Annotated in this window: 68 protein-coding genes and 1 pseudogene (2 of these 69 running past the window's edge); 48 read left to right on the plus strand and 21 right to left on the minus strand. The window is 46.4% G+C overall.

The features are described 5' to 3' along the window. A protein-coding gene (locus N288_RS02130) for a bile acid:sodium symporter family protein (protein ID WP_009792456.1) crosses the window boundary here: on the plus strand, positions 1–30 show its 3' portion. The gene continues 954 nt to the left of window position 1, outside the view; the window shows 30 of its 984 coding nt (coding positions 955–984); its start codon lies beyond the left edge, outside the window; it ends in the stop codon at positions 28–30. Positions 31–165: 135 nt separating this feature from the next. Here the strand turns inward: N288_RS02130 and htpX are convergent, their stop codons facing one another. Continuing rightward, positions 166–1,044 carry a protease HtpX gene (gene htpX / locus N288_RS02135; protein ID WP_009792454.1) on the minus strand — a complete coding sequence of 293 codons (879 nt, stop codon included), beginning with the start codon at positions 1,042–1,044 and terminating at the stop codon, positions 166–168. A 248-nt stretch (positions 1,045–1,292) separates the two neighbouring features. Between htpX and N288_RS02140 the strand changes: the two genes are divergently transcribed. From N288_RS02140 to N288_RS02180, 9 genes are all read left to right on the plus strand, one after another. After that, the gene (locus tag N288_RS02140; RefSeq protein WP_022543288.1) at positions 1,293–2,033 is read left to right on the plus strand and encodes a DUF1836 domain-containing protein; all 741 of its coding nucleotides are present in this window, start codon (positions 1,293–1,295) and stop codon (positions 2,031–2,033) included. 121 nt (positions 2,034–2,154) lie between these two features. Continuing rightward, positions 2,155–3,669, plus strand: a complete 1,515-nt coding sequence (locus tag N288_RS02145; RefSeq protein WP_009792452.1) for an MDR family MFS transporter — start codon at positions 2,155–2,157, stop codon at positions 3,667–3,669. 146 nt (positions 3,670–3,815) lie between these two features. Continuing rightward, positions 3,816–4,382, plus strand: coding sequence for an RNA polymerase sigma factor (locus tag N288_RS02150; RefSeq protein WP_009792451.1), 567 nt, complete (start codon positions 3,816–3,818; stop codon positions 4,380–4,382). Then, on the plus strand, positions 4,369–5,139 hold the full coding sequence (locus N288_RS02155; RefSeq protein ID WP_009792450.1) for a hypothetical protein: 771 nt from the start codon (positions 4,369–4,371) through the stop codon (positions 5,137–5,139). Before N288_RS02150 ends, N288_RS02155 begins: the two co-directional genes overlap by 14 nt. Then, positions 5,133–6,011, plus strand: coding sequence for an ABC transporter ATP-binding protein (locus N288_RS02160; RefSeq protein ID WP_009792449.1), 879 nt, complete (start codon positions 5,133–5,135; stop codon positions 6,009–6,011). The genes N288_RS02155 and N288_RS02160 overlap by 7 nt, the downstream gene beginning before the upstream one ends. Next, positions 6,008–7,264, plus strand: a complete 1,257-nt coding sequence (locus N288_RS02165) for a hypothetical protein (protein WP_009792448.1) — start codon at positions 6,008–6,010, stop codon at positions 7,262–7,264. Before N288_RS02160 ends, N288_RS02165 begins: the two co-directional genes overlap by 4 nt. Positions 7,265–7,281: 17 nt before the next feature. Then, positions 7,282–8,436 (plus strand): hypothetical protein, encoded by a 1,155-nt coding sequence (locus N288_RS02170; RefSeq protein WP_198018084.1) that lies wholly within the window; start codon positions 7,282–7,284, stop codon positions 8,434–8,436. A 130-nt stretch (positions 8,437–8,566) separates the two neighbouring features. Further along, positions 8,567–8,995, plus strand: coding sequence for a sigma-70 family RNA polymerase sigma factor (locus N288_RS02175; protein WP_009792446.1), 429 nt, complete (start codon positions 8,567–8,569; stop codon positions 8,993–8,995). Then, positions 8,988–10,298, plus strand: a complete 1,311-nt coding sequence (locus tag N288_RS02180; protein ID WP_009792445.1) for a DUF4179 domain-containing protein — start codon at positions 8,988–8,990, stop codon at positions 10,296–10,298. The genes N288_RS02175 and N288_RS02180 overlap by 8 nt, the downstream gene beginning before the upstream one ends. A 39-nt stretch (positions 10,299–10,337) precedes the next feature. Here the strand turns inward: N288_RS02180 and N288_RS02185 are convergent, their stop codons facing one another. Further along, positions 10,338–11,396, minus strand: a complete 1,059-nt coding sequence (locus N288_RS02185; RefSeq protein WP_022543289.1) for a sulfite oxidase — start codon at positions 11,394–11,396, stop codon at positions 10,338–10,340. Positions 11,397–11,570: 174 nt separating this feature from the next. On the opposite strand from N288_RS02185, the gene ypfJ reads away from it, so the two are divergent. Together ypfJ and N288_RS02195 are read left to right on the plus strand one after the other, a co-directional pair. Continuing rightward, positions 11,571–12,416: a KPN_02809 family neutral zinc metallopeptidase gene (gene ypfJ, locus N288_RS02190; RefSeq protein ID WP_009792443.1), complete on the plus strand. Its 846-nt coding sequence runs from the start codon at positions 11,571–11,573 to the stop codon at positions 12,414–12,416. A gap of 21 nt (positions 12,417–12,437) precedes the next feature. Further along, complete coding sequence (locus tag N288_RS02195; protein ID WP_022543290.1) at positions 12,438–12,938, plus strand: cupin domain-containing protein; 501 nt, start codon at positions 12,438–12,440, stop codon at positions 12,936–12,938. Between the two features lie 44 nt (positions 12,939–12,982). On the opposite strand, the gene N288_RS02200 is transcribed toward N288_RS02195, so the two are convergent. Continuing rightward, positions 12,983–13,360, minus strand: coding sequence for a YidH family protein (locus N288_RS02200; RefSeq protein ID WP_009792441.1), 378 nt, complete (start codon positions 13,358–13,360; stop codon positions 12,983–12,985). Between the two features lie 147 nt (positions 13,361–13,507). Between N288_RS02200 and N288_RS02205 the strand changes: the two genes are divergently transcribed. Next, positions 13,508–14,068: a maltose acetyltransferase domain-containing protein gene (locus N288_RS02205; RefSeq protein WP_009792440.1), complete on the plus strand. Its 561-nt coding sequence runs from the start codon at positions 13,508–13,510 to the stop codon at positions 14,066–14,068. A 51-nt stretch (positions 14,069–14,119) separates the two neighbouring features. On the opposite strand, the gene N288_RS02210 is transcribed toward N288_RS02205, so the two are convergent. Both N288_RS02210 and N288_RS02215 read right to left on the minus strand, forming a co-directional pair. Beyond that, entirely contained in the window at positions 14,120–14,602 is a 483-nt protein-coding gene (locus N288_RS02210; RefSeq protein ID WP_009792439.1) for a DinB family protein, read from the minus strand. A gap of 105 nt (positions 14,603–14,707) precedes the next feature. Further along, positions 14,708–15,370 carry a hypothetical protein gene (locus N288_RS02215; RefSeq protein WP_009792438.1) on the minus strand — a complete coding sequence of 221 codons (663 nt, stop codon included), beginning with the start codon at positions 15,368–15,370 and terminating at the stop codon, positions 14,708–14,710. A 221-nt stretch (positions 15,371–15,591) separates the two neighbouring features. On the opposite strand from N288_RS02215, the gene N288_RS02220 reads away from it, so the two are divergent. The 5 genes from N288_RS02220 (at position 15,592) to N288_RS02240 (ending at position 20,497) form a co-directional block, all read left to right on the plus strand. After that, positions 15,592–15,873 carry a hypothetical protein gene (locus N288_RS02220; RefSeq protein ID WP_009792437.1) on the plus strand — a complete coding sequence of 94 codons (282 nt, stop codon included), beginning with the start codon at positions 15,592–15,594 and terminating at the stop codon, positions 15,871–15,873. Between the two features lie 154 nt (positions 15,874–16,027). Then, complete coding sequence (locus tag N288_RS02225) at positions 16,028–16,702, plus strand: response regulator transcription factor (protein WP_022543291.1); 675 nt, start codon at positions 16,028–16,030, stop codon at positions 16,700–16,702. After that, positions 16,692–18,077 carry a sensor histidine kinase gene (locus N288_RS02230; protein WP_009792435.1) on the plus strand — a complete coding sequence of 462 codons (1,386 nt, stop codon included), beginning with the start codon at positions 16,692–16,694 and terminating at the stop codon, positions 18,075–18,077. Before N288_RS02225 ends, N288_RS02230 begins: the two co-directional genes overlap by 11 nt. 192 nt (positions 18,078–18,269) lie before the next feature. Further along, a complete protein-coding gene (locus N288_RS02235) occupies positions 18,270–19,358 on the plus strand; it encodes an NAD(P)-dependent alcohol dehydrogenase (RefSeq protein ID WP_009792434.1) in 1,089 nt (362 codons plus the stop codon). A gap of 224 nt (positions 19,359–19,582) precedes the next feature. Beyond that, on the plus strand, positions 19,583–20,497 hold the full coding sequence (locus N288_RS02240; RefSeq protein ID WP_009792433.1) for a peptidoglycan recognition protein family protein: 915 nt from the start codon (positions 19,583–19,585) through the stop codon (positions 20,495–20,497). Between the two features lie 28 nt (positions 20,498–20,525). Here N288_RS02240 and N288_RS02245 read toward each other — a convergent pair whose 3' ends face one another. Then, positions 20,526–21,512 carry an NAD(P)-dependent alcohol dehydrogenase gene (locus N288_RS02245; protein ID WP_009792432.1) on the minus strand — a complete coding sequence of 329 codons (987 nt, stop codon included), beginning with the start codon at positions 21,510–21,512 and terminating at the stop codon, positions 20,526–20,528. Positions 21,513–21,738: 226 nt separating this feature from the next. On the opposite strand from N288_RS02245, the gene N288_RS02250 reads away from it, so the two are divergent. The 12 genes from N288_RS02250 (at position 21,739) to N288_RS02305 (ending at position 28,765) form a co-directional block, all read left to right on the plus strand. Continuing rightward, entirely contained in the window at positions 21,739–22,254 is a 516-nt protein-coding gene (locus N288_RS02250) for a hypothetical protein (protein WP_009792430.1), read from the plus strand. 5 nt (positions 22,255–22,259) lie between these two features. Continuing rightward, positions 22,260–22,910 (plus strand): PspA/IM30 family protein, encoded by a 651-nt coding sequence (locus N288_RS02255; RefSeq protein WP_022543294.1) that lies wholly within the window; start codon positions 22,260–22,262, stop codon positions 22,908–22,910. Between the two features lie 103 nt (positions 22,911–23,013). Then, positions 23,014–24,492: an aldehyde dehydrogenase family protein gene (locus N288_RS02260; RefSeq protein ID WP_022543295.1), complete on the plus strand. Its 1,479-nt coding sequence runs from the start codon at positions 23,014–23,016 to the stop codon at positions 24,490–24,492. Between the two features lie 110 nt (positions 24,493–24,602). Further along, positions 24,603–25,019, plus strand: coding sequence for a hypothetical protein (locus N288_RS02265; protein ID WP_009792427.1), 417 nt, complete (start codon positions 24,603–24,605; stop codon positions 25,017–25,019). Positions 25,020–25,087: 68 nt separating this feature from the next. Then, positions 25,088–25,516 carry a GNAT family N-acetyltransferase gene (locus N288_RS02270; protein ID WP_022543296.1) on the plus strand — a complete coding sequence of 143 codons (429 nt, stop codon included), beginning with the start codon at positions 25,088–25,090 and terminating at the stop codon, positions 25,514–25,516. A 37-nt stretch (positions 25,517–25,553) separates the two neighbouring features. Then, positions 25,554–26,093: a hypothetical protein gene (locus N288_RS02275; protein ID WP_009792425.1), complete on the plus strand. Its 540-nt coding sequence runs from the start codon at positions 25,554–25,556 to the stop codon at positions 26,091–26,093. Between the two features lie 44 nt (positions 26,094–26,137). After that, positions 26,138–26,329, plus strand: a complete 192-nt coding sequence (locus N288_RS02280) for a hypothetical protein (protein WP_009792424.1) — start codon at positions 26,138–26,140, stop codon at positions 26,327–26,329. A gap of 78 nt (positions 26,330–26,407) precedes the next feature. After that, a complete protein-coding gene (locus N288_RS02285) occupies positions 26,408–27,031 on the plus strand; it encodes an alpha/beta family hydrolase (RefSeq protein WP_009792423.1) in 624 nt (207 codons plus the stop codon). Positions 27,032–27,041: 10 nt separating this feature from the next. Further along, complete coding sequence (locus N288_RS02290) at positions 27,042–27,482, plus strand: NUDIX hydrolase (protein ID WP_009792422.1); 441 nt, start codon at positions 27,042–27,044, stop codon at positions 27,480–27,482. A gap of 143 nt (positions 27,483–27,625) precedes the next feature. Next, complete coding sequence (locus tag N288_RS02295) at positions 27,626–27,835, plus strand: helix-turn-helix transcriptional regulator (protein WP_009792421.1); 210 nt, start codon at positions 27,626–27,628, stop codon at positions 27,833–27,835. Next, positions 27,832–28,221 carry a hypothetical protein gene (locus N288_RS02300; protein WP_009792420.1) on the plus strand — a complete coding sequence of 130 codons (390 nt, stop codon included), beginning with the start codon at positions 27,832–27,834 and terminating at the stop codon, positions 28,219–28,221. Before N288_RS02295 ends, N288_RS02300 begins: the two co-directional genes overlap by 4 nt. Positions 28,222–28,339: 118 nt before the next feature. After that, positions 28,340–28,765, plus strand: coding sequence for an organic hydroperoxide resistance protein (locus tag N288_RS02305; RefSeq protein WP_009792419.1), 426 nt, complete (start codon positions 28,340–28,342; stop codon positions 28,763–28,765). Between the two features lie 36 nt (positions 28,766–28,801). Here N288_RS02305 and N288_RS02310 read toward each other — a convergent pair whose 3' ends face one another. Together N288_RS02310 and N288_RS02315 are read right to left on the minus strand one after the other, a co-directional pair. Further along, positions 28,802–29,251 (minus strand): MarR family winged helix-turn-helix transcriptional regulator, encoded by a 450-nt coding sequence (locus N288_RS02310; protein ID WP_009792418.1) that lies wholly within the window; start codon positions 29,249–29,251, stop codon positions 28,802–28,804. An 84-nt stretch (positions 29,252–29,335) separates the two neighbouring features. Next, the gene (locus N288_RS02315) at positions 29,336–29,851 is read right to left on the minus strand and encodes a CBO0543 family protein (RefSeq protein WP_009792417.1); all 516 of its coding nucleotides are present in this window, start codon (positions 29,849–29,851) and stop codon (positions 29,336–29,338) included. A 153-nt stretch (positions 29,852–30,004) separates the two neighbouring features. Here N288_RS02315 and N288_RS02320 point away from each other — a divergent pair, with 153 nt between their 5' ends. Continuing rightward, positions 30,005–30,850: a P-loop NTPase family protein gene (locus N288_RS02320; protein ID WP_009792416.1), complete on the plus strand. Its 846-nt coding sequence runs from the start codon at positions 30,005–30,007 to the stop codon at positions 30,848–30,850. Between the two features lie 88 nt (positions 30,851–30,938). Then, positions 30,939–31,112 (plus strand): hypothetical protein, encoded by a 174-nt coding sequence (locus tag N288_RS24985; protein ID WP_009792415.1) that lies wholly within the window; start codon positions 30,939–30,941, stop codon positions 31,110–31,112. A 47-nt stretch (positions 31,113–31,159) separates the two neighbouring features. On the opposite strand, the gene N288_RS02325 is transcribed toward N288_RS24985, so the two are convergent. Continuing rightward, on the minus strand, positions 31,160–31,891 hold the full coding sequence (locus N288_RS02325; protein ID WP_009792414.1) for an alpha/beta hydrolase: 732 nt from the start codon (positions 31,889–31,891) through the stop codon (positions 31,160–31,162). A 135-nt stretch (positions 31,892–32,026) separates the two neighbouring features. Here N288_RS02325 and N288_RS02330 point away from each other — a divergent pair, with 135 nt between their 5' ends. The 3 genes from N288_RS02330 (at position 32,027) to N288_RS02340 (ending at position 34,308) form a co-directional block, all read left to right on the plus strand. After that, positions 32,027–32,323 (plus strand): hypothetical protein, encoded by a 297-nt coding sequence (locus N288_RS02330; protein ID WP_022543297.1) that lies wholly within the window; start codon positions 32,027–32,029, stop codon positions 32,321–32,323. 458 nt (positions 32,324–32,781) lie between these two features. After that, positions 32,782–33,276, plus strand: coding sequence for a GNAT family N-acetyltransferase (locus N288_RS02335; RefSeq protein WP_009792410.1), 495 nt, complete (start codon positions 32,782–32,784; stop codon positions 33,274–33,276). A gap of 15 nt (positions 33,277–33,291) precedes the next feature. Next, complete coding sequence (locus tag N288_RS02340) at positions 33,292–34,308, plus strand: S66 family peptidase (RefSeq protein ID WP_009792409.1); 1,017 nt, start codon at positions 33,292–33,294, stop codon at positions 34,306–34,308. Between the two features lie 56 nt (positions 34,309–34,364). Here N288_RS02340 and N288_RS02345 read toward each other — a convergent pair whose 3' ends face one another. Beyond that, positions 34,365–34,676 (minus strand): hypothetical protein, encoded by a 312-nt coding sequence (locus tag N288_RS02345; RefSeq protein ID WP_022543298.1) that lies wholly within the window; start codon positions 34,674–34,676, stop codon positions 34,365–34,367. A gap of 94 nt (positions 34,677–34,770) precedes the next feature. On the opposite strand from N288_RS02345, the gene N288_RS02350 reads away from it, so the two are divergent. Beyond that, positions 34,771–35,109 (plus strand): hypothetical protein, encoded by a 339-nt coding sequence (locus tag N288_RS02350; protein WP_022543299.1) that lies wholly within the window; start codon positions 34,771–34,773, stop codon positions 35,107–35,109. 220 nt (positions 35,110–35,329) lie between these two features. On the opposite strand, the gene N288_RS02355 is transcribed toward N288_RS02350, so the two are convergent. The 5 genes from N288_RS02355 to N288_RS02375 form a co-directional block, all read right to left on the minus strand. Further along, positions 35,330–35,512 (minus strand): DUF1272 domain-containing protein, encoded by a 183-nt coding sequence (locus N288_RS02355; RefSeq protein ID WP_009792406.1) that lies wholly within the window; start codon positions 35,510–35,512, stop codon positions 35,330–35,332. A 108-nt stretch (positions 35,513–35,620) separates the two neighbouring features. Next, on the minus strand, positions 35,621–36,442 hold the full coding sequence (locus N288_RS02360; protein ID WP_022543301.1) for an SPL family radical SAM protein: 822 nt from the start codon (positions 36,440–36,442) through the stop codon (positions 35,621–35,623). A gap of 11 nt (positions 36,443–36,453) precedes the next feature. Continuing rightward, a complete protein-coding gene (locus tag N288_RS02365) occupies positions 36,454–37,167 on the minus strand; it encodes a 2OG-Fe(II) oxygenase (RefSeq protein WP_009792404.1) in 714 nt (237 codons plus the stop codon). Positions 37,168–37,442: 275 nt separating this feature from the next. Continuing rightward, positions 37,443–38,390 carry an L-lactate dehydrogenase gene (locus tag N288_RS02370; RefSeq protein ID WP_009792403.1) on the minus strand — a complete coding sequence of 316 codons (948 nt, stop codon included), beginning with the start codon at positions 38,388–38,390 and terminating at the stop codon, positions 37,443–37,445. Between the two features lie 197 nt (positions 38,391–38,587). Continuing rightward, entirely contained in the window at positions 38,588–38,914 is a 327-nt protein-coding gene (locus N288_RS02375) for a hypothetical protein (RefSeq protein WP_009792402.1), read from the minus strand. 118 nt (positions 38,915–39,032) lie between these two features. Between N288_RS02375 and N288_RS24495 the strand changes: the two genes are divergently transcribed. The 4 genes from N288_RS24495 to N288_RS02390 all read left to right on the plus strand — a co-directional run bounded on the left by N288_RS24495 (position 39,033) and on the right by N288_RS02390 (position 40,764). Then, positions 39,033–39,185: a YfhE family protein gene (locus N288_RS24495; protein WP_009792401.1), complete on the plus strand. Its 153-nt coding sequence runs from the start codon at positions 39,033–39,035 to the stop codon at positions 39,183–39,185. Between the two features lie 330 nt (positions 39,186–39,515). Further along, on the plus strand, positions 39,516–39,938 hold the full coding sequence (locus N288_RS02380) for a DUF1801 domain-containing protein (RefSeq protein ID WP_022543302.1): 423 nt from the start codon (positions 39,516–39,518) through the stop codon (positions 39,936–39,938). An 18-nt stretch (positions 39,939–39,956) separates the two neighbouring features. Next, complete coding sequence (locus tag N288_RS02385) at positions 39,957–40,475, plus strand: GNAT family N-acetyltransferase (protein ID WP_009792398.1); 519 nt, start codon at positions 39,957–39,959, stop codon at positions 40,473–40,475. Positions 40,476–40,509: 34 nt separating this feature from the next. Continuing rightward, a complete protein-coding gene (locus N288_RS02390) occupies positions 40,510–40,764 on the plus strand; it encodes a hypothetical protein (protein ID WP_022543303.1) in 255 nt (84 codons plus the stop codon). 26 nt (positions 40,765–40,790) lie between these two features. On the opposite strand, the gene N288_RS02395 is transcribed toward N288_RS02390, so the two are convergent. Next, a complete protein-coding gene (locus tag N288_RS02395) occupies positions 40,791–41,456 on the minus strand; it encodes a hypothetical protein (protein ID WP_009792396.1) in 666 nt (221 codons plus the stop codon). Positions 41,457–41,549: 93 nt separating this feature from the next. Between N288_RS02395 and N288_RS02400 the strand changes: the two genes are divergently transcribed. Both N288_RS02400 and N288_RS02405 read left to right on the plus strand, forming a co-directional pair. Next, positions 41,550–42,386: a GNAT family N-acetyltransferase gene (locus tag N288_RS02400; protein WP_022543304.1), complete on the plus strand. Its 837-nt coding sequence runs from the start codon at positions 41,550–41,552 to the stop codon at positions 42,384–42,386. A 134-nt stretch (positions 42,387–42,520) separates the two neighbouring features. Continuing rightward, a complete protein-coding gene (locus tag N288_RS02405; RefSeq protein ID WP_009792394.1) occupies positions 42,521–44,566 on the plus strand; it encodes a catalase in 2,046 nt (681 codons plus the stop codon). 43 nt (positions 44,567–44,609) lie between these two features. Here N288_RS02405 and N288_RS02410 read toward each other — a convergent pair whose 3' ends face one another. Further along, positions 44,610–45,860, minus strand: coding sequence for a GGDEF domain-containing protein (locus N288_RS02410; RefSeq protein WP_009792393.1), 1,251 nt, complete (start codon positions 45,858–45,860; stop codon positions 44,610–44,612). A 420-nt stretch (positions 45,861–46,280) separates the two neighbouring features. On the opposite strand from N288_RS02410, the gene N288_RS02415 reads away from it, so the two are divergent. Beyond that, a complete protein-coding gene (locus N288_RS02415; RefSeq protein WP_009792392.1) occupies positions 46,281–46,481 on the plus strand; it encodes a cold-shock protein in 201 nt (66 codons plus the stop codon). A 94-nt stretch (positions 46,482–46,575) separates the two neighbouring features. On the opposite strand, the gene N288_RS02420 is transcribed toward N288_RS02415, so the two are convergent. Both N288_RS02420 and N288_RS02425 read right to left on the minus strand, forming a co-directional pair. Beyond that, positions 46,576–47,832, minus strand: a complete 1,257-nt coding sequence (locus N288_RS02420) for a cytochrome P450 (RefSeq protein WP_035401879.1) — start codon at positions 47,830–47,832, stop codon at positions 46,576–46,578. A 172-nt stretch (positions 47,833–48,004) separates the two neighbouring features. Further along, positions 48,005–48,514, minus strand: a complete 510-nt coding sequence (locus N288_RS02425; RefSeq protein ID WP_101551975.1) for an SRPBCC family protein — start codon at positions 48,512–48,514, stop codon at positions 48,005–48,007. Between the two features lie 230 nt (positions 48,515–48,744). Between N288_RS02425 and N288_RS02430 the strand changes: the two genes are divergently transcribed. The 4 genes from N288_RS02430 (at position 48,745) to N288_RS02445 (ending at position 52,704) form a co-directional block, all read left to right on the plus strand. Next, positions 48,745–49,371 carry a metal-dependent hydrolase gene (locus tag N288_RS02430; protein ID WP_009792389.1) on the plus strand — a complete coding sequence of 209 codons (627 nt, stop codon included), beginning with the start codon at positions 48,745–48,747 and terminating at the stop codon, positions 49,369–49,371. Positions 49,372–49,927: 556 nt separating this feature from the next. After that, a complete protein-coding gene (gene ltrA, locus N288_RS02435) occupies positions 49,928–51,184 on the plus strand; it encodes a group II intron reverse transcriptase/maturase (protein ID WP_009792388.1) in 1,257 nt (418 codons plus the stop codon). A gap of 204 nt (positions 51,185–51,388) precedes the next feature. Further along, positions 51,389–51,964, plus strand: a complete 576-nt coding sequence (locus N288_RS02440; protein ID WP_022543308.1) for a LemA family protein — start codon at positions 51,389–51,391, stop codon at positions 51,962–51,964. Next, positions 51,964–52,704, plus strand: coding sequence for a TPM domain-containing protein (locus tag N288_RS02445; protein WP_009792386.1), 741 nt, complete (start codon positions 51,964–51,966; stop codon positions 52,702–52,704). The genes N288_RS02440 and N288_RS02445 overlap by 1 nt, the downstream gene beginning before the upstream one ends. A gap of 246 nt (positions 52,705–52,950) precedes the next feature. On the opposite strand, the pseudogene N288_RS02450 reads toward N288_RS02445, so the two are convergent. Together N288_RS02450 and N288_RS02455 are read right to left on the minus strand one after the other, a co-directional pair. Then, positions 52,951–53,615 (minus strand): annotated as a pseudogene (locus N288_RS02450) (AlkZ-related protein). Next, entirely contained in the window at positions 53,612–54,571 is a 960-nt protein-coding gene (locus tag N288_RS02455) for a DUF2268 domain-containing protein (protein WP_009792383.1), read from the minus strand. The pseudogene N288_RS02450 and the gene N288_RS02455 overlap by 4 nt, the downstream one beginning before the upstream one ends. Before the next feature lie 138 nt (positions 54,572–54,709). On the opposite strand from N288_RS02455, the gene N288_RS02460 reads away from it, so the two are divergent. Beyond that, on the plus strand, positions 54,710–55,008 hold the 5' portion of the coding sequence (locus tag N288_RS02460) for a sugar nucleotide-binding protein (RefSeq protein WP_009792382.1). The gene runs 520 nt beyond the window's last position; the window shows 299 of its 819 coding nt (coding positions 1–299); the start codon lies at positions 54,710–54,712; the stop codon falls past the right edge of the window.

Raw genomic sequence — 55,008 nt, forward strand, 5'->3', positions numbered from 1 at the left:
AGTGAAGGAAATGCGAAAACAAATGTATAGCAGAATTTGAGATTTAGGAGAAGCACTGCAGCAGCAGTGCTTTTCGTTTTCAGGAAAGAAAGCAGAAGCAAAAAAATGCCGGCCCGCTAAATCCGCCGGGGGAAGGCGGCCTTTAACGAGCCAGCATTTGTGTTATTAGCTGTTCAAACGTCTGATTCTCTCATCCAGATCAGGGTGGGTTGAGAATAGGGAACGCTTGCCTTTGTTATTAATTTTCAAGGTTGATATCGCTGTCTGCTCTTCGCCTTTCATACGGGCAGAGTAGGCTTTCAGCATGTGGAGGGCATGGGTCATTTTATCCCTGCCGGCAAGATCTGCGCCTCCCCGGTCTGCGTGGTATTCGCGATGCCTTGAGTAGGCGAACACGACCAGGCTTCCAAGGATCGAGAATGCGATCTGGAAGATAATCACTGCGATGAAGTGGACAATCGGAGCCATCTCTTCCCTTACAAAACGTGATGCCACCCAGGCAGCAATACGGGCCAGGAAGACGACGAATGTGTTCACTACACCCTGCAGGAGGGTCATGGTCACCATATCGCCATTGGCAATATGGGCAACTTCATGGGCAATAACGCCTTCAATGGCATCATCATCCATTTCCTGAAGCAGACCAGTCGATACTGCAACCAATGAACGCTTTTTGGAAGGTCCGGTCGCAAATGCGTTAACCTCAGGGGAATGATAGATTCCGACCTCCGGCATATGTGTGAGTCCTGCTGCCCTTGAGAGGCGGTGGACTTTTTCAACAATCTGCCTTTCAGAAGGAGATAAAGACCCTTCAGGCTTCAGCACCTGGACATTCATCATCCGCTTTGCCATCCAGCGCGACATTGCCAGGGAGATGAATGATCCGGAGAAACCAATGACAGCACTGAATATCAGCAGGGAAGCAAAATCAATCCCGCCCTGTGCATTAATGTAATTTCCGCCGCCGATCAGTGAAAAAATAATCGAGATGGTCAACAGAACCAGCACATTGGTCAATAAAAAGTAAAATATCCTTTTACCCAATTCTTCTCATCCTTTTTATATAAATTTTAAGGTCATTTGAACTTGTAACTTGACCTTATTTTATATGATTATGCACAAATAAGCAAGTATAAAACATCCTCCCCAAACACTCCGTGCCTGACACCGGAAAAAGACAAATACGCCATTTTTGTCCACATATGGTGCCAGGCACGCGGAAGCACCGTTGACGGTGTCAGGGGAAAGATTTAGGATAGGGTTACAAAGTATCGGTCGGGAGATGAATGAGTATGGAGTTGTTTCAGTTGTCGAGGGCCAGGATGGCGGAGCTTTTATTTGCCCTCAGGGGGGAAGGGGAGAAGAACCCGAAGGCTGTGCTGCAAGAAGCATGGAAATCGGGCCATCTGACCAATATATATGGAAAGAAGCTTGAGATATTTATAGAGACGGATATGCCTGCTGTATTTGAAAAAATTATGAGGCAGACTCCCCCGGTTCCGGGCTTCAGCGTCAATGAAATTGTCTCGCTCGGAAATCAGATCGAGTATACGAATCTTTCCTCCACAGCAGTCCAGAACTGGGTGAAAAGAGAAATGCGCGAACTGGTTGGGACGCCGCAGGCCGGGAAGAAGTATACCATTGACCAGGCGGCCATTCTTTTTATTGTGGAGGATCTGAAGTCGGCTTTGGATTTTGGCTCTATCCGTAAGATACTGACACTTCTTTTTAATAATCCGGAAGATAGGACAGACGATGTGATTGATCCGATCATCTTCTACGCTGGATATGCCGGCATTTTTGAAAAGGTGCATCCGCAGAAGCTGGCTGAAGGCACCGCGCAATTTCAAGTAGAACAGGAGATCCGGAGAGAATCGGCTTCAATAGTGGAAGGATACACGGATTTGACCAGACCTCAAAAAGAGATTGTATCCAATGTGCTGACAACCGCCGCCCTCACTGTGCTGTCAGCCTACTATAAGACACTGACAAGGAAATATGTGAGTGCGACCCTGTTTCTTAACGGAGAATAGGGTACCGCAGTGTATTTCTGTAAGAGTTTGTCGAACGGGCGGAATTGATGTTTGGAAGGATAAAATTTAAAATTGAATAGATATCTTATCTATCCTATTTCAGTTTTAATGGAGGTTTAACGTGGCAGAACAAAAGAATGTAAATCTTGTAGTGGCAGGGCTTCTGCTGGGCATCCTGATGGCAGCGATGGACAACACGATTGTTGCCACAGCGATGGGGACCATTGTGGCAGACCTGGGCGGATTCGAACAGTTTGTCTGGGTTACTTCAGCCTATATGGTCACCGTCATGGCGGGCATGCCGATTTTTGGGAAGCTTTCCGATATGTACGGCCGCAAGCGCTTTTTTATTTTTGGACTGGCTGTATTCCTGATCGGCTCTGCCCTTTGCGGGCTTGCCCAGTCGATGGTCCAGCTCAGCGTTTACCGGGCTATCCAGGGGGTTGGCGGAGGAGCCCTCATGCCGATAGCTTTTACGATTGTATTTGATATTTTTCCGCCTGAAAAACGGGGGAAAATGACCGGCCTTCTCGGGGCTGTGTTCGGGACAGCCAGTGTCCTGGGCCCGCTGCTCGGAGCATTCATTACAGACTGGATCAGCTGGCATTGGGTTTTCTACATAAATGTACCGATCGGGATCGTTTCCGTCTTCCTGATCATCAAGTACTATCATGAATCCAATGACTATCAAAGGCAGAAAATTGACTGGGCCGGTGCTTTCACCCTGGTGGCTGCAGTTGTCAGCCTTATGTTCGGCCTTGAGCTCGGCGGAAAGGAATTCGCCTGGGACTCTTTCCAGATTATCGGACTGTTCGCGGGCTTTGTCTTCTTTTTCATTGCGTTCCTGTGGGTGGAAACGCGGGCGGATGAACCGATCATTTCTTTCTGGATGTTCAAGCGCCGCCTTTTTGCAACTTCCCAGATCCTTGCATTCCTTTACGGCGGCACCTTTGTCGTCCTGGCTGTGTACATCCCGATTTTTGTCCAGGCCGTGTACGGGGGATCAGCCAAAAATGCCGGTCTGATCCTGACGCCGATGATGCTTGGTTCTGTAGCAGGAAGCGCCATCGGGGGGATCTTCCAGACAAAAACCAGCTATCGGAATCTGATGGTCATCTCGGTCATTTCCTTTTTTGCAGGCATGCTTCTGCTTGGCAATATGACACCTGATACAGCCAGATGGGCTTTGACTCTGTTTATGATCCTCACCGGCTTTGGAGTAGGGTTTTCATTTTCGCTGCTTCCGACAGCATCCATCCATAACCTGGATCCGAGATACCGCGGTTCAGCCAACTCAACGAACTCATTCTTGCGTTCGCTTGGCATGACGCTTGGCATTACCATCTTCGGAATCGTCCAGCAGAATGTATTTGCTGACAAACTGCAGAATGCTTTTAAAGGCATGCAGGGCGGCGGGGCAATGCCGATGGGTGACCCGCAGCAGCTGTTCGAACCGGCAGAGCGGGCGAAAATTCCGGCTCCGGTTCTTGATAAAATCATTGCAGGGATGTCAGACAGTATCACCATCATATTTATGCTGGCCCTCATCCCGATCGGCATTGCGGCAGTGACCATTCTCTTTATGGGAAAAGAACGCGTGGAAATCAACAAGAAAATAGAAAAGCCGCAGGAGTAGCGGCAGGTGGCCGGCAGGGGGGAATCCTGCCGGTTGTTTTTTTGCAAAAAAGAAATAAAGTTCAAAACTAATTGCCGCCTTGTTACGAATATATAGATATAAGCTTATGAACCAACAGAATTCTGATAGGAATAGAGTGGTGGGAGATGCATCGGGACTTAAAGCTCATACAAAAGATAATTAAAAAGGGAAACGAAGAGGCAGCGAATGAGCTGGTGTCCCTTTATTATCGCGAAATCTATCATTATGTCTACAAACAGACTCTTGATCAGGAGCAATCCAAGGATTTGACCCAGGAAATTTTCATTAATATGCTGCATGGACTTCATCAGTTTGAAGGAAAGAGGGCCCTTTTCCGCACCTGGCTGTATAAAATAGCAACCTATAAAATTGTCGATTATTACAGGTCAAAGCACTACAAAGCAAGCAGGAGGATGGCGGATATAGAAGATCTTGAAATTGGCAGCCATGAAGATTCTTCTGAGTCTATTCTGCAAAAAGAAGAGATAGAAGCAGTTTTGGCCGTGCTGGATCGAATGGAAGCTTCGTATCAGCAGATATTCCGGATGAAGCTGTTTGGCGAGCAAACCTTTCAGGAAATTGCCTCTTCACTTCAGGTTCCAGAATCAACAGTAAAAACAAAGTATTATCGCAGCCTCAAATTTATCAGAGAGGAAGCTAAAAAGGAGGGATTTACGCATGCAGAAAGATAAAGACTGGCAGATTCCAGAGCTAAAGATTTCAAAAGAGGAAATAACGTCAATTGTCCAAAAGGGCAATGTCAGAAAAGAGTCATTCATTACTTTGATAAGGGGAATGTACAGGAGAATCGGCTTCAGGTTTCTTATGAAGGATTGGCTTGAAATGCTCCTGGCCGCCGGCATGCTGGCAATGCTAATGATTGGAATCACAGCCACAGCCAGTGAAGGAGAGGCAGCTGGCGGGGGAACAAGCTTTTACAGCTTGATCATGATTGTTTCCCCGCTTCTCTATGCCTTCCTCGCCTTCCTGCCATACTTAAAAAGCAGGGCCAGCGGGACGTACGAGCTGGAAATGGTCTGCAAATATAATCTTCACCAGCTGGCAGCTTTCCGGATGCTGATATTCAGTGTCTTCTGTTTTCTTCTTAATAGCATATGGGTGCTGGCTCTTGCTGTACGGTTTGCTGCTGTGGAATTTGTACAGGGCTTATTGATATCAACGGCTTCCCTGCTGATTTTTTCTGTGCTGTTCTTATATGTATTAAGCTTCTTTAAAACGAATATGGCGCGGGCGGCAGCTCTGGTTATTTGGATAGCCGGCAATATTATTCTTGTCATACTGAATAATTCCATATATATGGGCTTGCTCATATCTGTTCCCAGGTACTTATACGGGGCAGTCATCGTTCTGTTTTTCTATTTATATATGAACAAATTGAAGGAACTGCTTATTCATAACAAAAGAAGAGGGGGCTACACACTATGCTGACAGTGAATAGCGTAAGCAAACATTTTGGCAGCCATGCAGTATTGAAAGATGTGCAGCTGGAATTCTCAAACGGGGTATATGGTTTGCTTGCCCCGAATGGCGCAGGGAAAACGACCCTCATCAAGATGCTGACTACTCTTCTGCACCCAGGAAAAGGTGAAATCCTGTACAGCGGGCAGAATATCCTGAGCATGGGCGAGGCTTACCGCGAGTTAATTGGCTATCTGCCCCAGGACTTTGGCTATTACAAAAATTATACTCCCTATCAGTATCTCCAATATCTTGCTGCTTTGAAGGGCATATCTAAGAAGGAAGCGGATGAAAAAATTCCGCATCTCATGACGCTTGTCGCGCTTGAGGGTGCGGTTAAAAAGAAAATGGGGAAGTTTTCAGGAGGGATGATTCAGCGGGTGGGGATTGCCCAGGCGATGCTGAATGATCCGAAGATCCTGATTCTCGATGAACCGACAGCAGGCCTTGACCCAAAAGAACGGGTCAGATTCAGGAACCTCCTGTCTGATTTGGCAAGAGACCGGATTGTCATCCTATCCACTCATATCGTTTCAGATGTTGAGTCGATCGCCAATGAAATTATTATGATAAAGGATGCGAAGGTCCTTTATAAGGATTCAATCGCTAATATCTGCCGAAGGCTGGACGGGAAAGTATTTGAAACAGAAATCGAATTCAGTGAAGCAGCCGATTTTAGAAGAAACTTTTTGTCTCTGTCTGAACGGCAGGAACAGGGCCGGATGAATATCCGTTTTATGGCAGAGGAAAGACAGTCAGCTCACTGGAAACAGGTTCAGCCTGTTCTGGAGGATATTTTTCTCTATGAGTATAGAGATGAAGCAGGCATTACGGCTCAATGAGAGTTCTGCGCTGGGAAATCCGCAAAGCCTTTTTATCGCCTTCGGTCCTTGGTCTTGTTTTTCTGTTCATGGCCTTTAATTTGTATCTTGTGCTCAACAATTCGGTCATAAAAGAAGATTTGAAAAAAACATCAGCATTCGCGGCGGCCTACGGGACAGATATTACTGGCGAGAGCCTGGATGCAATGAAGGATGATTATGACTCCCTGATGAAGCAAGTGAATCTTGCGATAGAAGAGAAAGAATCAAAGACCTACAAGGATATGAATTCTTTTTTCACGGATCATGCCTTCGATCCATTAGAAAACTATACAAAAGAAGAAAGGGAGCTATTTAATGACGCAGGGCTGCTGGAATACTATTATTCAAGCAGTTTATATGCTGATGAAGAATACCGGAAGATAGATCCGGTGGGCATTGCTGAGTACAATATTCAGAAGTATGGATTGACAGGTTCGGCAGCAGAGCTGGTAAGGAGCCAGTATGGAAAGTTTGAGGAGCGGTTCAAGGAAGTCCTGGAAAATGGAGAGCATATGCATCTGTTCCATTCACAGGAGGCCTTCGGTACACACTTGCTTCTGTTTAAAACCATGTTTAAAGCTTTCCTGCTCGAAGGAGTGATTCTTGCGGCCCTGATTACAGGCCATGTCATTAATTTTGAATTTGATCGCGGAACCCACCTGCTGGCATACAGCTCCAGAAGGGGAAGGAGGCTTTGGCAGGATAAATTTTGGGCAGCCCTGACGGCAAATCTAGTACTGTTCACAGTCATGCTGGCAGCCGGGCTCGCTGTCTATTTTGCAGTTTTTCCCTACAGCCAGTTTTGGCAAGTCCCAATGTCGAGCTATTTTAATAAAGGGGAGCATTGGTTCATGACGGTGAGGGAGATGACGTTTTCACAGTATCTTGCTGCAGTTATCGGCCTTTCCTATGTCATGATGATCATCTTCACCCTTATGGCTGCCGTAATTTCTAGATGGATACGAAACAGCTATCTTGTTTTTTTTGCCTTTCTCTTGTTATTCGGCATGCTTTTTGCTGTTCAGAAACTCTTTCCAACCAGTCATGCCAGTTACTTTATCGGCCTTTTCACACCGGTGAATCTGGTGCTGAATTCTTTTGTCTGGTTTATGCACCGCGCCATGCACGTCATTTCAGGATTTGAGCTGGCGGTTTCAGGTGTCTGGCTGATTTTCCTGGCAGCAGCTGTGATGCTGTCCTGCAAGAGCTTTAATAGATGCGACTTAACATGAAGGGGATGAACCGGGATTTGAGAATTATCTGGCAGGAAATGAAAAAGATCTTCCGACCAATCATGCTAATCATGCTTGTCTTAATTAATTTGCTGATGTACTACATTTTTATAGACTTCGATATTTCTTATTTTGCAAATGGCCGTCCAGCCAAAGATTATTATGAAATCAGCAGTGAGATGATAGAAGATTACGGAAGAAAGCTGGATGAAAAAGAGTATGATGATTTCAAGCAGGCATACCAGGAGGCATTGGACCGTGCAGACGCCTATATACAGAAGCTTGACGAAGCGCAGCAAACTGATGTTGCTTCGTACGCAGAATTAGTAGAATTAAATAATAAGAATGATTTAAGCAGCCCTGAAAGACAATTGTACGACAAGCTTTTCTCTGAGAAGGAGATAGGCTGGGAAATTCAGACGCGGGAAGGCATCATGGAAGATATGGATTCTGCCGGCACAGACTTTGGTTACGGCTATATTTCAGGTAAGCCGTCTGAAAGGCAGGAAGCAAGGATCAATGATCTGCTAGAGGATGAATCCTTCCGTTCCATTTTCCCGGCATATCCTGTAGGTGATAATTTTCACAGCATCAGCCAAAATATCTGCCTAACAATCCTGGTGAGCATTCTTTTTATGATTCTCCCTATTACGATCAGAGATTATAAGAACCGTATGATTGATCTGCAGTATACCTCCAGGGCTGGGAGAAAATTGTTTATAAAGAAGGCAGCGGCAGGCGTCCTGTCAGCATTCATCATTGCAACAGTCCTTCTTTGTGTCTATTACGGGTTATATTTTACCAATAATATTACAATCTTTTTGAACAGTGATATCAACAGCTTTCTTGGGTATCCATACTGGTACAACCTTACTTTCTGGCAGCTTATACTGATTGTCATCGGGCTAACCTATATCCTGGCTTTGTCCACCGCTCTTTGTGCCATATTCATTTCAAGCATCAGCAAAAATTACATCAGCGTCATCGGCCTCCAGTTCCCGATTTTTGCATGTGTCTGCTGGCTGCTGGCGCAAAGGATGCTCCTCGGAAACGCATTGGCAATTGATCATCCGCAGCCTCAATTCTTCTTTACTTATGGAGTGATCATCATATTGCCCGCAGTAGCTATTCTCTGGAAAAAGCAGCGGGAGCAGCAGCGCGATATTTTATAAGAGGGGCCTGGCATAAGCCAGGCCTTTAAGTATGTTCATGTAAAGAAATATTTACTCGAAAATAGTCAGGCAACTGAAACGTTTCCCACCCCCCAGCACTCTAACAAGCAGAAAGAAAGGAGGGGCAGGCGTGGATATAAAAAAAGTGAAGCAGGCGAAAAAGGGAAATAAGAAGGCCTTCCAGGATTTATTGGAGGCAGAGAAAGAGAAGCTGTATAAGATGGCTTACTTGTATATGAAAAATGAGGCGGATGCCCTGGAGGCCTTCCAGGAGACGGTATATAAAGCCCTCGTATCGATTCAGCAATTAAGGGAAGAACAGTATTTTTCAACCTGGCTGGCGCGGATCCTGATTAATACATGTAAGGACCTGCTGAAAAAGAAAAGCCGGGTCATCCCGATGGAAAGAGAAGTACTGGAAGATAGGACCTCTCCCTATATGCCGGAAAGCGACAGCTCTGAATTGCTGGAATGTCCGGAAGGCACCGTTAAGACAAATATCCATCGCGGAATAGGACAGCTGCGGGTGAAAATGAAGGAGGAGTGTGTTAATGAATAGCGAATTTCCTCAATTTAAGGTTGAAATGAAAAAAATTGCTGTGCCTGAAGATGAGCTGGATCAAATTATCAGCAAGGCCGTAAGGGAAACCAGAATTAAAGGAACGTTAAGGCGAAAAGCGTTTTACACAACCAGCGCAGCTGCTGCAGGGTTTGCCTTATTTATCGGTTCGGCTATATATTCTCCTGCTATTGCAAAAATCGCTTCCGAAATCCCGGTTGTGGGCACCTTTTTCAGCGGTTCGGGAGATGAAGGGCTGGAAATTGCCGGGGCAAAAGGTCTTACCCAGGTGGTCGGCAAATCGGCAACAGATAAAGGCATCACTTTAACCATAAATGAAGTCTTTTATGATGGAACCAGGCTGGCCTTTGGGTTTACACATGAATCTCTGTTAGCGATTGGGGAAATGGAGCGGCCGGCTATTTATGTGGATGGCAATGAAATCAACTTTAGCTCAGGCTCTTCAGGGGAGTTTGTTACACCGGCAAAATACCAGGGGATTCTGGATATTAATCCGACCGAAGAGCTTCCGGAGGAGTTCACCATGAAGTTCAGGGTGGATGCAGTCGGTCTGATGCCGGGGAAGTGGGAATTTGAATTCCCGGTCAAACAGTCCGGCGAAGTGACGGTTATCCGGCCTAAAGAAACCAAAAACATTCAAGGGATGGAAGTGAATGTGAATTCAGTTAAGATCGGCCCTGCTGGTACGGATCTTTCTGTCAGTCTGACAGCTGATTTGGAACAAACAAAGCTGGATCCTTATACAGATTTGCACTTCAATATTGTGGATAATCAGGGGTTGGCGCTAAGGCAGATGTCGGGAAGCGGGCATGGCGATACTGTGGACGGAAAGGAGGAGGCAACGCTTAGTATGTTATACTCTCCGGTAAAAGAGGGGACTAAATCCTTGAGCATCATCCCCTATACGCTGCCGGCTCAGCATAGCGCCCCTGAAGAGGTAATGATTCCTCTTAGTGAAGGAGGTCTTCCAGCTATACTCGAGCAGGGAGGGGGAGACAAAATAACGGTAACGGACATAGAACGGACAAAGCAAAGCACCACCATATTTTTCGAAGTAGACAGCGAATTTGCCTATGATGACCAGCTGACGAGAAATCCTACAATTCTTGAGACGGCTGATGGAGAAAACCTCACAATTGAGAAGGAACCGTTTGCTGAAAGGGTGAAAGGAAACCTATATAAACAAGTATTTAAGGCAGCTGGGAGTAAGGAACTGATTTTCAAAGCCTTTGTCATGCCTGAGCCGGAAATGTTTGAAGCTTTTACTGTAGAACTGCCATGATAATAGCCAGGCACCTTTCATCGGTGCCTGGCTATTATTTCACTCCACCTTAACACTCACCATATCAATCGCATGATACCCATACCCCTTCCTATTCCAAAATGGGGAAGCCGGCTGTACACGGCCATGTGTATCATACGCTCTGGACATAAGAGTATATTCTCCTTTACCGGCCTTCCAATCATACACCCAAGGCTGCCACTCATACCCGCTTGCTGCCGGGCTTTCAAGTCTTGCCTCCTTCCAGTTTTCACCGCCGTCAGTGCTTACCTCCACTTTTTCGATTTTCCCTTTACCGGTCCATGCGATGCCTTTGACAGGATGGCTCCCGGTTTGAAGAATCTGTCCGTCCAATGGATGGCGGATGGAACTGTTGACATGGAGCTTCGTTACTGGCGCTGCTCCTTCATCCTTTTCTCTATGAGGATAATAGACATAATCGATTGTCTGGAAAGGTCCTGTAAACGGGGCATCTGCAACAGTGATGCTCTTGAGCCATTTTACGGAAGCCATTGCGTACCACTGGGGAACGATAAGTCTTAGTGGAAAGCCGTGCTTGAAAGGGATCGGCTTTCCGTTGTATTCGTAGGCAACCAGTGTATCCGGATGCAGGGCTTTTTCCAGCGGAAGGCTTCTTGTAAACGAATATACCTCGTCAGAATCGGTTCTTTCTCCAAAGTCATAGCCCCCAAAGATGACTTCTGCCGCTCCATTCCGGATGCCTGCACCCTCGAGGAGGGAGGCAAGCGGAACGCCCTTCCAGCTCCCCTGGCTGACCGCGCCTTTTTCCCATTGCTCACCGAAGGTTTTGGGTTCAAAAAGGCTCCTCTTGTTCCCGGCGCATTCCAAAACGGCGGTCACGGTCCTCGATGGGAGATTCATCAATTCGGTCAGGGAATAGAGCCGGGGTGAAGAAACTGACCCATTGACAGGCAGCCAATAGGCAGATGCTGAAAGCGAAGGATAGGCAAAATGATTTCTCCGGTAAAAAAGCGAATTGCCGACTCTCCTGCCTGAAATGAACTCAATGGGCGATTCCTGATTCTCAGGCTGCAGGCTATGGGTGGTCAAATAGGGCCTTACAAAAGGTTTTTGCATAATACGGCCTCCTGAATCGGTAAATATCCATTTATATGATAGAAACAGGATGATCATGCCTTTCCTATATGTAAAAAATTCCGGCCCTTAATGGAGATAATTCCTGTCCTGTGCGGGTATATGACTAAAAGATATGATTCTTGCGAAAGAAAATGGCAGCAGGGAGGATAAACCATGAAATGGAAGGGAAGAAGAGCGAGCTCCAATGTTGAGGATAGAAGGGGAATGGGCGGCAAAACGCTCGTCGGGGGAGGTCTCGGAGGTATTGTCATTGTCCTGATTATTACACTATTGGGAGGCAATCCCGGCGAGCTTCTCGGCGGTCTGGGGATGACCGGTGGGGAACAGTCGCCTGCACCTTATGAAGAAACGGCCGAGGAAAGGGAACTGGCCGATTTTGTATCAGTCGTGCTGGCGGATACAGAGGAAGTCTGGAGTGAGATTTTCCAGGAGCAGGGGATGGAATACAGGGAGCCTACCCTTGTTCTGTATACCGGCAGCGTCCAGTCTGCCTGCGGAGCAGCAGGTGCATCGGTCGGTCCATTCTATTGCCCTGGAGATCAAAAGCTTTATATTGATTTAAGCTTCTATAGGGAGCTTCGGGAAAAATTCCAGGCGCCTGGCGATTTTGCCATGGCCTATGTCGTTGCCCATGAAGTCGGCCATCATGTCCAGACGCTCCTTGGCACTACGGATGAAATTATGCCTCTCCGCCAAAAGCTCAGCCAGGAAGAATTCAATAAATATCAGGTCAGGTTTGAGCTTCAAGCTGATTATTATGCCGGCGTTTGGGCGCATCATGCACAGGGAATGGGTTATTTAGAGCAAGGTGATCTGGAAGAAGCAATCCAGGCTGCCCATGCAGTCGGCGACGATACGATCCAGAAAAAGGCGCAGGGCTATGCAGTTCCGGAAAGCTTTACCCACGGCACCTCTGAACAGAGGAAGCGCTGGTTCAATAGGGGCTTCCAGAGTGGAACGATAGAGGGCGGCGATACGTTCAGCGCCCGAAATCTATAACTTACAAAGGAGTGGATGCATATGGCAACGCAAGTCAGATCATTTTTTCTCCAGGACAATGGTGATATCCCGAACAATCAGGAACTGCCTGTCATCATCTATGAAGGGATCTTCAGTGACAATGCCAATACGATAGAGGGGACATTCACCCGCCACAATTGGCTCGGCACATGGACAGGCGGAGTGTTCGACTACCATCACTATCACAGCAACTCACACGAAGTCCTCGGTGTCCGTTCAGGCCGCGCTACTATTCTCTTAGGCGGGGACGGCGGAGAAAGAGTTGAAGTGAAAGCCGGGGATGTCATTGTGCTGCCTGCAGGTACAGGCCATAAAAACGTCGACAGCTCAGAAGACTTTGAGGTTGTTGGAGCCTACCCGGACGGAATGAGCCATGATTTGAAAAAGAAAGATCCGGGAGGGCGCGCGCAGGCACTCTCAGATATCCGCAGTGTACCGGTGCCTGCAACAGACCCTGTCTATGGAGATACAGGCCCGCTGCTTGAAAAATGGGTGAAATAAACAAAAAAGCCTGGCACAAGATGAGTGCCAGGCTTTTGATTGCTTTAAAGAATTCCCCAAACGAACATATAATAAAATCCGAACACGGCGAAGATGAGCAGCAAAAGAGCTGAGAGGAGAACAATCATCCTTCTGGAAAACCTGAATGATTGGCTGCTGATTTCATGCCCTTTCCTGAAGTAGCCGATTGTCGTCATGATGATCGTCAATATACCCACAATAATGGAGGCAAGCCCGATGATCTGCGCCAGGGCGTCTCCTATCATCGAAGCAGCCGGCAGAGTGGAAAAGTGAAGATTTGTGATAAGGAAGCCGACTCCTATAATTGTGATGCTTGTCCTGACCCAGGCCAGATAGGTCCGCTCATTGGCCAAATGCTGCTGGATATACTTAGAATCCTTTGTAGGCTGCCCATTGTCCATCCTCAATCACCACACTATCAGTTTGTTGGATAAATGGTAGCATACACTGGGAAAATTGGCTAATCTGCAACCTGATGCAACTGGCTCCTTGCCCAAAGAGCAAGTAGAATAAGGGTAAACTCTCAATCTGGAAGGGGTACCACTAATATGCTGTCTGAAAAAGAAAAGATGCTTGCAGGTGAGCTATATGATGCGGCAGATCCAATCCTTGTAAAAGAAAGGGCCAATGCACGCAGACTGACACGGCTGTTCAATCTGACAGAAGAAACTGAAGAGAAGAAACGGGCAGCACTTTTAAAAGAGCTGTTGGGATCGACTGGGAAGAAGCTTTATATTGAACCAAGCTTCCGCTGTGACTATGGCTATAACATCAAGGTTGGCGAAAACTTTTATGCGAATTTTGACTGTGTCATCCTGGACGTGTGTGAAGTGAATATCGGCGATAACTGCTTTATGGCTCCAGGTGTACATATCTATACAGCAGGGCATCCGCTGCATCCGGAAGAGCGGAATGCCGGTCCGGAATTCGGGAAGCCCGTCACCATCGGAAATAGTGTCTGGATCGGGGGCAGGGCCGTCATTAATCCGGGCATAAAGATTGGGGACAATGCAGTCATCGCCTCAGGTGCAGTTGTAACAAAGGATGTGCCTGATAATGCTGTAGTAGGCGGAAACCCGGCGAGAGTGATTAAGTTTATAGACGTCTAATCTTCTTCATGATCAACTCTCAAAGATTCACTATAAAAAAAGCAGACTGGCCTATTGCCGGCTGGTCTGCTTCACATAACGCTCCCAATGATCCTCAATTTCCTTCTTATGCTTGTGGTCATGCTCAATCAATCCGGCAAAGTATTGGCCGATTGTCATGTCCCTCCCTGGGTACAGCTCCTGAAATCTTTCCGGCTCCAGTTTTTCCAAAAGTAAGAGAAGCTCTTTTCTTGCCTCAGCAAACTCACTGATCAGCATTTTTTTGCTGATGCCTGACCTCGCGTATTGTCCCGCTTCCATATTCATTGCATCTGCATCAATTTTTTCAGAAGGAATTTCCTCTTTGCTCAGCAGGGCAGGCATACGCCGGCTGATGACAAATCGATCCCAGGTAATAAAGTGGGAAACCACATCGGCTGTTCCCCAGGAGCCTTCCCGGAAAGGGAGGAACCATAGTTCTTCATCCATTTGTGCCAGTGAGTTCACCCAGTTAATGAAACTTGATTTTTCTTCAATAATATCTTCTTTCCTCATAAAGCTTCCCCCTTAATTAGCTATCACACTCTCTCTTCTTTCTGAGCAGAGTGAATTCCTGCTTTTAAAAAGAAGAGGGACCTCCGTATGAAGGTCCCTGCACTATTAAAATTTGTGTCCGCCCATCAGAGGCTTCTCTACACCAAGCTCTTCCAGTTCTTCTTTGGCAGAATCCATAATGCTCCCGGCTTTAGCTTTCGTCTCTTCATCGAGATCAGCGAACGGATCTCCTTTGCCATGCCTCCCAGGAAGAGTGATGCCAAGAGCCTTCAATTGCTCATTAGCTTCATCACGAGTAAGTGAGCCATCTTTGACCTTATCTTGAATGGCCTGTACTTTAGCTTTCGTTTCTTCACCCAGATCCGCGAAAGGACCTCCTTTGCCATGATGGTCAGGAAGAGTGATGCCGAGAGCCTTTAACTGCTCATTAGCTTCTTCGCGGGCGAGGGAGCCAGCCATAACCTGATCCTGAATAGCCTGAGCTTTTGCTTTTGTCTCTTCATCAAGGTTAGCAAAAAGGTCCTCTTTTTCTCTTTTTGCAGGAAGTTCAACACCGATCGCAGCCAGTTCTTCTTTCATTTTGTCCATGATCGCCTGAACCTTTGCCTTGGTGCTGTCATCCAATACTTGTCCGGCCTTTTCTAAAAGAGAAGCAGGTGCATTCCCTGTCCCGCTTTCCTCTGCGGCCATTGCCTTGAATGCCGTTCCGCCAATGAGGCTTAGCGACAATGCTCCTGTAAGTGCATATCCAGCCCATTTTTTCTTCATCAATAAATACCTCCATTTTTTATTAGAATTTTGGATCGTCTTGCTGTGTACATGCTTTACTATAGGGAACCTTGGTGAAAAACAGGTGAAAATAAAATAGAATTAAAAATATGAAAGGATTTTTTTTTTTTATTTTTTTAAAAATTTTTGGTAATATAAGGATATGGTTGTGTGTAACCCCATAACGGCAAGCTTGCAATGTTCTTAATTGGGAGGTTTATATGCAAAAAGTGAATGTCTGGTCTTTCATTTTCTCTATCATTTGTTTCCTGCTGTTTATGGAGGCTGCTTTTTCAGGACCGATCGATGATTCCCTCTTCGGCCTTGACCCGCTCGAAATATTGCTTTACCTTACTCTGGCGGCCTTTGTTGTAGCTGTTATGGGATTTGGCGGCATCCAGAACAGGATGGGACTGGTGAGGAGTGTTGCTTCACTTGCAATAACACTGGGACTTTCAGGATTCTTAACTTATATCGTTTTTTTCGGAAAACTGTTAAGCTAGCAGCTCAAAACATAATAGTTGAAAGCAGAAAGACTCATAAGCAGAGTCTTTTTTCTTTTGGACAATGAGGCAGATGGAGAAGGCTGATTTTTTCACTCGTTTTTCACCTACGTATGGTATCTTAATCATACAGAATTGCGGGAAGGTGGACATATTGAAAATACTGCTTGCAGAAGATGATGAATATCTTGGTGAATTGATCGTCCATTTGCTGAAGAAGAAAGGGTTTGGAAAAGCAGATTGGGTGATGGAAGGCGAGGATGCTTATGAATATGCAAAGGCTTCCTATTATGATGTGCTCATCCTGGATTGGATGATGCCGAATGGAGATGGCATTTCCGTCTGCCGCCGGCTGCGCCGGGAAGGATACAGCGGTGCCATTTTAATGCTGACTGCGAGGGATGCAGTCTCTGACAGGGTCGAAGGGCTTGAAGCAGGCGCTGACGACTATTTGATTAAGCCGTTTGAAATTGATGAGCTGGCAGCCCGGCTGAAGGCTTTATCGCGGAGGATGCTTGCTCCGCTTCAGGAGGATGTTATCCAATGGAAAAGTCTTGAGCTGAACCGGACGAGCCATACGCTGTTCCTGAACGGAGAAGAAATCTTCCTGACCCCGAGGGAGTACCAGCTTCTTGAAATGCTCCTGCGCAATAAAGGGCAGGTCCTGACAAGAGAGATGATTTTGGACCGGATATGGGGCATTGAATCAGATGTTTCAATGAAAACGATTGATGCGACCATCAAGCTGCTGCGAAAGAAAATAGATAAGCACGGTACAAACAGCCTCATTGAAACCATCCGCGGAGTGGGGTATAAAATTGAAGCCTAGACCTTTCCTGGATAGATGGAAAAAGAAGCTGCCTCAGGAGGTGTTCGGCCAGACCAGCCTTCGCCTGACACTGTTCTACAGCGGCATCATCACTCTTTTTCTGATTATATTTGTTATCATTGTCCTCTTTATTTTATACGGTGTCATCTATGCCGACCAGGAACGGAAAATTACGGAGCTGGCTAACCGGGAAACAAATGAGTTTCAGGAGGATGGCTTCCGCCGGCACAGGCCTCAGCAAAGGGAAGGAGACAAGCAGGTGTTTCTCAGTGAGAATCAGCTGTTTTATTATGTTGCTGCCGGGGATGGCAGCCTGGTCAGTGCCAATGAAAGTTTTGGCCCGCTGCGGCCATTGTTTCTGGACCTTGTAAAAAACTGGACCCCCGGCCAGAGTGAAATCAGGCAGAAGACACTCCAGATTCCCGAAGATGATGCCGACTACAGCCAGTTCAGGGACTTTGACATCAGGGTCCTTATGCTTGCAAGGCCGGTCATTATAAATGGACAGGCAGCCGGGATGATGTATATCGGATTGGATATATCTAATTTAAATACCATTTTTAAATGGGTGGTCATCGTTTTAAGCAGCCTGGCCGCTGTTTTTATCGGCATTGGTGTCTGGCTCAGCCGGATGATGTCAAGGAGGGCGCTTATCCCGATTGAGAAGTCGTATAATCAGCAGCGTGAATTTGTGGCGAATGCCTCCCATGAACTCCGGACCCCGCTGAGTGTTATCTTTTCTTCGGTTGAAGCGATTGAAATGGAGCTGGAGGATCCGGATCCTTTTACAAGGAAAATGATGAATGGACTGAAGCATGAAGTAAAAAGGATGACTAAGCTGATCAATGACCTCCTGACCCTGGCCCGATCTGACTCTGCTGATGGTGCAGTGCTGGAACGGAAATGGGAGGATATGCGTCCATTGGGCGCGCAGGTCCTTGATTCTTTTGAAAGTTTTGCGGCTGAAAAACAGATCAGGCTCTCACTCCACGCTCCTGAACAGGTAATGGTCCATGCTGACAGCGGGATGCTTGTCCAGCTCTTATATATTCTGGTGGATAACGCTATCAAGTACAGCCCCTCTGGGGGAGAAGTCAGCGTGAATCTCGGTGTGAAGCGGGAGAAGCAGTCAGGCATTTTTGTTCTCTCGGTAAAAGATACGGGGATGGGCATGAGCAGGGAGGAGCAGGCCCAGGTATTTGACCGCTTCTTCCGGGCAGATAAAGCCAGGAGCCGAAAGGAAGGCGGACACGGGCTCGGGCTTTCAATCGCCAAGTGGATTGCAGATGTTCATAGAGGGAGGATCACTGTGGAAAGCGAACCTGGGGAAGGAACAGAATTCCGTGTCGTGATACCATTTGAAAAAAACAATTAAGTATGATTGAAATGGTTCTTTAACTGCCATACTAAAAAGCGGGTACATGAGTACCTGCTTTTTTTAGTATTTCGAAATAACTAGGGATCGGTGTTTTGTACTTTAAAATATAGATGTGACAAAAGGTAATAGTCTGAACTGGATACTTTGAGGTGGAGATATATACCATTTATTTTAGGAGATGAACTTCTTATGAAGATTAAAGCAGCTGTCACCCATGGCCAGGGAGAAAACTTCAAGATTGAAGAAGTAGAACTGGCTGAACCAAAGGCAAATGAAGTCCTGATTAAAATCATTGCTTCCGGCGTCTGCCATACAGATGCAGTGGCTCGTGATCTGGGCCTGACTCCTTATCCGGTTGTACTGGGCCATGAAGGTTCCGGGATTGTAGAAAAAGTAGGCGCCGGCGTAAAAACAATCGAGCCGGGAGACCATGTTGTGCTTTCTTTTGCCTCATGCGGGCATTGTGAAAACTGCCTGACAGGCCACCCGACAGTCTGCACCGAATTCAATGATCTTAACTTCGGCGGCAAAATGGAAGACGAAACCCATCGCCTGCATCAGAATGACCGCAACCTTTCTACGTTCTTTGGGCAATCTTCCTTTGGTACATATGCAGTTGCCAATGAGCGAAATGTCGTTAAGGTCGACAAAGATGTTGATCTGGCACTGCTTGGACCTTTAGGATGCGGCATCCAAACCGGAAGCGGAACAGTATTGAACCGCCTGAAACCGGATTTTGGAACATCCATTGCTGTTTACGGCACAGGGGCAGTAGGCTTGAGCGGCATCATGGCGGCCAAAATAACCGGATGCAGGCATATCATCGCCATTGATATCCATGACAGCCGCCTCGAAAAAGCAAAAGAGCTTGGAGCTACACATGTCATCAACAGCAAAAACGAAGATGTTGTTGAACGCATCAAAGAAATTACAAATGGCGGAGTGCATTACGGACTTGAAACCACCGGAGTTCCGGTTGTGGTGCGCCAGGGGCTTCGGGCTCTCCGTCCGCTTGGGACGCTGGCAATCGTCGGTGTGACGCCGGAAATGGAAATCAATGTTCATGAAGAAATCATGGCAGAAGGGAAAACCATGGTCGGCGTCATCGAAGGAGATGCTGTGCCGCAATTATTCATCCCTCAATTGGTCGATTATTATAAAAATGGCCTGTTCCCATTCGACAAACTAGTGGAATTCTATGACTTCAGCGACATCAACCAGGCCTTTGAAGATTCTAAAAAAGGCCTTGCGATCAAGCCGATTGTCAAAATTGGATAACAGAGAATAAACCCTCGCCGCCTGCGGCGGGGGTTTATTTGTATACAGTGCAGCGGGGAGAGCTGGCGGGAATAATTTCATTGCTGACAACCAAACTAATAGCAGGATGGAATCACAATGAAAGGACATCACAGATGAAAAAACAACTAGCTGTTTTACTTAGCGTTCTTCTATCAGCCTCGGCATTGGCTGCCCCCGCCAGTGCAGCGAATAATCCCCGAAACATGTACGATGTAAAGCGGGGGGATACCTTGTGGAGAATATCGGAAATTTATAAGACAACAACTGAAGAATTAAAGAAAATCAACGGGCTGCAGACGTCCCTTCTTTTGCCGGGCCAGAAACTGCGGGTGCCCATCGTGTATGAGGTGAAATCCGGAGATACATTATGGAAGCTGTCACAAAGCTTCAGCTCTGATGCCGCGGCCATAAAGAAAGTGAACCGGCTTGCAACTGACCGGATTTATACGGGGCAGAAACTGAGAATACCGCCGAAGAAACTTCAAATGGAAGGGCAGTTTGTCCTGATGACAAGAGAAGAATTCCAGGACTGGATCTTCAATCAGAAATTCACAAGGAAGGTCGGCAAGGTCCAGCAGCATCATACATTTCAGCCTTCCTACGAGCAATTCAACGGGAGCAACCATTTTTCCATGCTGAAAGGCATGAAAGAGTATCATGTGACAGGAATGGGCTGGAGTGATATCAGCCAGCATCTGACCACTTTCCCGGATGGAAAAGTAGCTGTCGGGCGGTCCTTCAATACTGCACCTGAAGGGTCATTCGGACTGCAGAATAAAGCCGCCATGCACAGGATTGAAGCAGATAGCATAGCAATCGAAAATGTCGGCAATTTTGACAAAAACAAAATGACAAAAGAGCAAAAGGAAACCATCACTGCAGTTACAGCCCTGCTTATGCTCAAATACGGCCTTTCCCCATCAGTGGACACCATCACCTATCATCATTGGTGGGATATTAACACCGGTGAGAAAGTGCTGGACAAAAGCAGCGGACATGCAGTCAAGACATGTCCCGGAACAGAATTCTTCGGCGGGAATTCCACTGAGGACGCCAAGAAAGGCTTTTATCCGCTGGTGGTGAGGAAAATGAAAGAAATATCGGCTTCCATTCAGTAGCAGGAAAGGCCTGGACTTCTAAGAGTAATCATGCACTGGGGGAATGGGACATAGATATAACGACCTTTCCCCGTGCATGCCCTTCAGCAAAGTACCGGAATGCCTCCGGAACGTCTTCAAGACTATAGATGCGGTCAATGATTGGCCGCACCTTGCCTTCTTCAATAAGATCGGCCAAAAATATCAGGTCCTTCTGATTGTGCCTTTGAAGAAAACTGCCCACCTTTTGTCTTCCTGTTAAGGAAACCCACGGACCCATCATCAAAGCTTGAAACATCTGCTTGCCTGATCCGCCGACATGGACAAACTGCCCGTCTGGCCGCAATGAACGCCTGTACGTCCTTATTGAATTAGACCCGTTCACGCCAAGAATCAGGTCGTACTGATCATTGAGTACAGTAAAGTCTGTCTTCTTATAATCGATGCATCGGTCAGCGCCAAGCGCCTGTAAAATATCTATATTCCCTGTACTGCACACCCCGGTTACCTCAGCTTCGAAGGATTTGGCAATCTGTACGGCAAATGTTCCGACACCTCCGGATGCTCCGTATATCATCACCTTTTGCCCCTTTTTAATCTTTCCCTTATCACGCAGGCTTTGCAGGGCAGTGGCAGCTGCCATCGGCACAGCGGCTGCTTCCGTGAAGGATATTCCTGCAGGCATCAGCGCTAATGAACTTTCCGGAACAGCAGCATATTCCGCAAAGCTGCCCCAGCCGCTCCCCGAAAGATCGCCGAACACTTTATCGCCAGGCCTGAACTGTTTAACCTTTTTACCTGCTGCTTCTACCACCCCGGCCATATCACCGCCGGGTATGAGGTAATTCGGCTTGAAAAGCCCAAAGGCAAAACGCGCAAGAAACGGCTCCCCTTTCAATAAAACCAAATTGCCAAAGTTGATGGAAGCAGCATGTATCTTAACCAGGACCTGATCATCTCCAGGAACGGGCTTATCAATCTCTGCTAATTTTAGTACTTCGGGCGAGCCATATTTTTCGCTTATGATGGCTTTCATTTTGTGCCTCCTTCTCTTTCTTTTGGGAAAAAGATATTCCTGAAACTAATGAATAAGACTATTGCTTTAGGAAAAATATATCTTGTATTTATGCGTTTGCGAGAAGAACAAGGACCAGATTGGTCTTTTTTATATCTCCTGAAAAAATCTGTTTTTTTCACCAGATTTTCTCCTAAGCACTTTAATATTCTCTTTGCAGCCATCAACTAACAAGGAGGTGAAGAAAATGAAAATGAAGATGCTTATCGGAGGCGCTATCGGTGCTGCCGGAGTATACGCCATTTATAAATCAGCAGAGGGCTGGTTCTATGGACAAGCTTCAAGGCCGATGGCAGCAGAGGGTCAGATCCACTTTGCTCCTCATCACCGGGGCCGCGGATTCCACCAGCATGTGATCGAGTTTACATCAGCCGCGCAGCCTCACTCCTGGATGCAGGCAGGAAGCTTTATGGCGGTTATCCTGCAGCTGCTTTTGATTGCAGCAGGCTTTCTTTTATGGAAAACGGCCCGGAATGGGGGGCTGAAGAAATGGGCTGGCATACTTCTCGCGGGTCTGGGATTATTCCTGCTCCTTCCTGAGATTGTGTTCATTCCAGTGGCACTCATTGGACTGTACACGATCTATAAAATCCGCAGAAATGAGGAGACAGCCGCTTTTTCATATGAATGGACAAGCACCGTCTTTCAGGGAAACAGAGACTTCCTGGATGAGTGGGAAAAGAAAACGAAAATGGAGGAATAGGAGAAATGGGCGTATTAAAAAGAATGAAACGCATCGTTACTGCTGACTTGCATGATGCAGTTGATAAAATGGAGAATCCAATAAGCCTTTTGAAGCAGTATATAAGGGAAGTGGAGGAACAGCTGGAAAAAGGAAAGCAGGCAATGGCCCAGCAGTATGCTGTTGAACAGAAATACTCGTTACTGATTGCATCGGAACAGGAAACAGCAGAGAAGCGCAACAGACAGGCGGAACTGGCCGTATCAAAGGGTGAGGAAGATATTGCAAAGCTTGCCTTGCAGGAGAAGATCGTCAGCGAGCGGAAACTTTCGGTCTACGTCCAGCAATATGAAATGATTCAGGAAAAAACAAATGAACTGGCAGGGCAGCTTGAATGGCTCCACCAGCAATATGAAGAGCTGAAGCTGAAGAAAAATGAGCTGGCAGCCCGCTATCAGGCTGCAGCAGCCATCAGGAACATACAGGAAAGCACAGTTTCCTTTAAGGCGGAACAGGCTCTTAGCGGGTTTGCCAGAATGGAAGAAAAGGTACTTGAACAGGAATCTTATATAAAGGCAGGGCGGCTGCTCTCTGCTAATGCTTATAAACCGTCTGTCAGCCCGTATCTGGCAGATGAAGTGGAGCTTGAGCTGGAAAAGCTGAAAACAAAGGGATAAAGGTAAGGGACTCCGGTTCCTTGCTTTTTCAAATTTTGGGAATATATCCTTGAAGATTTCATCATACTAAGGCTTATCTATGATTATGGGAGGCTATGCTTTGATGAACAGGGAGCCAGTAAAGATTGATGCAATCATAAATGGAGAGAAAACACCGACTGGGAAAAACTTTCCCCGTGAAAATCCTGCCCATCCGGAGGAAATCGCAGGATATGCACCTGTAAATACAAAGGAAGAAGCTATCAAGGCCATTGATGCGGCTTACGATGCATTCAGCGGGTGGAAAGTCAGCAAGGTAGAAGACCGGGTCGAACGTATGGAGCGCGCTATCCGGAAAATCAAAGATGCCACCCCGGAAATTGCGGAGCTGTTGTCGCGGGAGCATGGCAAGGCACTGTGGGATTCGAAAGGGGAGATTGCCGTTTCCCTGATGTGGATGGAATTTGCCTGCCAGAATGTAAAAGAGGTAACAGAACCGCAGGTGAAGGAGCATGACAACGGAAGAACCCTTATTACCTATGATCCCATCGGCGTGGTGTCAGCCATCACGCCGTGGAATTATCCGATATCGCTATCAACGATTAAAATAGCCCCTGCACTGCTGACAGGAAATACGATGGTGCTGAAGCCAAGCCCATTTGCGCCCCTTGCTGTCAGCCGGGTGGTGGAGATCATTGCTTCCGAATTCCCGCCGGGGGTCCTTAATCTTGTTCATGGGGAGGCAGATGTCGGGGTTGAGCTTACATCCAATCCAAAGGTAGCAAAAATTGCGTTTACTGGCGGAACTAAAACAGCTAAGAGCATTATGAAGGCTGCCTCTGAGACGATCAAGAAAATGACACTTGAGCTGGGCGGGAATGATGCTGCCATCGTGCTGCCAAGCTTTGATGTTAATGATGGGAAGGCGATGCGCCGTATGGTCATCTCCAACTTCCTGACGTCAGGCCAGATCTGCATGATTGCCAAAAGAGTGTATGTGCATCAATCCATTTATAAAAGTTTCGTGGAGAAATACAGGGAAGCCGCAGATAAATGGATCCGGGTTGGTGATCCATTTAACCCGAAAGTAACCGTCGGGCCGGTCAATAACCCTGGACAGGTGAAGTATGTGAAAAGTCTGGTTGAGGATGCAAGGAGCAAGGGTGCAGAAGTCATCCAGCTCGGCAAAATCCTTGACCCGGATCTGATGGACAACGGCTACTTCCTTCAGCCCACACTGGTCCTCGGTGCAGATCCGCATGACCCGATCGTAGTGGAAGAGCAATTCGGGCCGACTGTCCCGATCATTCCCTATGATGACGAAGAGCAGGTGATCCAGCTTCATAATGAAAGCATTTATGGACTGACCAGCTCTGTCTGGGGAGATGAAGAAGAAGCGATCAAGGTTGCACGCAGGATTGAGGCCGGCACCACAATGATCAATACCGCTGCCGTACAGGGACTTGATGTCCGCTTTCCTTTCGGAGGCGTAAAGCAGTCCGGTGTGGGCCGCGAATACGGCAAAGAAGGGCTGAAATCCTATCTCGAAGTGCATGTCATCAATATCCCGAAGACATTGGAGCTGCCATATATCCCAGAATAATGAACGAAAAAAAACGAAGGCTGCTAAAGAAGCAGTCTTCGTTTTTTGTGAGTTTACAGAGTTGGAACGCGAATGTATAATTATGGAAACTTGTATAAAGGAGTTGTGCTATGAAGAGGCTGATATGGCCATGGTTCCTTGCTGCGGCCGGCTTTATTTTTACAGCTATGGGAATAATCTTCGGAATCATTGGAGCAGACGTTCTAAACATACCATTTACAAGGAAGGATTTAGTTCCAATCGCAGTCAGTTTCCTTGGGATCATGCTTTTGTTTGCAGGCATTATGTTCATTATGGATAAAAGATTTGAAACTTTGAAAGAAAAGGACAAAGGAAGTGAAAAAATCGTCCAAAAGGCAAAATCCAAAGCATTCAATTTAATGATTGGGCTATATTCCATTGGCACCATTACACTGGCACTGCTTGGTTACTTAAATGAAGTTTCTTTTTTCAGCCTGATTGGCCTGTACATCATTGGCCTGCTTTTCTATAGTTATCAGCTTGTGATGAATAGGCGTGCTGCTTGAATAAGGTGATAGGGGGGGATAGAATCTCTCCATTAACTGATATTTTTTTAAAAGGGAGGCAGGGCTCTTTGATCCGTGAAGCCGAAGAAGCCGATCAGAAGCAAATTTCCGAACTTTATGGAATGCTGGTTCCTCATAGCAGGAAAAGGAATGTTTTGGGAGAACAAATTAAGACAATTAAAACTGACCCCAATAATTTTTTGCTTGTCTACGATGAAGAAGGAATCCTTCTCGGAACGCTGACACTCAATATATGTCTGCAGGCCTTGCATGGCTTAAGGCCTTATGGCGTAATTGAGAACTTTGTGGTTCATGAACATCATCGCGGCTGCGGGATTGGGCAGAAGCTATTGCAATATGCAGAGAATTACTGCAGATCGCTGGATTGCCATAGAATTATGCTGTTAAGCAGCTCCAAGCGGCAAATGGCCCATCAGTTTTTTGAACATGAGGGATTTGACGGGGCAGTGAGCAAGGGATTCAAGAAGTACTTATAGAAGTAAGATATCAACCTGGCTATATGGGAGGGTTTCGATGAAGAAGTACTTCCTCGCGGCTGTAATTGCCATACTGGGTATTGCGTTTTGGTATTATTCTCCGAAAAACATTCATAGGGATCTGACCGGATTGATTTACCAGTTGGGAGAAGCTGAGAATGGAAAGAAAGTTAATATTAAAATAGACGGGCAGCAGCGCTTTACAATGACTGGGGATAGAATCTTTGAAGGAACGATTGAGATTGAGGGGCAAAGCATTTCTGTGCCGCCCGAGGACAGGAAATTGGAGCTGAAATTTGATCAAAACAATTCTGCACACGTATCCTATGTCCACTTCCCTCACAAGAATGGCATTTCAAATACTGAAATCATTCCTTTTGGCCAGATTCATGCTGCCAAGTCCTTTAGCCGGCTTACAATTCAAAAATTCAATAAGGACGGTGTTTGGACTGGTTCTGAAGGAATGATGATTGCAGCTCCGGCAGACAATTGGAAGGAAGCCATCAGGCTGTCTGATGACCTAATTGAAGAATATCAGCTGAACGGGAATGTTTTTATGGAGGCAAAGACAGAATAAATGGGCTGAAAGATCCTCTGTACTTTTTAGAAAGGGTGAAGGCTATGAATGAGAAAAAGCGGGAAACCTGGAAGCTTTGGGATGCCATGTTCACCTCTGGTATTTTATCTCTTCTTAAGGACGGGGAAGAAGCTCAAACAGACGATAAAAAGTTCAGGCAATTAGTATGGCAGCTGTTGTTTGGGGTTATTTTTACGTTCTTATTGTTTATTATTCTGGCTATCTTTTTCTATTAGAGAGAGCCTTTCGGCTGAGGGTCAGCAGATAGAGCGATTATTTATGTAAAAATTACAGCGTCCGAAGGAGTGTCAAATATGACAGCAAACAAAGTAAATCATGCTAAAATTTCTTCCAGATTAATAGAGCAAAAAGAAACGGCTGATAGCCTGGCGATTATTTTGCCGGGGGCAGGGTATACGGCACAGGCTCCGCTGCTTCATTTTTGTACAGGGTTATTTTACTCCAAGGGCTTCGATGTTCTTCATCTCAACTACACATTTAATCGTGAAGAGCAGATGGCCTTATCTGGAGAAGGCCTGGCTGAAGCGGTCTGGCCTGCGATTGAAGATGCACTGAAAAATAAAGGGTATGACCATTTTTATATAGCTGCTAAATCGATAGGAACCATGGCACTGCCTTATCTATTGAAGGATCAAAGCTTTCTGGATGCGAAAGCAGTATGGCTGACCCCTTTGCTTCAAAAAGAGTTTGTATTGACTAGCCTGGCGGCGGGCAGCCATAAAGGGCTCTGTATCATTGGGGATCAGGATCCTTTTTTCACTTGGGAACGGATTGAAAGGATTAAAGGGAATCCCAATCTTTCTATTAAAGTAGTGGAGGGAGGCGATCACAGCCTGGAACTTAGCGGTGATCCCATCCAATCTATCGATCTGTTAAAGAACATCATTTCTGATATTCGTCAATTCCAGTCTTTCTAAAGGAGTTCCTATGAATTATATTCAATCTTTACGGAAATATATCGGTACAGAGCCAATCATTGCTCCCGGTTCAGCGGTCATCGTTCTCAATGATAAGGGAGAGATTCTGCTTCAATTGAGGTCAGATACACTGGATTGGGGGATTCCTGGAGGCGGGATGGAATTGGGCGATTCTTTTGAAGAGACGGCACGGAAAGAGCTTTACGAGGAAACGGGCTTAACGGCCCAATCTTTGGAGCTGCTGTCGCTCGTCTCAGGGAAAGAGTTTTATTATCAATTTCCCCATGGAGATGAAATTTATAATGCAACGGCAGTCTATAGAGCGGTTGACATAGAGGGCATCTTAAAAAAAGACGGAGAAAGCCTGGAGCTGGCCTACTTCCCCCTGCACTCCCTTCCATCACTGAATAGTACAGCCCGGAAAATGCTTGAAAAGACAGGATATATCTAATAAGTATTCTTTCATGTGAAAAAGAGCCTCTGCGGTTCTTTTTTATTTTAGGGAAATGTAAAACATGTTTGACATGTAAAATCCTGTCATGTTATTCTGTAAATGTAAAACATGTTTGACAAAAATACGGCAGAGTGGTGTGAATGGAAAATCAAATCAAAGAAGTGAGAAAAAGCAGCGGCCTTTCCCAGGAAGAGCTGGCTAAAGCATGCGGCGTTTCACGCCAGACGATTAATGCAATCGAGAACAATAAATATGATCCCAGCCTTGCACTTGCCTTTCAGCTGGCAGAGTCCCTTGGCATGACAGTGGATCAGCTATTCCATTTTAGGAGCAGGGGGAATGAGAGATGAAAGGTAAAGAAATAGCAGCGCTCGTATTACTGATAGCGGCAACACTTTATTTTGGGGGAACCTTCATCAGTTATATTAAAATTGATGGAGCATCTATTGGGTCAGCAGAGCTGCTCGTGATCATCGCCTTGCTGATTGGATGGGTCCAGTTCATCACATGGGGAACGAGGAAGGAAGTTCAGAAAGATGAAATGGGCAGGCAAATCATTAAGGACAGTGCCAGAGTCAGCTATTATGTTGTATTAGCGGCACTAATGCTGTTATGGATCATCGACTTCTTCCTTGTCAGCAAGGGAGAGAATTACACACTTTTTATCGCTTTGTGCATCGCCTATATTACGTATCCAATCATCCAATATGTACTTGTTAAAAGATTTGCGGATTAATATCATTCCAAAACCACAGTGCCTGCTGTGGTTTTTATTTTTGAGCAAAAACATTGATATTTCGTTATTGATTTTATAAAATTTAATTGTACACAACTAAAATGTAGGAGTGATTCACATGACAAAACCATTATTCACAGCATCAGTAACAGCAGTTGGCGGACGAGAAGGCCGGGTTTCATCAGCAGAAGGGAATTTGGCTTTGGATGTAGCGATGCCCGGAACTCCAAGAAAAAAGGAAGTTCCTGAAGCTACAAATCCTGAGCAGCTGTTTGCGGCCGGCTATGCAGCCTGCTTTGACAGTGCGCTGCAGATGGTTGCAAGGAAAGAAAGAGTCTCTTTTCAATCTGAAGTGACTGCAAATGTTAGTCTTTTAAAAGACGAAAGCGATCAAGGCTTTAAGCTCGGGGTTGTTCTGCAGGTGAAAGGAACAGGCATCGAGGACAGCCTACTGAATGAACTGGTAGAGAAAGCACATGGGGTCTGCCCATATTCAAAAGCTGTGAATGGGAATATTGAAGTTCAGCTTGAAGTAGTTCAGTAAAATAAAAAAGGATGCCCGCTTGGCTGGCATCCTTTTTTATTGCTCATGTTTATGATGAAGGATCTGTAAAAGCTGCAGAAGGGAGGTTTTCAGCGAGTTGTATTCCTCTTCGTTTGCGCCGCTCATTTCGAAGATCTTCCCAGGGATGGATTCTGCCTGACCCTGAAGAGATATTCCTTTTTCTGTCAGTGTCACAAATACAGAGCGCTGATCCTCAGCAGATCTTTCCCGGTTCAGGAGCCCCTGCTGCTCCATCCTCTTCAGCATGGGAGTAAGGGTGCCGGAATCGAGGTAGAGAAGCTCCCCAAGTTTTTTCACGGTCAGGCTTTTCTTTTCCCAAAGAAGGAGAAGGACAAGGTATTGAGGATAGGTGACTTCAAGCTTATCTAAAAGTGGCTTATACTGCTTGGTCATCTCTCTTGAAGCAGCATAAAGAAGGAAGCAAAGCTGATTTTCGAGCTTTAACTGGCTGTACTCGTTTGTCATTTTTTCACCGCTTATCGTTATAGTCTGTATATATACTATAACCTCCGCACTATATTTAATAAACTAAACTGCATACCGTTTTCCTTAATAGGGAGTCGGAACATCAAATATAAGATAGAGAGCTGCTATAAAAATCCCGCCAAGGAGCCAGGCGAGCCATGGCTTGCGATAATGGGCAATCAGAAGTGTGAAGGTCACGATATTGAACAAAAAGGACCAGCGGAAGGACCAGCCATGATGATGGATAATGCTGTCATTTATATAGGCGATGAGCTCCACACCAGTGAACAAGATTGACCAAAGAAGAATCCAGCCAGCCTGTGCCTTCAGCTTTTCCGGAAGCCGCCCGAGAAAAATGGGCAGGACGAAAGGGTAAATAATAAAAGCAATCGCCATCGAAATGGAATTGTGAGTAGGCAATAATAAATGATCAATCCAAACAGGCTTGAATTCCCAGACCCGATAATTATACAGGAGAAGCTCATAAGCAAGATTGGCAATAATCCAGAATAAGAGCGTGCTGTAGTATTGTGCAAAGCTTCTCCAGACTCCAAGGACGAGCCCTGCAATAATGAAAAATATAACGAATGATGACTGCATTTTTTTACCCTCTTATCAATGATATAAGAATAGGTTTTCCAATAACCTGGAAAATAACCTGCTCCCAAAGGCCTGCTGAAAAAGGAAATACGCCAGCTGGCGGCGAATTAGAAGAAAGCAAAAGTTTATCCCAAGACAATAGAGGTGCAAAGAATGAAAGCCAAACTAATACTCGTTGAGGGGCTTCCCGGCTTCGGTAAGTCAACAACTGCCAGATATACAAAAGAGATACTCGATGAGGCAGGGCTGGAGACCAGATTATTTCTGGAAGGCAATCTCGACCATCCTGCCGACTATGATGGAGTCGCTTATGCGGCGGAAGCAGAGATGGAGAAACTGCTGAAGGAAGCAGGCGGCCAAGGAGAACTTATTAAACAACATACAATCAAAAAGAATGGCTATTATCTAGTTCTATATGAAAAAATGAAACGGAAATATCCTGATGCATTTCCTGAAGGCCTGCTGGATCCTATTATCCGGACTGATATTTACGAACTGCCTATGAAGCTGCATATGGAGCTGATGGAGGCCAGCTGGCTCAGCTTTGCAGAAGAAGCAAATGGAGATGCGGTGTATATATTCGAATGCTGCTTCATTCAGAATCCTTTAACCATCGGGATGATCAAGTACAATGAGCCGGCAAATGAAATCATGGCTTATGTTAAGCGGCTTGGCGAAACGATTAAAGAACTTGATCCGCTTCTTATTTATCTGGAGCAGGACGATCCTGAGTCAGCCTTCAGAAAGGCTGTGAAAGAGAGGCCGGCAGAGTGGTTCGAGGGCTTCACCGAATATTACACTGGCCAAGGGTACGGACTCAGCCGCGGATGGAAAGGCCTGGAGGGAACGCTGAAGGTACTGGATGCAAGGAAGCAGCTGGAGCTGGACACGATGAAGCAGCTTGATCTGAAAAAGGCTGTGGTGAATAATTCCTGGTTCGATCCGGACAGCCATAAGGAAATGATCAGGCAGGTGCTGAAGGAACAAGGCGTAATTTAAGAAGAATTCCTATACCAAAACAGCCTGATGTGTTTGATAAAGCAGCTGTCCGGGAATATCCCCAAAAAACAGGCAAGGGGGATTAGAATTGAAGTTCAATAAAGATGACCTCACGAAAGTAATTAAAACGGCGGCAGATAAAGTAAGTGGAGACAATGCAGGCCAAACATCCAACAATGATGTTCAAACCCAGATAAACAGCATCAACAGACGGCTCTCATTGCTCGAGGAAGAGCTTAGGCAGATAAAGGAGAAGGTATAAGGGCCATTGAGGCCCTTTTTTGTTTAGGACAGTAATAATAATCCTGGTCAGGAACGGGCTTCAAGCCACCTCAAAATTTCTTTTACTATTAAATCCTGCTGTCTTTGAGGCGGAATGCTAGCATGATTGTCTCCTTTTTGAGGTCCATACATGCCGAATTGTGCATGGTTGCCGCCTTCTATTCCATATAAGTCTGCTCCATCAGAAAGCAAATGCCGTGTTTTCTCAATCTTCCCGGGTGTGGTCAGTCCATCTTTTTCCGCATAGATCGAAAGCATGGGCATCGTGGAATCTGAAAAGTCAGAGCCGCTGCTTGGATAGGAACCGAGCAGGATGACCCCATCAATCTGGTCCGCATGGTTAAACGCATAAGTAGCAGCGGAAACTCCTCCGAGGGAATGTCCTCCAATATACCATCTCTCAATCTCTGGATAATGCTCGATTAGTTCGTCTGCTTTATTTCCCTCGAGGATGGAGAAATTCAGGCGCATTTCCGGCACCAGCACCAGGTACCCATTCTCAGCAAGCCGCCCGCCCAAATAGCTGTATGCCTCTGGCTCCACCTTGGCTCCAGGGTAAATGATGATCCCTGCTTTCTTCACTGCACCCGGATCAAAGACAATCCAATCATTCTCATGCCGGATATTTTCTTCACCGATTAATTTAAAGAGTTCTTCAGACGGTTTATACGTTGCCTGGGCCAAAATGTAAAATCCCGCACCGCCTGCGATGATAACAGCTAAAACAATGATAAGGGCAACTTTAATGATCTTTTTCATAAAAAAGCCTCCTGCCCGCTGGATATATATCTTATTGTATTTTAAAAAAGGAGAAGGTTCCAGATTTGCGTGTACAGCCTGAAACCTTCCCTGTGCTCAGCACGTATATGAAGGAAAGCTATGGGAGGGTTTCAAATGAAAAGGTATAGAGTGCTGGCTGCGGCTGCTATTCTAATCATCTTCTTCCTGCTTGCCGGAAACCATTTCATCATACATACAGGAGAAGCAGAAGCGGCGGCAGTTGAAGATAAAGGAAAAGAGGGCACAGAATATTATATTCTCCTTAATGGGCGGAAGCTGATGGTCGAGGACGAAAATGTCTGGAATCTGATTGAAGTGGGCGGAATCTACGACATTGCTTATGAATGGTATGGAAATAAAGATCCTGTCATAACAAGCATTACATTTCCAGGGTATGAGGGCAGCCATTGATGGGAAGCGGGATTTAATGATGTTAACTCTCCGGGCTATTGAAACCCTGCAGGTTTGCATAAAAGGCTATTATGGGGTGTTTTAATTAGAAATTCCGGTTAAGCGGAGCGCAGTAGCCCGTTTTCCTGTTTTTCTAATCGATAGCCGGAATTTCTCCGTCTATTAGAGCTATATTTTGAGCTTTTTTGAAAATAAGGGAAATTTCTCCGCTAATTTTTCGGCCTGTCGCTGATTCCCTCATTCAGGTCGGGGAAGGTCCGCTCTTTTATGGACGGGCGGGGAACCCGCAATCAGAGCTTAAAATATGTAATGTGTGTTTCATTGAGCTTTTTTATAAAAATATTGAGGAATTAGCAGGAATAAGAGCCTGCCTAATCGAATATACGTTCTTTAACGAAAGGCTGGGTACCCTAAGGTAATTGCGGCATCGGGGCCTGAAAGATAGAAGGTGATCTTACATGGAAAAAACAGCACTGATAAAAACAGTCTCCCTTGAATTTTATAAAAACGAAGATGAATCGCGGCTTAAGGGCTATCAGCTCCCGGAAGAGCAGCTCGCCTTTACCTCAATGCCGGTTCCTGCGATTGAGGCCTGCCTGCAGGAGGATGACCGCCATCCTATTATCATTCAATATGGAGAGGATATAGCAGGCTTCTTCGTCCTTCATGGCAAGGGCGGGGCCATCAAGTACAGCCCGAAAGAACAGGCGATCCTGCTTCGCGCCTACTCGATCAGCTCCAGCTATCAGGGGAAAGGGATTGCGGGTGAATCATTGAGGCTCCTGCCTGACTTTGTAAAAAAGCATTTTCCTGATAAAAATGAAATCGTCCTTGGGGTCAATCACAGCAATCATGCGGCCCAGCATGTCTATAAAAAGGCTGGTTTCATTGACCAGGGCCTTCGAATCACCGGAAAAAAGGGCGAGCAGTATGTGCTGCACATGCAGCTTTAGAAAGGGAATGAAATCATGATCAAATATCCGATTTTAAAGGAAGAGGCCGTAATTGGCGTAACAGCAACATCGTCAGGAGTGCCGGAAGAGCTCCACGGCATGATCCGCTCCGCCTGCAGCCGCATGGAGTCAAGGGGATTCCGCGTAAAGTGCGGGGACACTCTGTGGACACAGGAAAAAGCAAAGTCGGCCCCGGCGACAGTCAGAGCGGATGAATTCAATGAAATGATGGCAGACAGCGGGATAGACTTAATCATTCCTCCGTGGGGAGGGGAGCTTTTAGTAGAAATTCTGGATAAAGTGGATTTCGCCGGAATGGAAGAAAAGTGGATATTAGGCTATTCGGATACGAGTTTGCTGCTGTTGGCCGTCACTTTGATGACCGGGATGGCGACGGCCCATGGAACCAATCTTGCCGACCTGCGCGGTGAGCAAATGGATGAAACAACAGCCAGATGGCTGGATGTTTTGAAAACAGAAGAGGGCGGATCGGTCCAACAGGAATCTTCCAGCAACTATCAGAAAGAATGGCAGCATGAGAATCCTTCACCATATGTATTTCATTTAACAGAGCCGACGAGCTGGAAATCTATATCCGGCAGTCCGGAGAGGATGGAAGGCCGGCTGCTCGGCGGATGCATTGATGTTATCAGGCATCTGATCGGCACCCCTTACGGCCGTGTCCGTGAATTTCAGCGGGAGCACCTTGGCGGGGATCCTATTGTCTGGTATTTTGAGAACTGTGAAATGACAACAACCGATCTGCGCAGGACTTTGGTTCATATGAAGATGGCCGGCTGGTTTGAAGACTGTGCGGGAATCATGTTTGGTCGCAGCAGCGCCAACACAGCAGTTGGCGGCTATACTGCAGAGGATGTATATAAAGAGCTTTCAGCTGAGCTTGAAGTGCCCGTTATTTATGACATCGACTGCGGCCATGTCCCTCCGCAGGTCACTTTGATCAACGGAGCATACGCGGAAATTGAGGTCCGGGACGGGAAAGGCAACATAGTTCAGCATTTTAAAGCATAAGAAGAGGCAGGCTGCGGAGTCTGCCTTTTTAATCGTGCCTTAATGAGGCATGGCATTTAAGTTTCACCATAATACTCAGCAAAATAAAGGAAGCCGAATTTCCTTACAAGATAGTTTCTTAAAAGGCCTTCAGTTGCTTTTTCAATTGGAGGATCTGTAAGTGTATAAGCCTTGCCGTTAAGCCTGGCAAATTTCTTGGAATCTGCTTTGTTATGGTAGTCATCCTCGATAATGCCTGAAGTCAAAGCAGCACCTGGATAGCCGCTTATAAAAACATGGGTCCTGAGAGCAAGGTGAGGGGTTGAATGCAGCAGCAGGAAAATGATCACTATACCGGCAAGAACCAGTTTCTCTTTTTTATATTTCATGAAAGATATTCTCCTTACCATTAAGTTCTTTTAACTATTCAGTGATCCTTATGATAATCCTGCTAAAATCTAACAAAAAGGAGTGAAGCAAATTATGAAACGAATAGTGCTGTTTCTCTTTCTGGCAGCCGCTGCCATTCTGGCTGCATGCGGAGCATCCGGCCAATCTTCGGGAAGTTATCAAGTCGTTATCATAGGGGGTAATGAGGATTTGAGCGGAGCATTCAGCGATTTTGCCGGCAGCGGCGGACCGGTTGGCGAGCTCCGGTATATTGCTGATCCTGAAGAGGCCCGCAAAGAATTTTCGAAGTATTCCTTTGAAGAGGTCCCGGCCATATTCATTTTTGAGACCGGGGGAAGTGAAATGAAAAAGCTTATGCTGGAAACGAACGAGGTAGAAGAGGCACAGGCGTTTTTAGAGGGGAAGGACTAAAAAAGAGGCAGTTGGTAAATTAACTGGTGAAGTTGGTAGAATAACGTATGAAGTCGGTAGATTATGCCCTGAATCGGTAGAATAACCGTCGAATTTGGCAGATTATCAGGCCGATTAATAAAATGAGCTCAAAAAGGGGCAGGCTGCCGGCTCTCCCAGCGCCATATTGTCTGAAAACCGGCTTGAAGAACGCTATCCAAGCCGGCAAAAACAGCTTTCTTCATCCAGCAGCAGTCTTTCTTGGCCTCTTGACAAGCTCGCCGCCGCAGTTCGGGCAAATATTCTCCATCTCTTCCGTGCAATCCCGGCAAAAAGTGCATTCATATACGCATATAAAAGCTGTATCGTCCAACCTCAAAGGAGCACTGCATCTTTCACATTCTTTTCTCATTTCCAAACCCATAGAAAGCCCTCCATCCGTCTATTTTCATAGCTAAGATTAGCAGAAATTCAGGCAATCATTCAGGGTCAGATCCCAACTATTTTCCGGGGTCAGCAGCGGCTGAAAACCTTATTGCGGAAGGAAGCCCTCTTTGCTGATCAGAACCTTTTCCGGAGGAAATACTTCTGTAAATCGCTTATATAGTTTCCTGTATGCGGTCCGGTTGTACCATTCTTTTAGATTCAGTTCTTCGTAAAGAGAAGGGATGCCGATCTTTTCCGTTCTTCGTCCTCCGCTTCCATCTCCCATAAAATAATCATCGATGCAGATCCGGTTTACAATGGGGAAAAGCAATTCCGGAAACCTCTCACTGCTGGGGAGCATAGGGGCAATGGCAGCCTGGACGGGTATTCCTGCTTCCTTCAGCTCCCGCAGGGCCTTCAGCCTTGCGGGGATCGGCGGGGCGGAGGGCGTAAAATGCTTTCTTATTCTCTCGCTGTCCGTTTCCACTGTCATGCTGATCCGGACCTTTTCTCCAAGCTTTTGAAACAGATCCGCATCCCTTGCTGCAAGGGGGCTTCTTGTTTGGACAAACAAGAAATCCGGCTGGTTTTCTGCCATAGCTTCAAGCAGGGAGCGGGTAATTCTCTCTGTGTGCTCAGCCGGCTGATAGGGGTCTGTGCTGGAAGACATAAAAATGGTCACAGGGCCTTTCTGTTTTGCTTTTGTTATTTCTTTATCAAGCAGTTCTGCCGCACCCTGTTTTACGTCGACCCAGCTGCCCCATTCTTCGCTGCGGAAGATGGAGACTGGCATTTCTCTGACATAGCAGTAGGAGCAGCCAAACGCACAGCCTGTATAAGGGTTAAGTGAGTGGCTGTAGCCGGAAAGGAACCCGGTGCCTTTTGTCAAAATGGTCTTAGGTGTTTTATAAGCTATATTAGCTTTCATTGTTATCATCCTTATTTTGCATTGTGGAAGATGATTCCTAATCCATACCTGGTACCGGAGGAGAGTGTACTGACACCGTGGCGGACAGTGTTCTTATAATAGCCTCTTTTCCCCTGGACCGGCCTGCTGCTCGTTGGGAAAATCAGGGCCTCACCCTGTTCGAGCGTAATCACATGCCCGCGGCTTTGCGCTCTTGGGCGCTGTTCTACGAGAAGAGACTCACCGCCGGTGTAATCCTGTCCTCTTCTGCTCAAAGTAAATAATACCTGGAAAGGAAAAAACACATCTCCGTAAAGATCCTGGTGCAGGCAGTTGTAGCCTCCCTGCTCATATTTCAGGATAAGCGGGGTTGTCCGTTCCTGTCCGTGCTGCCTGCACTCTTCCAGAAATTCCTCCAGGGTGCCGGGATAGGCAGGCTCTTTGCCAAGCAAGGCAAGCCAGCGGTTGGCAGCTTTCGCAAGCTCAGGGTAAAAAGCTGAGCGGAGCTCCTGCAAAAGAGGGGGAAGGGGATCCGCGAAGTACTTGTATTCACCTTCCCCAAAACGGTAGCGCTCCATATTGATGGTGCTTCGATAAAGGCTTTCATCCTCATACATACCGATAAGAGAATCGCATTGCGCGGGGGATAGGAGGGTGCCTAATTTTACAAATCCAGCCTCATCCAAGGATTGATGAAGCGCCTCCCAATCAAGTGTGCTTATCTTTTTGCCCATTTCGCTGTCCATGCTGCGGCCTCCTTTATTTCTAATGATATGTTCTATTATTAGCAAAGTCTTGTATTAAGAATGAGTTATATAGTGGTAAATAAAGGATATTTGAACTGATATTTAGGAAGGAGTAGTATGATGATTGTGCTTGCCGCTGTTACCGCACTATTTTCCATTGAGCTTAATCTGCGGAAGACAGTGAAACAAAATCTAAGGATATGAAGAAAGGAGAAGAGTAGATTGATATCTAAAACAAAAAGAAGCCGGCATCGGTCAGCCGGCTCCTATCTGAATCAAAGCGTATTGGCCATAATCTCCTTTAATACTTTCGCAGAGGTGCTGAACTGCTCTTTCTCTTTCTCATTGAGATCGATTTCGATTATTTCACGGATGCCTTCCCGGTTGATGATGGCGGGAACACCTATATAAAGGTCCTTTTCTCCATATTCGCCGTCCAAATAAGCAGAAATGGTCAGAATGCAATTTTCGTTATGGAGGATTGCTTTCGTAATCCTGGCCAGTGACATTCCGATCCCATAATAGGTCGCACCTTTTCTTTGAATGATATCGTAGGCTGCATCACGTACATTGACGAATATTTTTTCAAGACAGTCCGGGTTCACGTCTTCTTTGCGCTTCAAAAAGCTGCCAAGAGATTCAATTCCAATGCTGCTATGGCTCCAAACAGGGAATTCCGTATCTCCGTGTTCTCCGATGATGGCTGCGTGGACATTCCTTGTATCCACTTTGAAATACTCGCCCAGCTTAAAGCGCAGCCTGGCTGAATCAAGTACGGTGCCTGATCCGATGACTCTTTCCTTCGGGAGGCCGGATTCTTTCCACGTCACATATGTCAGGATGTCAACCGGATTTGTTGCGACCAGAAAAATGCCGTCAAAGCCGCTCGCCATAATCTGTTTGACAATGGTTTTGAAAATGCCGGTGTTCTTCGCTACAAGGTCAAGCCTTGTTTCACCGGGCTTTTGGGGCAAGCCTGCAGTGATGACGACAAGATCAGCTTCCCTGCAGTCATCATAGGTTCCGTTCCACAGTCTGACTGGGGAAGGGGCAAACGGCATTCCGTGATTAAGATCCATTGCTTCACCTTCGGCCTTAGCTTCGTTCACATCGATCAGGACAATTTCTTCTGCGGCGCCCTGGTTGACCATTGAGTATGCATAGCTGCAGCCCACAGCTCCAGTGCCAATTACAACAACCCTGTTCACTTTGTTTGTTTTCATCTCGAATTTCTCCCTTCAATTGTAAGAGTTATATGTCTGCTATTCCCGCGAGGCGGTTAACTAAGATACTTTTATTATATAGTAAAAATGTGAAATGATTCACAAACTCTATGGCTATTTTGTGAAATGTTTCACAAGTTCTCTGCGGAATAACGGTTATGATCCTGTCATAACCGTTAAAGCAGCTTCAGAGCCTTTTATTCAGCACTTTCCAGCCTTTTTCTGAAATCTGAGGGGGAGAGGAGGGTGTGATCTGTATTTTCCTTCAATCCTTCCAGGAAACCAAGGTCGGCTTCGTAAAGATCCTCTTCATCGTATTTATTGCTGTAGTAAAGCTGTTCAGAGCCAGTTTGGAGAAGGAGACTAAGCTCCAGACCCATCGCGGAGCCGCTGGGACTGTCTTCGTCCCCGAGAACAGCACCAGGACGAGAGGATTCCTCCTGGCTGATGTATAAACGGGAACCAGCCGCATTTTCCGCCCTCTTCACCAATTCGGGAAGCGTCCCTATCTTTTTCAATGTCATTCTTCATCACCTCTGTTCTTTGTTTACCTAATTAGAGGGGGCCTCTAAACTTTCCGTTTGCAGGAATGTCCGGAGGGTAAAAGAATAATGAATATAAATTGGAAAGGAGAATGCTAAAATGGCAGACAAAAAACCACCATACAAAGGGTTCAACACAGAGCAGAACAACGGGCTCTCCGATACCCAGGAAGTGAACTACAGCAGTGATTTCAAGAAAGCCTATAAAGCTGAAAAGAAACAAGACTCCGATTCCAGCGAAAAAAGTGAATGATGGAAAGGAAGCCCTGCCGCAAGACGGCGGGGCTTTTTGCATCTTATAAGATAAGAAAGTATATCTTTTCTACTTTGTCTTCTGTCTAGCAGCTGCGCCTACCCCCTCGAGGTCACAAGCCAATCCTCCCAAAAAGGCAAAGAACGCCTTTCCTGGAGTGAGGTCCCCCGGATGGGGGTCATGCAGACGTTGCCACAGGACGTGGCGTTCTTAGTCTGCGTGACCAAGGCGCTTGCGCTTTTCTTTGTAAAAAGGCCGTCTGCAGGAAGGAGATCAGCCGCTGCTATAGAAATGTACACTAAGTAAAATAGAAACTTAAGGAGGGAAATGATGTACGAGCAGAAGACGAGGGAAAATGATAAAAGTGTAGAAGAATTCATTGAAAATGTAGACAGCCCGAAGAAACGGCAGGATGCATACAGACTGATTGAAATTTTTGAAGATACAAGCAGATACAAGGCGAAGATGTGGGGAGAGAGCATTATCGGATTTGGATCTTATCATTATAAATATAAGACCGGGCATGAAGGAGACGCACCGCTTGTCGGCTTTTCCCCGAGGAAGGCAAAGATCAGCCTCTATTTTGCCACAGGAGACACTCAAAGGGGAGAACTGCTTGAAAGATTCGGCAAGCATACAGCCGGCAAGGCCTGTGTGTACATCAATAAGCTGGCAGATGTGGATGAAGAGGTATTAAGGGAGCTGATTCTCCAATCGATCCGATTTCTAAGGAATACATATCCGGAATCCTAGGGGGCGGGAGGGGCAAGAATGAAGATCAGGAGAGCGAAGGACCAGGATGCAGAAGGAATCGCCAAAGTCCATGTGGAAACATGGAGGACTGCTTATAGGGGCATTATTAATGATGAATATCTAGCAGCTCTTTCCGTGGAAAAAAGGACCGAACTGTGGCACAGGAATATCGCGATACCCGGAAATATTGTACTTGTGGCAGAGGAAAATGGCGGGATAGTTGGTTTTGCAGACGGAAGCCAAGAGGAAACAGGCGAGTATGGCGGTTTCAAGGGGAATGTCACCTGTCTATATGTGCTGGAAGAGCATCAGGGAACTGGCCTTGGAAAGGCACTCCTGCAAGAGCTTTTTCAAGCATTTCAAAAAGAGGGGATTCGTTCTGCTATCGTAAAGGTGCTGAAAGAAAATGATGCCTGCAGCTTTTATGAACACACGGGTGCAAGACTGCTGAAGGATGCTATCCCAATAAAAATCGGCAGCGGCCGGGAGCTCGAGCTCTGTGTGTATGGATGGAAGGATTTTAACGCTGCATTTTAGCAGCCAGAAAATCAAGAATAGGAGAGATGAAGCGATGAAGCTGGCAGTAAAGGCATGTATCCTTTCAGCATCATGCCATCTAATATATGCGGCTTATTCTATGGTGAATGGCTATATACAAACCAAAAACTATGAACCTGATATGGACAGGGCCTGGCATGAAGCTGCCTCAGCACCGGCCTTGGTTTCATTTGGACCGGCACCGTCCCCCTGGATATTACCTCTGACTTTTATAGCAGGTGCGCTCCTGTTTGGAGCAGTGCTGTCGTGGAAAAAAAGTGCCCGGTGACAGGAGCCGTAAAAAATCCTCCAGCATTATGCCCCGCTGGAGGATTCCTTTTTACTCTCATATTCACTTGAACTGGTTCTTTCTATACCTATATTTCCAAGCAGGTTTTCTATTGCTGTTAAGTGCTTTTTATCCGGCACAGCAATGAGGCCTGGCTGAAACAAACGATTCTTCACCTTGAGTTTTAATTGATAGCCATTGTCTGCGCGGGAGTCCAGCCCGTAAAGAGGATGCCAGCGGACAATTTTCTCTGTTTCAAAAGAGCGGATTTCGGTCTGGCTGTAAAACCTTCCGTGCAGAATCATGCCGTCCTTCATGATAAATAGATTCTGCGGCTGGCGGATGAAGCTTGCAATGGCAAAGAATATATAAGCCGCATTCAAGAAGGCGGGGTCAAACCAATCGGTTAAAAGCAGGAGCAGGAGGAAGCCGGCCATGAGGAAAAAAGCACATACGGTTCCCCATTTTATATACTGATAGGATCTAGTATTTTTCGTGATCGGCTGCATTTCCTTCCATTCGCCTGGCAGCAGGATGCCTGAATATTCTTCCTGTGTGCGTGGGAATAAAGCTTGTCCCGACAAATCGGCCGCTTTTTTTATACGGAGCCGGAGCTGCAGCAGGTAGTAGCATCCGATAAGGAACATCATAATAAAAAACAGGTCAAGCCACATCGTTTTCCGCCCTTTCATTGTCTAAAATTTTTGCCCCTTGCCCTCCTAATTAATACGGAGAAGATGGAAAAAGGTTCTCTATTTTTAAAAATCAGAAGGAGGCTAAGAAAAATGAAGATGACAGACCGCCTGAAAAGGATCATCCACTTGGCAGAAGGAGAACGGGTGGAGACTGGCTGCCGGTTTATCCAGCCGGAGCATCTGCTATCAGGGTGCCTGCTTGAAAGGACCGGGGCATTTGCGGAACTGGCGAATAAGTGCCGTTTAGACATAAGCAGCCTCCGCTCAGCCTCAGTCAAAAATTCTGAAGAAGGGGGGAGCTTGCTGCTTGGATTTCCGGCAGAGATATCTGAGGAAACAAAGGTCGTGATGGAGGCGGCGGCTGGATATATGAAGAAATACGGCCAGATGATCCTTAATGAAGGCCATCTCCTGAAGGCGCTGCTTTCCTGTGATTGTCTTGCTGATTTGGCAGGGAAGGAAGATAAACAGCAGATGCTAGCAGTCGGGGCAGCAGCCAGAGATTTAGCTGTACATCTGGCATCGTACTCACCGCCTGACAAGCTGCTCTCTGCGGTCAGGAGAGCAGGGAAAAAGGATAGAGAGATGCTTGCCGCATTTGCAGAAGCCCATTTTTCGGCTGAATGGGCCCAAACGGCTGAAGCTGGGATGGAGCAGGAGGAACCGCCGGTCTACATAGCTTTCAGTGGAGACGGGGAACTGATTGGGTTTGCAGTATTTGATTCATACAAGGGCAAAAAGGGATATTTCGGGCCGATGGGAGTGGCTGGAGGCATTCGGGAAAAAGGAACAGGAAGCGCCCTTCTCCATGCCTGCCTGAAGAATATGAAAGAAATCGGCTATGAATATGCGGTCATCGGCGGGGCGGGGCCAATTGAATTCTATGAAAAGTCGTGCCAGGCTGTCGTCATTCCATATCCGGATTAAAATAACCACTGTTCAAAAAATTGAAACATTTAGTCTGCTTTCTCTGTTTAGCTCTCTCTTCTGCTGGGAATGGGTAAGGGACTTGTACATAGCTGCCAGTCAGCATGAGCCATTCTATATGAGGAGGAGACTGAATGAAAGATAACCGCAATGTAAATGAATCCAGCAAAAACGAACAGCTGGAGCAATTCAGGACAGACGACCGTGGAGAAAAGCTGACAACCAATCAGGGAGTCAAAGTATCAGAGGACGAGTTCTCGCTTAAAGCCGGTGTCCGGGGGCCTACCTTGCTGGAGGATTTTCATTTCCGGGAAAAAATGACTCATTTTGACCACGAACGGATCCCCGAGCGGGTCGTTCATGCACGCGGCTTTGCAGCGCATGGGGAATTCCAGGTATATGAATCTATGAAAAAGTATACAAAGGCAAAGTTCCTGCAGGACCCTGCTGTGAAAACCCCTGTATTTGTAAGATTCTCAACGGTCGTCGGCTTCCGGGGATCAGCCGAGACTGTCAGGGATGTGCGCGGGTTTGCGACAAAGTTTTATACAGAAGAAGGCAATTATGACCTGGTAGGCAATAATATGCCGGTATTTTTTATACAGGATGCCATTAAGTTCCCGGATCTTGTTCATGCAATCAAGCCTGAGCCGCATAATGAAATGCCGCAGGCTTCTGCTGCCCACGATACCTTCTGGGATTTTGTCGCCAACAATCAGGAATCCGCCCATATGATCATGTGGGCTTTGTCAGACCGCGCATTGCCAAGAAGCTTCCGCATGATGGAAGGGTTTGGCGTCCATACATTCCGCCTTGTGAATGAGGAGGGTATCTCGCATTTTGTGAAATTCCACTGGAAGCCTGTGCTTGGCGTCCATTCCCTCGTCTGGGACGAAGCACAGAAAATAGCCGGCAAGGATCCTGATTTTAACCGCAGGGATCTTTGGGAGTCTATTGAACAGGGCAACTATCCAGAATTCGAGCTGGGGATCCAGGTGATAAAAGAAGAAGACGAATTCTCCTTTGATTTCGATATACTTGATCCTACGAAACTCTGGCCGGAGGAGGACATACCCGTCCAAATCATTGGAAAAATGACGCTTAACCGGAATGTAGACAATGTTTTTGCGGAGACTGAGCAGGTCGCTTTCCACCCGGGCCATGTAGTGCCGGGGATTGATTTTACCAATGATCCGCTGCTGCAGGGGCGCTTGTTCTCCTATACTGATACACAGCTCCTTCGTCTGGGAGGGCCAAACTTCCATGAGATACCGATTAACCGCCCGGTTTGCCCTTTCCATAACAACCAGCGGGATGGTTTCCACCGGCAGACCATCAACAAGGGACCGGTGAGCTATCATAATAACTCAATCGCCAATAATACCCCTTCTCCTGCGTCAGAGGAAGAGGGCGGGTATGTTCATTACCAGGAGAAGGTCGAGGGTCGCAAGGTGAGGGCGAGGAGCGATAGCTTCAAGGACCACTTTTCACAGGCGAAGCTTTTCTGGAACAGTATGAGCGGACCGGAAAAGCAGCATATCATCGATGCGTTCAGCTTTGAACTCGGCAAAGTGAAGAGCAAGTCGATCCAGCAGCAGGTTGTGGACATGTTTGCCAATGTCGATCTTGAAATGACAAGAGAATTTGCAAAAAATATCGGGGCAGTCCCTCCTGAAGAGGGCGGTTCTGCTGTAACAAAATCCTCGCCTGCACTCAGCCAGGAAAAAACGAAGAAGCTCCCTGCAACACGCAAGGTGGGAGTCATTGCCGCTGATGGATTTAATGGAGAAATCATGAAGGTACTGGAAGCCTTGAAGGCAGAAGGCATTATGCCCGTCATAATCAGCAGCAGGCTCGGGAAGATTAAAGGCTCTGATGGAAGCGAGCTTGAAGTCCAAGATACATTCCTTACCACTGAATCTGTCTTGGTGGATGCCATATATGCCACAGGAGGCAGTGGCGGGACAAAGAAATTTCAGCAGGATGCAGCCTATTTCATCCATGAGGCCTTCGCTCACTATAAGCCGATCGGAGTGACTCATGAAGGCAGGAACTGGCTTGAAAACAGCGGTAAAAACAATGCTGCAGGAATTGTACTTGGAGATGGAGCGGAAAGCTTCGCAGAGGAGTTTATCCAGGCAATTGCCCAGCACCGCTTTTGGGAGCGGGAGCTGGTATAAAAGGAAAGCAGCGGAACATGATTCCGCTGCTTTCTTTGTAATGCTAAGACCCTATAGCTTCCAGGCTGACTAAACCGTTCTTGGCCGAAACACGGTTCCTGCCAAGATCTTTTGCCTGAAAAAGCAGCTGGTCTGCCAGGATATAGGCTTTTTCCATTGGAGTTTCTGTGTTCACCTTCCCATAATAAAGACCGAAAGAGGCTGTATAGCCTATCTGAATCCTTTTTCCGTGGAAATCGGCTTCAGCCGGCTTTTCCAAAAGCCCCCGGTTAATATCTTCAATCAGCTTGCTGCATTGATTAAAGTTCCTGCCGCGGAGGAAAAGAGTGAATTCCTCTCCGCCGCTCCGGATAAGGACATCTTCCTCTGTGAGCACCCTTTTCAGGCAATCCGCAAAATGCCTGATAACGCAGTCGCCTACTGCGTGGTTATAAGAGTCATTGATCAGTTTAAATTTGTCTATATCGGCCACTATGATCCCAACCGTTTCCTGGGCCTTGTCCAATTCCTTCATTTTCTGATCCATGAAGGCGCGGTTATGGACACCTGTGAGAAAGTCGGTATATGCCATCTGCTCAAATTTATCGCGCTCATATTTATGCTGTGCACTCTGTGACTTGGAAAGGAAAGACCGGCTCACAAGATAATTCAGCAGGAACAGGCCAAGGAGCATATCCCATTTCCCTTGCTGGAGGAAAAGAAGGAGGAATCCGTTTGTAAAAGCGATCTTTCCCATATCAAGGACACTCCTGCTTTTAATAAAATCGATTGCCTCCCTGCGCGTATTGATTTCTCCAAGGAACGAGAAGAAAATGATCAAATAAAGGTCAGACAGCATGGCTGTCACGGTAATAAGCAGCAGCATCAGCAGCCAGAAGCCGAATGGGATGCCTTCCATCCTGGGATACAGAGATTGAAAGATGAAATAGGCAATGCTGTTATTCAGCGTAAAGGCACCGATATTGTAAAAGGTATGGACGAATTCATCAGGATCTGCTGTTTTGGTCTTCACTTTTGTAAAATAAACCGTAAAGCGATAGAGCGTCTCGAATATCAGCAGCCCTGCTGGCCCGGCGAAAAGTCCGAATGAAAGGCTGTAGGTAATGCCATAGTCAATGGTCGAGCTGCCCAGCTTGCTGTGTATCCTAAGATGGAAATAAGAAGCAGAAAAGATCCAATAAAAAGCAAGGGCCAGGAGATATACATTCATCTCCGGAACCGTCCATTCCGATTGGGAAGCAACAGCAAGTGAGGTGAAGAAAATAAAAAAGATAAATAATCGCGCCTTTAGCATAATTGGTATTTGGACCCCTTCCCCGCGATTGTTATAAAAAAATCGGTCTTAAAAAGTCAAACAGCTTAACTGCCACAAACCTATTTTCTAATTATATAGCAATTTAAAAATTCAGAACATAAAAAAAACAAATATTACATGATTTTCCCAAATAGAACAGAAGGGTGCCAGGCACGGCAGATGGACATTTGTCCAACTATGGTGCCTGGCACATAAGAAAATTGTCGAGATTTATCGGATTGTTACCGTTTCCATTTTTTTAACGAATAAATTTGCTTATCCTTTGTTAATCTGTTATCATAAAGTGAAATTATTTTTGTTCGGTATATAAGGAAAGAACAGTTTTGATACTTTTCGCCTTGATAACTTTGAGCAAGAATAGTAATACAATGTGTGTTTACACGCAAGGAGGCAACAAACATGGCTACAGGTAAAGTTAAATGGTTTAATGCAGAAAAAGGATTCGGATTCATCGAAACTTCAGAAGGTCAAGATGTATTCGTTCACTTCTCAGCTATCCAAGGCGAAGGTTTCAAAACTCTTGACGAAGGTCAAGAAGTTTCTTTCGACATCGAAGAAGGTCAGCGCGGACCTCAAGCTTCTAACGTAGTTAAAGGCTAATACGCAAAGAACGGGCACTCAATTGAGTGCCTGTTTTTTTTCGGCAAAAAGGAAAGGACACCCGCCCTATAAACGGCGGAGTCCTCTTTAACGGTCATTTCTTTTTAATATTGCTCATAATAAAGCCGCTCTCTGGAAATGTCGGCATCCTGGAAAGGCTGAAGCTCAAGTCCTGATTCTCCGGAACAGAATAGTCGATCTCGTTCACGAGGAAGTCAAGGCTTGCTTTCATAACCTCAATCGTTATGCCTTCTCCGGGACAGCGGTGGCCTTTCGAGGCATCGCCGCCGCCTTGAGGGATCAGGTCAAAAAGGCTGCCGTCCCAATTTTCGAAACGCTCCGGCCGGAATTCGTACGGTTCCTCCCAAAGCAGCGGGTCATGGTTGGTTCCGTAAATGTCGAGAAGGACAAGCATCCCCTCTTTGAATTCCGCCTCATTCCAGATGAAGTCTTTGCGTACAATCGCTCCAAGGAACGGACCGAAAGGATAAAAGCGCCGCACTTCCTGGACAAACATTTCAAGCTCGCTGCCGCTGCGGGTCTGCAGCATCTCCTTATAGCGGGGATGACCGTTAAGGGCAAGGGCAGAAAAGGCAATGAAAGTCGAAATGGCAACAATCGGGCGGAGAACATTGATGAGCTCGACAGCGGCCATTTGTGAATCAAGATGAGTCCCATCCAGATTTTTGTGGAAGGCCATTTCATACAGGGCAGTACCTTCTTCTGCAGCCAGCTTTCCATCTCTGACATCCTCGATAAGACCCCGTATCCAGTCTTCTGAGCTGCCCCTCGCATGCCTGCCTTTCCAATGGCGGGGACCAACCGCCCCGAAGGCGTCTACCATATCGGCAAACTCTTCAGCTCTCTCTTTTTCATCCTCCTGCTTCAGCGGGACACCCGCCCATGCACAGGCTGTGCGGCAGAGAATAACCTTTGCTTCTTCCATCAGCACAACTTCACGGCCGTCTTCCTGCCATTTGGCTGCCGCTGCCTTCCATTCATTCATGACCATCCCGGCAAGCCTTTTTTGGTGGGGAGGCGTCATCAGGGACATGAACAACAGTTTACGGTGGATATGGGCGTCACCGTCCATCGTCTGGATGGCATTTTCACCAAACAATGTTTTTTGTATCCGTTTGGGAGCGGCCCCGTTTCTTTTGAAACGGTCTGTATCATAGAATAGCCGAGCCGCTTCTTGTCCGCTCATGCAAATCACCTTTTGCCCGAGCAGCCGGGCTTCAAAAAGCTCTGTTCCGTACCGTTCTTTTCTGTTAGGAATAAATTCGTAGCCTTCCTTCATTAAAGTAAGGCTGTTATCAAGACTTTTATCATGAGGAATCTGCCCGTTCATGGCCATCAGCATCTGCTCCTTTGTATACCTGCATTTGTCTTGTATTATTTTTCACTAATTGCAGGCGGTTAAACACCGGGCTTAAGTTTCTTTAATAGAAACTTCTGAAACCCGGCAATATTGTTTGCAGGAACAAAAAAACTCCCCATTAAGTAATGGGGAGAATGACAGATTATTTAATCATCCTTAAGTATTCATCCAGCTGGCTGAAGGTGCTGGAGTATTCCTGGTGCAAACCATCAAGTGCAGCTTCAAAGCTGCGCTGCTCATGTTCTTCAGGATTTAGAGGGGACGCGAACAGCTCTATCTCGGTTTGATCCTCCGAACTGAGGAAGCCTACATGATTGACCACTTCAAGAGGCCATCCGGAATTAAAAGGAGCGCGGACAGCACTCCCTTCTTCATCTGAAAATGAATTTATAAATACGAGCTTATCCGGAGGAGAAATTTCATCAAAGATGAACCGGCCCCATATTTCATATCCTTCGGGAGACTTTTGGCTATAGTGGAACATTCCTTTTGGATGGAGTTCCAGCATGGTGACCTTCATGGCATAACCTTTTGGGCCCCACCAGTTCTTGAGGTGCTCTGCTTCTGTCCATGCTTTGAATACAAGCTCGCGCGGCGCATCGAATTTCCTTGAAACCACTAGCCCGGTTCGGGTATCTTTTAGCATTGTCATGTCCTCCTCCTTTGAAATATTCAGCCGAGGGAGGTGGGAAATAGAAGCTGCGAAGTCTGGCCCGGCCATAATTATACTATTCTAAATATACGTTAAAAGAATGAAAGCTGTAAATTTATTTATCAAAAATGAAGTTATATTTTTCCTGGAAAAGACTAATTCCCTATGCAATCATATGTTCTATTATGCTAGTATAATAAGTAACTTATAAAAAAAGACAGGATGACAGCATGAACGGAACAGCGCATATGACAGTCGGGGCAGTCATTGGATTTATGGCAGCAAATGCCGTGCAATCAAGCCCTGCGGAAACTCTTGTACTAGTGGGGATCGGCACAGCTTCAGCCCTCTTGCCGGATGCCGATATCGACGGCAAGCTCAGCAATAAAATTACGATATCACATAAAGCAATCCGCTCGATTGCCCAGACGATAGGGCTTTTGATGTGTTTGTACAGCTTTCTTGAAGGAGGAGATCAGGAGCGCTGGCTCGGAATGGGGGCTGGTGCAGCCATTGTAATCCTGGCATCCTTCATCACGAAGAGGAGGATGCTGACGGTTACAGGAATCGGGATAGCGGCCGGCGGCTTGTCTCTTCAGGAAAGCTGGCTTTTGCTTTTGGGCATATACATCATTGCAGCATCATTTGTCTCCCATAGGACCTACACGCATTCAGCGGCTGGCCTGATTTTCTTTGGGGTGATTGCCTATCAGCTCGATAGCTCCCTTGGGATAGAAGGAGTCTTTAAGACCTGCATGGCTGCCTATGCGAGCCATCTTATCACCGATATGAAGTTTTTACCTTTTAACAGGCGCGGCATTAAATTATTGCTGCCATTTTCATCAAAAGAGATATGAAGAAGCAGTCCTGAAGGGGGCTGCTTCTTTTTGTGTGCCGGGCATGTTCATCAACTAGGCGGTGCAAGTCCGCTATGGGCGTTGGGATATGCGAACCATTAGCTGAAGGCAAGGGTGTCCATGGCGACGTGGAATCTGAAGGAAGCCCTAGGCAAATCCTCGGTCTGAGGTACACGAATCACATTTGAGGTGGACTGTTTCAGGACGAGTTTGCAAAACAAAACAAAGTCCAAAATATCCCCGGATGGAACAGACATAAATGTGGCAGATATATGAGGAGAAAGTGGATGAACTTACCCCGGGAGGTCTCTTAGAAACCTCCGGAAGGAGAACCTGCTTAGTGATAAGCAGCTGAACTAAGAGAAGTCAGCAGAAGCCATAGTATCAACGATTTGTTGAGAAGGGCGGAACGAAAGGAGCTACCATGTTAGAGCAACTTTACAAAAGAACGATGACACAGCCAACAAATCTGGTTTAAGGCAGAAAGCTCGGAAAGCTGGAAACCTTAAACTAGCGTGGAGTTACTTTTGTGCAATCTCAAGAGCATGGAAACAATATGGAATGTAACCAAACATTAATTGACCGTATCGTTGATACTGAAAACCTTGACCTTGCTTTTAAAAAGGTTAAACGAAACAAAGGAGCAGCAGGTGTCGATGAGAAAGATATAGAAGCTACTCGCCTATATTTGAGGGAAAATGGACAAGAGATTATTCAACTGATACGAGAAGGAAAATACAAACCTCAGCCAGTTAGAAGGGTTGAGATACCAAAAGCTAATGGTGGAAAACGACAACTTGGGATTCCTACTGTGACGGACCGAGTGATTCAGCAAGCCGTGGTTCAAAGGTTAACACCTATATTTGAAAGGCAGTTCAGCCACTTTAGTTATGGTTTTCGACCGAATAAGAGTGCACATCAAGCCATCGAACAGGCAAGACAATACATCGAAGAAGGCTACAACTTCGTTGTAGATATGGATCTAGAGAAATTCTTTGACCGAGTCCAGCATGATAAGCTCATGTCTCTGATAGCCAAGACCATCTCTGATAAACCGACACTTAAGCTTATCCGAAGATTTCTTCAAGCCGGGGTTATGGTGAACGGTGTGGTTATTACCAACAGAGAGGGGACTCCGCAAGGAGGTCCCTTAAGCCCTCTTCTCAGCAATATTATCCTTAATGAATTAGATAAGGAGCTGGAGAAAAGAGGACATAAATTTGTACGCTACGCAGATGACTGCAATATCTATGTTAAGAGCATTAAAGCTGGAGAGAGAGTTAAACAAGGAGTTACAGAATTTCTAGAGAGAAAATTAAAGCTAAAGGTCAACGAGGAGAAAAGTGCGGTGGGAAAGCCGAGTGCACGGACATTCTTAGGAGTGAGTTTCTATAGAACGAAAACCAGGGTGTACGTGCCAAAGAAATCAAAACAAAGGCTTGAAACCAAACTACTGAAGCTGACAAACCGTAACTGGGGAGTAAGTATGACTTACAGAATCCTTAAAATTAATCAACTCATCCAGGGGTGGGGGAACTATTTTAAAGTTGGGGATATAAAATCATACGCAGAGGATATCGATAAACATATCCGTCGTAGACTGAGAGCGTGCCTGTGGAAACAATGGAAAAAGATAAAGACCAAGTACAAAAACCTTAGGAAATTAGGTATCTCAAGAGAAAATGCACGGAAAAGCGCCAACACCCGAAAGGGTTATTGGCGCAACTCCCGAAACCCTGTAATTAATGCCGCCTTGAGCAATAAGTATTGGCGACAGCTAGGTTTAAAATCGTTACAAGTAATCATTTCATAAAACTTTCGAGGCGCCGTATACCGAACGGTACGTACGGTGCTGTGAGAGGTCGGCACGGTGACGTGCCTCCTACTCGATATAAGCTGGAAAGTTATATCCTGAAAATGCCATCTTTCATTCCCTTCTTGAAAGTTTAGCTTTCCGGAAAAGAAGGAAAAATAATGTTCAAGCAGATAAATCATCTATGAATTGGAAGTGGACAACTTGAAAAAGGGTTTTGCAGGGATAGCGATTGCCGTTGTAGCCTTAGTCATCATTTTTATGATGCTGGGATCCAGCTATAATGGATTTGTAAATGCTGAGGAAGATGTGGACAAAGCGTATGCGCAGATCGAAAACCAGCTTCAGCGAAGGCTGGATCTGATCCCAAACCTCGTTAATACAGTCAAAGGATATGCAGCACATGAGAAGGAAGTCATCCAATCCATCTCTGATGCCAGGGCGAGGCTGGCAGGCGCAAGGACGCCGGAAGAAGAAGCGACGGCCAATACCGAGCTTTCAAATGCATTGAGCAGGCTGCTCGTTGTGGTCGAGAACTACCCGAATCTGAAGGCGGACAAGCAATTTACGCAGCTGATGGATGAACTTGCCGGAACAGAGAACCGGATATCGGTGGCACGCAAGGATTATAATGAGCAGGTAGGAAGCTACAACAAAAGAATTAAAAGGTTCCCCGGTGCGATTGTTGCCAATGTGACCGGCTTTGATGAGAAAGAATACTTCCGGGCCGATCCAGCTGCCGAAGAAGCGCCTGAAGTTGATTTTGGGGGCAATGAGTAATGATTCGGCATCGGGCATTCCCTTTTGTTCTGGCCCTTCTCCTGCTGTTCATCTCTGCAGGCGCAGCACACGCTGAAGAAAACGGAATTCCCGCCCCGTCCGGGGATATATATGTCCAGGATTTTGCAGATGTCCTAAGCCTGGAGCAGGAAAATGAAATACGGGCCCTCGGGCGCTCTCTTGAAGACCGGACCACTGCCCAGGTAGCAGTCCTGACAGTGGAAACAACCGGGGGAAGGCCAATTGAGGAATACGCGAACCAGGCATTCCGGCAATATGCAATCGGCAGTGCCGAAGAAAACAATGGCGTCCTGCTTGTTCTTGCCATGAAGGACAAAAAAGCCCGGATTGAAGTCGGCTATGGGCTGGAGGGCCGGATACCTGACGGCAAAGCCGGAAGGATACTGGATGAAATGACGATTCCGCTGCTCCAGGCCGGACAGCCGGGGCAGGCTGTCCTTGACACCTATAAAACACTTGCCGGCGAAGCCGCAGCGGAGTATGGCCAGGGCCAGGGTACAGCACAGCCTGCAGGAGAGCAGGGCACAGGCATTCCTTCCTGGCTATTATTTATTATTATCGTCGGGGTCATTGTGCTGGATTTCATGTTCTTTGGCGGTACACTGACCTATATTCTTCTTTCTGTCATTTCGCGGGGCGGAGGAAGAGGCGGCGGAGGCGGACCACGTGGCGGCGGGGGAGGCTCATCCGGCGGCGGAGGTGCCAGCAGGGGCTGGTGAGAGAGAAAAGAAGGGCTGCTTGCGTGTGATTTTGCCGATTCGGTAGAAAAAGTCAGGAAATAATCAAAAAAACACTGGCTTTAAGTGAATGAATCCTTCAATCGGTAAATTCAAGCACCGCTCTGATTCTAAACCACTCACATTCAGCCGCTGCAAACACGTCTTAAGGCTAACCCCGAGCTTTAGACGAACAGATTAATAAAAAGCCGGAAACTATGAATGATTAGTTTTCGGCTTTTCACCATTTTAGGATAATATTTTTGAAATCTTCTTCATCGCTTCGTCCGGGCAGAAACCGGAGAAATGCTGCAATAGTTTTTCTCTGGCTTCCTCTCTGCTGATAGAGAGGCGATCAATCCCGTTTTTCTCCAGCCAGCTTTTTAGGAGGTGCTGTTCCATCCGTTCGTTTCCCCTGCTTCATTTTGTTTTTCCTTTATTCCGGAAATGACAATATCCATGCTTCCCTGCAGTTCCTGCAATCCTTGGTCGAAAGCCTTTTTGTGCTCTTTGCCAAGCATGTTCGCCTCTTTCCGCAAAAGGCGTGTATCAATTCCTTCCTGTGAGCGGATAAGGCTGTACAGAGTCAGCGCTTCTTTTGAAAGCTCCCCCTTATGGTATCTTTCTTCAGGCCCATCGTTTTTTCCCAGAACAGCGAGAAAAAGAGGTACCCAGTCTTTTGAAATGAAAACTGCCTTTTTACTGATGAACTTTCCGTAAGCGGCAATCCCTTCCCCCGCAAACCGGGTCCGCCATGTCCAAGGGTCTGAATCTCCCCCTGCATGCCAGCTTACAGGATCCGTAATGGTATTGAGCGCCGGGTATCCCGGAATGAGGGGAGCCAGCGGCAGCAGGCCTATCTCCTTGATGATGACTGCTGCTTCATTAAATTCCACTGCTTTGTAATCTTTCATGATTCAGCTTCCTCCTTTGGATAATATCTTTCTATGTATCTGCCTTTTTTCAATATTTCATCAGGCGAAGCGGCTGTCCACTCTTCGACGGTGCTGCCTGTTTCTTCAATGTAGGCTTTCACGATTTTGTATCCTTCGCTGTAGCCGTAATGGAGGGGAAGGGGGCCACCGCCATTAAGCACTTCAAGTGATCGGCTAAAGTCAGCCTTATGGAGGTCGTCTCTCACCTTATTCCAGAAAACTGGAGCTGCCTTTGTATCGAGGGGGAGGCTGGTCATTCCCGGATATACTGTTTCTTCAAACATGACGGCTTTTCCCTCAAAAACAAGGTTGTCCAAAACTGTATTCTGATGAGAACTCTCAAAATGCTGCTCTGTCCATGTGCTGTGATGGTATTCATGGGATATTGAACTTTTGATCATGCGATCAGAAGAATTATAATCACTATAATAAAAAATAATCCTGCCGGCACCGGTGGCCACCATGGTTTTAACCATTGTGTTGTCTGTCGGAAAAATGCACACATTGATGTCTTTAGTGGATGGGAGAATTTCAGAAGATTTTTCGAGCGCTTCTTTAATAATGGAGTCCAAATGCTCTTTGTCCATTGATTCAATTACTTTATTAAGGGTACCTGGAAATTTGTTCACCTGATAATCCTGGATTTCCTCTGCCATATGAGGGTAATCAAGGTCTGTAAAACATTCCTTTTCAATAGGCTTAAGAATTTTTTCTTCATAAAGTGCCTGCCGTTCCTGGCGTGGTGTCTGTTCAAGATTATCCAGATAATCTTCATAGAGGTACTGTGCATGGACAATGTTGAAATTCTGGTTTCCGCCATCATTTTTGAAGGATGAGACGACCGGCTTAGTTGCTTCATCGGCCTCTTTTTCACATCCGGCAAGAACTGCAGAAATGAGTATGAGAGTAACCAGCGTAAGGAGGGGCTGTTTCATCACGGTGCCTGCCTTTCTGTTAAATTAGGATATAAATATTATAGTTTAAATTTGGAAAAAATTACATGGTGTATCCCATATCTCCTTTCACCTTGAAAACGTTAAGCATATGTCCAGGAAAATGATTGGAGGCCGACTATGAAAAAACTGCTCATTTTAGGAGCCAGCGGGCTTATAGGAAAAGCTTTGGCAGAACAGGTAAGGGAGGATTTTAAGATTTATGCTACTTATCATTCTGCGGTGAATAGAACTGTGTCCGAGAGGGACATTCAGCTTGATGTCGGTGACCCTGGTGCTGCAGGGAGCCTGATTTCATCCATCAGGCCGGATATCACGGTTTCCTGCTTAAGGGGGGACTTTTCCGCTCAGCTTAAGTTCCATCAGGAGCTTGCGGAAGCAATGAAGGATGGAAACTCCATGCTTTATTATTTTTCAAC

Source organism: Bacillus infantis NRRL B-14911, assembly GCF_000473245.1.
Taxonomy (GTDB): domain Bacteria; phylum Bacillota; class Bacilli; order Bacillales; family Cytobacillaceae; genus Bacillus_AB; species Bacillus_AB infantis.

Coding starts and splice junctions, on each gene's coding strand:
- N288_RS02140 (WP_022543288.1), top strand. CDS start 1,293: ATGGAGTTGTTTCAGTTGTCGAGGGCCAGGATGGCGGAGCTTTTATTT.
- N288_RS02150 (WP_009792451.1), top strand. CDS start 3,816: ATGCATCGGGACTTAAAGCTCATACAAAAGATAATTAAAAAGGGAAAC.
- N288_RS02155 (WP_009792450.1), top strand. CDS start 4,369: ATGCAGAAAGATAAAGACTGGCAGATTCCAGAGCTAAAGATTTCAAAA.
- N288_RS02160 (WP_009792449.1), top strand. CDS start 5,133: ATGCTGACAGTGAATAGCGTAAGCAAACATTTTGGCAGCCATGCAGTA.
- N288_RS02165 (WP_009792448.1), top strand. CDS start 6,008: ATGAGAGTTCTGCGCTGGGAAATCCGCAAAGCCTTTTTATCGCCTTCG.
- N288_RS02180 (WP_009792445.1), top strand. CDS start 8,988: ATGAATAGCGAATTTCCTCAATTTAAGGTTGAAATGAAAAAAATTGCT.
- N288_RS02185 (WP_022543289.1), bottom strand. CDS start 11,396: ATGCAAAAACCTTTTGTAAGGCCCTATTTGACCACCCATAGCCTGCAG.
- ypfJ (WP_009792443.1), top strand. CDS start 11,571: ATGAAATGGAAGGGAAGAAGAGCGAGCTCCAATGTTGAGGATAGAAGG.
- N288_RS02195 (WP_022543290.1), top strand. CDS start 12,438: ATGGCAACGCAAGTCAGATCATTTTTTCTCCAGGACAATGGTGATATC.
- N288_RS02200 (WP_009792441.1), bottom strand. CDS start 13,360: ATGGACAATGGGCAGCCTACAAAGGATTCTAAGTATATCCAGCAGCAT.
- N288_RS02205 (WP_009792440.1), top strand. CDS start 13,508: ATGCTGTCTGAAAAAGAAAAGATGCTTGCAGGTGAGCTATATGATGCG.
- N288_RS02210 (WP_009792439.1), bottom strand. CDS start 14,602: ATGAGGAAAGAAGATATTATTGAAGAAAAATCAAGTTTCATTAACTGG.
- N288_RS02215 (WP_009792438.1), bottom strand. CDS start 15,370: ATGAAGAAAAAATGGGCTGGATATGCACTTACAGGAGCATTGTCGCTA.
- N288_RS02220 (WP_009792437.1), top strand. CDS start 15,592: ATGCAAAAAGTGAATGTCTGGTCTTTCATTTTCTCTATCATTTGTTTC.
- N288_RS02235 (WP_009792434.1), top strand. CDS start 18,270: ATGAAGATTAAAGCAGCTGTCACCCATGGCCAGGGAGAAAACTTCAAG.
- N288_RS02240 (WP_009792433.1), top strand. CDS start 19,583: ATGTACGATGTAAAGCGGGGGGATACCTTGTGGAGAATATCGGAAATT.
- N288_RS02245 (WP_009792432.1), bottom strand. CDS start 21,512: ATGAAAGCCATCATAAGCGAAAAATATGGCTCGCCCGAAGTACTAAAA.
- N288_RS02250 (WP_009792430.1), top strand. CDS start 21,739: ATGAAAATGAAGATGCTTATCGGAGGCGCTATCGGTGCTGCCGGAGTA.
- N288_RS02255 (WP_022543294.1), top strand. CDS start 22,260: ATGGGCGTATTAAAAAGAATGAAACGCATCGTTACTGCTGACTTGCAT.
- N288_RS02260 (WP_022543295.1), top strand. CDS start 23,014: ATGAACAGGGAGCCAGTAAAGATTGATGCAATCATAAATGGAGAGAAA.
- N288_RS02265 (WP_009792427.1), top strand. CDS start 24,603: ATGAAGAGGCTGATATGGCCATGGTTCCTTGCTGCGGCCGGCTTTATT.
- N288_RS02275 (WP_009792425.1), top strand. CDS start 25,554: ATGAAGAAGTACTTCCTCGCGGCTGTAATTGCCATACTGGGTATTGCG.
- N288_RS02280 (WP_009792424.1), top strand. CDS start 26,138: ATGAATGAGAAAAAGCGGGAAACCTGGAAGCTTTGGGATGCCATGTTC.
- N288_RS02285 (WP_009792423.1), top strand. CDS start 26,408: ATGACAGCAAACAAAGTAAATCATGCTAAAATTTCTTCCAGATTAATA.
- N288_RS02290 (WP_009792422.1), top strand. CDS start 27,042: ATGAATTATATTCAATCTTTACGGAAATATATCGGTACAGAGCCAATC.
- N288_RS02295 (WP_009792421.1), top strand. CDS start 27,626: ATGGAAAATCAAATCAAAGAAGTGAGAAAAAGCAGCGGCCTTTCCCAG.
- N288_RS02300 (WP_009792420.1), top strand. CDS start 27,832: ATGAAAGGTAAAGAAATAGCAGCGCTCGTATTACTGATAGCGGCAACA.
- N288_RS02305 (WP_009792419.1), top strand. CDS start 28,340: ATGACAAAACCATTATTCACAGCATCAGTAACAGCAGTTGGCGGACGA.
- N288_RS02310 (WP_009792418.1), bottom strand. CDS start 29,251: ATGACAAACGAGTACAGCCAGTTAAAGCTCGAAAATCAGCTTTGCTTC.
- N288_RS02315 (WP_009792417.1), bottom strand. CDS start 29,851: ATGCAGTCATCATTCGTTATATTTTTCATTATTGCAGGGCTCGTCCTT.
- N288_RS02320 (WP_009792416.1), top strand. CDS start 30,005: ATGAAAGCCAAACTAATACTCGTTGAGGGGCTTCCCGGCTTCGGTAAG.
- N288_RS02325 (WP_009792414.1), bottom strand. CDS start 31,891: ATGAAAAAGATCATTAAAGTTGCCCTTATCATTGTTTTAGCTGTTATC.
- N288_RS02330 (WP_022543297.1), top strand. CDS start 32,027: ATGAAAAGGTATAGAGTGCTGGCTGCGGCTGCTATTCTAATCATCTTC.
- N288_RS02335 (WP_009792410.1), top strand. CDS start 32,782: ATGGAAAAAACAGCACTGATAAAAACAGTCTCCCTTGAATTTTATAAA.
- N288_RS02340 (WP_009792409.1), top strand. CDS start 33,292: ATGATCAAATATCCGATTTTAAAGGAAGAGGCCGTAATTGGCGTAACA.
- N288_RS02345 (WP_022543298.1), bottom strand. CDS start 34,676: ATGAAATATAAAAAAGAGAAACTGGTTCTTGCCGGTATAGTGATCATT.
- N288_RS02350 (WP_022543299.1), top strand. CDS start 34,771: ATGAAACGAATAGTGCTGTTTCTCTTTCTGGCAGCCGCTGCCATTCTG.
- N288_RS02355 (WP_009792406.1), bottom strand. CDS start 35,512: ATGGGTTTGGAAATGAGAAAAGAATGTGAAAGATGCAGTGCTCCTTTG.
- N288_RS02360 (WP_022543301.1), bottom strand. CDS start 36,442: ATGAAAGCTAATATAGCTTATAAAACACCTAAGACCATTTTGACAAAA.
- N288_RS02365 (WP_009792404.1), bottom strand. CDS start 37,167: ATGGACAGCGAAATGGGCAAAAAGATAAGCACACTTGATTGGGAGGCG.
- N288_RS02370 (WP_009792403.1), bottom strand. CDS start 38,390: ATGAAAACAAACAAAGTGAACAGGGTTGTTGTAATTGGCACTGGAGCT.
- N288_RS02375 (WP_009792402.1), bottom strand. CDS start 38,914: ATGACATTGAAAAAGATAGGGACGCTTCCCGAATTGGTGAAGAGGGCG.
- N288_RS24495 (WP_009792401.1), top strand. CDS start 39,033: ATGGCAGACAAAAAACCACCATACAAAGGGTTCAACACAGAGCAGAAC.
- N288_RS02380 (WP_022543302.1), top strand. CDS start 39,516: ATGTACGAGCAGAAGACGAGGGAAAATGATAAAAGTGTAGAAGAATTC.
- N288_RS02385 (WP_009792398.1), top strand. CDS start 39,957: ATGAAGATCAGGAGAGCGAAGGACCAGGATGCAGAAGGAATCGCCAAA.
- N288_RS02390 (WP_022543303.1), top strand. CDS start 40,510: ATGAAGCTGGCAGTAAAGGCATGTATCCTTTCAGCATCATGCCATCTA.
- N288_RS02395 (WP_009792396.1), bottom strand. CDS start 41,456: ATGAAAGGGCGGAAAACGATGTGGCTTGACCTGTTTTTTATTATGATG.
- N288_RS02400 (WP_022543304.1), top strand. CDS start 41,550: ATGAAGATGACAGACCGCCTGAAAAGGATCATCCACTTGGCAGAAGGA.
- N288_RS02405 (WP_009792394.1), top strand. CDS start 42,521: ATGAAAGATAACCGCAATGTAAATGAATCCAGCAAAAACGAACAGCTG.
- N288_RS02410 (WP_009792393.1), bottom strand. CDS start 45,860: ATGCTAAAGGCGCGATTATTTATCTTTTTTATTTTCTTCACCTCACTT.
- N288_RS02415 (WP_009792392.1), top strand. CDS start 46,281: ATGGCTACAGGTAAAGTTAAATGGTTTAATGCAGAAAAAGGATTCGGA.
- N288_RS02420 (WP_035401879.1), bottom strand. CDS start 47,832: ATGAACGGGCAGATTCCTCATGATAAAAGTCTTGATAACAGCCTTACT.
- N288_RS02425 (WP_101551975.1), bottom strand. CDS start 48,514: ATGACAATGCTAAAAGATACCCGAACCGGGCTAGTGGTTTCAAGGAAA.
- N288_RS02430 (WP_009792389.1), top strand. CDS start 48,745: ATGAACGGAACAGCGCATATGACAGTCGGGGCAGTCATTGGATTTATG.
- ltrA (WP_009792388.1), top strand. CDS start 49,928: ATGGAATGTAACCAAACATTAATTGACCGTATCGTTGATACTGAAAAC.
- N288_RS02445 (WP_009792386.1), top strand. CDS start 51,964: ATGATTCGGCATCGGGCATTCCCTTTTGTTCTGGCCCTTCTCCTGCTG.
- N288_RS02455 (WP_009792383.1), bottom strand. CDS start 54,571: ATGAAACAGCCCCTCCTTACGCTGGTTACTCTCATACTCATTTCTGCA.